Genomic DNA, 53,362 nt, shown 5'->3' with positions numbered 1-53,362 from the left:
TGGTCTTTTTGCACGACGGCGACATGGCGGTGCTCAGTGACGACGGCTACCGCCTGACTGACCTGGCGGGCCATCCGGTCACCCGCCCGGTGGAGCACATCGAGTGGGACGCGGAGGCGGCAGAAAAGGGCGGCTTCGATACCTATATGCTCAAGGAGATCTACGAGCAGCCCCAAGCCCTCACCAATACCCTGATTGGACGCCTGCACGACGAGACGGGTGAGGTGAATCTCGACATCGGCCTTCACCCGTCCTCCTTCAAGCGCATCGCCATCATCGCCTGCGGCACCGCCTACTACGCCGGGCTGGTCGGCGAGTACCTCATCGAGGAGCTCGCGCGAATTCCGGTGGAGGTGGACGTGGCTTCGGAGTACCGCTACCGCCATCCCATCGTGAGCGAGCAGACCCTGGCCATCGTGGTGAGCCAGTCGGGCGAGACGATCGACACGCTTGAGGCGCTGCGCGAGGCCAAAAGGGGCGGCGCGAGGACCCTAGGGGTCATCAACGCCAAGGGCAGCTCGATGACCCGCGAACTCGACGATACGCTGTACATCCATGCGGGGCCGGAGATCGGGGTGGCCAGCACCAAGGCGTATACCAGCATGGTGAGCGCCTTTGTGCTGCTCGCGCTGTGGCTGGGCCGGGCGCGCGGTACCCTGACGGAGACTGCGGCGCAAGAACTCCTGCACGCGACCCGCGAACTGCCGCGCCTGGTGGAAGAAGCCCTTGCCCCCGAGCGGGTGGCGCGGATCAAGGAGGTCGCCGAGAAGTACGCTGGCGCCCGCGACTACCTGTTCCTGGGCCGCGGGGTGAACGCGCCCACCGCCTTTGAGGGGGCGCTGAAGCTCAAGGAGATCAGCTACATTCACGCTGAAGCCTACGCGGCGGGCGAGATGAAACACGGTCCGATCGCCCTGATCGACGAACAGCTTCCCGTCGTGGTGGTTGCCACCGCAAGCCGCCTCCTCGAAAAGACCATCAGCAACGTGCAGGAGGTCCGCGCCCGCTCCGGCAAGGTCATCGCCCTGCTCTCGGATGGTGACACGGAAAACGCTCGTCACGCCGACGACGTGCTGTACGTGCCACGGGCGCACGAGATGGTCAGCCCGGTGGTGAACGCGGTCGCCATGCAGCTGCTCGCCTACTTCACGGCCACCGCCCTTGGCAAGGATGTGGACAAGCCCCGCAACCTGGCCAAGAGCGTGACGGTGGAGTGAGGGAAGGGGGTTATCCCCCACTCCTGACCCAGAAGCGCATCACTTTGGGCGTCTCCTGGGACTCGCCCACGTCCTGCCAGGAGAGCACGGTCTCTAGGTCGGGCCGCTCTGCGTAGCCGCGCGCCCGCCAAAAGGCATGCAGGGAACGGTGGCTCGGGGGACGAGCCGGGTGGTCCTCCGGGCGCTGCACCGCACAGAAGGCGGTGATGGGGAGGCCCAGGCGAGCGGCGTGCGCTTCTCGCTCGTCGAAAAAGCGGTGCCCCAGACCCTGCCCCCGGTATTCGGGCAGCAGCACGCTCTCGCCAAGGTACAGCACGGCGGCGGGGTCAAACTCGGAACGCAGAAAGGGCGCCCGCACTTCTGCCGTTTCCTCCAGCAGTGGCAGCGCGGTGCTCGCGCCGATCACCCGCTCGCCGTCCCGCACCAGAACCACCAGGGCGCCGGGCGCGTTGAGGTAGGTCGCCAGATAGCCTTCCTCGTACTCGGGGCTGCCCGCGTAGAGGTAAGGGAAGTCACGGAAGACCGTCATCCGCAGCCGTGCCAGGTCGGGAATGACCGCCCGCAGGTCCTTTCCCGTGACGGGGACAACAGTCAGGCTCAAGGATTCCCCTGTACCTGCCGCGTCCACTCGGCCAGGTTGTAGTAGTTCGTGACGCGGGTGATCTTCTCGTCCCGCACCTCAAAAAAGGCCCCGACGGGCAGCACGTAGGTCTGGCCCCGCGCTTCCGGCAACCCCGGATCGGTTCGCAGGTACTCGCCGTGAATCACGAACTCGGCGGCGGCGCGGGTGCCGTCTGGGGTCGCCATCACCACGAGGTCGGTGACCCGCTCACGGTAGTGGCTGTCCATGCGGCGCAAAAACGCCCCGAAGGCTTCCCGCCCATGCTGCGTTTCACCCTCGTTGATGTCGTGGCGCACGTCACCGCTCAGCAGGGCGAGCAGGGCGGCGGGCTCTCCGGCATTAAAGGCCTCGTAGTAGGCCCCAATCAGGTGAAGGGTTCGGGCCTGCGGATCAGTCAGGGTCACGACAGACAGTCTAGCGCCCCCCAGACGTGCCCTTTCTCACACTTCGTGAAGTTTTCTGCCGTGTGGGCGTGCCTTCTGCCCTTGTCTTACCGCTGAGTCTGCTATTTTTTGGGGGAACAACTCGCGCCGTCGTGCCGCGTTCCCGCAGCCTCGCGGGGCGCTCTTCATGGAGGTTCCTCCGCATGAAACAAGTGCGTTACATCATCACCCGTCCCTGTCTGCAAGAGGGTAGCCTGCGTCTTTTGAAGTACCTCGACAGCACCTTCCCGGAAAGCGGCCCGGTGCTGCTTGTGGACGAACGCGGCCGTGAGTACACGGCGGAGGTAGACCGCGCGGCGGGACGGGTCTGGGGCCTGAGGAACCTCTACCATGACGGCAACCTGGGCGTGAACGACGTGCTGCTGCTGACGCCCCTCGCGCCGGGACGCTACCAGGTGGAGGCCGTCGTCAAGCCCCACCCAGCCCCATTGCCAGCCAGTCGGACCACCACGGAAGCGGTGCCGGAAGCCCGCCGGGTGGTGGTGACGGCCACCCCGCACGTCCGCGAGGTGCGCCTAGAACAGCCCCGCTCCCAGGAGGGCCAGCGCAGCGTCACCGAGCTCCCCCGGCGTGTGCATTCAGGCACCGCGCCTGAAAAGGCCCCAGAAGCGAGTGCCGCGCGGGTGCACGCGCCGGCGCCTGGCCAGACGACCAGCGCCCCCCAGGGGAGCCCTGCCGAGGCCGGGCGTGAGCGCGCCGCTTCCCGCGCTGCGGTGCCGCTGCCCAGCCGACTCGAAGACCAACTCGCGGAACTCGCTCGGCTGACCGGCTACCGCCTCACGTTTCCCGTCCCGCAGGTGGCACGCCTGGCCGCCGAACTGGGTACGTACGGATACACGGTCCAGCTCGCCCTGGAGCCCGCCGCGCTGCACACCCCCCGTTGGCGCGAGGGCGCAGACTACGCGCTGCTGGTGACCGGAGAGACGGAACGTCCGCAGGGACAGCCGCACCTGACACGCGAGGCGCTGGCCGCGCTCATCGAGCACGCGCGGCTCGCCCCGCTTTCTCCCCTCGATCTGCGCGGGTACTGGCAGGCGGGTCACCTTGACCTAGAATCGGCCGCGAGCATCTCGGAGCTGGTTGGGGCTCACCTGGCTCAGCGGGGCGCCTTTTCCTTTGTGCTGCTCACGCTGGCGGCGCACCCCGCCCACAGCGTGATCAACGTTTCTCGTCTGGCCGAGCGGCTGGGGAGCGGCGTGAACATCGCCGAACTGCGCAGCATCCTCGACACCCTCACCCGCGCGCCGTTCCTGGCCCTGACACCGCTTTCCGGCGGCGAGTACCTGCTGCGCACGGAGATTCGCGACCTGCTGGCTGACCTCGCTGACTATGCCGACGGGTTACGCCGCCGGGTGCGTCAGCCCGCCGCTGTGAACGAGAACGCCGCGCCGGTCTGACGGCACAGGCTCCCCAACGGGTTAAAGGCCCTTATCGTCCAGCCCCGTCGTGCCGAAGGTCGTTCCGGTGGAGGTCCCGTCATCGGCCTGGCCGGGCCGGTCGGGAATGCCCCGGTCCTCTCGGTCGGAGGGGCGGCGGGGACTATCGGTGACCGTGGGCGTATCGGTCAGGCCGCTTCTGGATCCGCCCGTCCACTCCGAGCGGTCCGCCATGCCGTTGCCGACGTCTGGAGGAAGGCCCTCCTGCGCGGTGGGGCGAGTGTCGTCTGAAGTCATGGTGCTCCTCGCGGGGGGGGAACGCTGAACACGAGGGCGTTCTCCCCGTGTTCAGCGCCCAAAGGTCAGGTGGCGCTCAAGGCCCTGGCCGGACCCTTAGCGCCGGTTGCTGTCGGTGTCTGTGTTATCGGTGCTGGGCCCGCTACCCAGGGACCCGGCCGCCGTGCCGCCGGTGCTGGTGTAGCCGGTGCTGCCGGTGCGGTCCACAGTGCTGCTGCTGCCGCTGCCGCCACCCATGCCGATGCCGCCGCTCTGGCTGCCCATGCTGGACTGGCTGCTGCCGGTCTGGTTCCCCATGGTCGTTCCGGAGCGCTCCATGCCGCCCTGCTGCACACGCAGTTGGTTGTGGACGTCCTTGACACCGCGCACCCGTTCCGCACACTCCTCGGCGCGGCGCTTCTGCTGGCGATCACTGACCGTACCGGTGAGGGTCACTTCACCGTTTTGCACCTGTACCTCGATGTCGCTGGCATCCACGCTGTGGTCGTCTTCGAGGGCGTCGTTGACTTCCTCGCGGATGCGTTCATCACTGCGCTGGTACCCCTTGGGGCCGCGGCCCCGGTAGCTCTGCATCCCGCCCTGACCAGAGTCCTGCCCGTATCCCTGGCCCATGCTGCCGTACTGGCCGCCACCGTACCCACCACCATACGAGGCGCCCTGGCTGCCGTACATCCCACGGTCCATGCCGGACATGCCGCTCTGGCCGTAGCCCTGACCGTACCTCTGGCTCTGCCCGTACTCCTGACCGTAGGAACGGCCCGACGCACCGGCGCCGTAGCCCATATCGCCCGGATCCACGCCGTAGACCATGGTGCGGTCACCGCGGCCGTAGCCGTAGCCTTGGCCCCAGCCACCGCGGCCAGAGGAGCCGCCGTAGCCCTGGCCCATTCCCGAGCGGTCGCCATAGCGGTCGTCACCGTAGCGGCCCCGGTCGTCGTCGCGGCCCTGGAACCAGTCACTCACGCGTTCCATCAGGCCACGGTCGTCGTCGCGACCATACCGGCTGTCATAGCGGCGGTCATCGCGCATGTCGCGCATGTAACGGTCGCCTTCGCGGTCATCACGGTAACGGGTCATGTTCCCCTCCTCTGCGGGCGTGGGCGAGGTGCCACCTGGTCCTTCCAGGCGTCGCAACTTCCCCTAGGTCTTGCCCTCCCCGTGATAGCCGTCTAGACACCCCACGAGATGACAGCACCTTTAAGGGCACGGCGTGGCCCGGCTCATGAAGAAAAGGCTTGGGGGTGCTGTGACCTCCCTGGGAACAGGGGCAGTGTGGCGCGGAGTCATCGCCCCGAGACCGCGTGGGGGTATGCTGAAGGGCGTTATGACGCAGTCACCAACCATCATGTCCGGCGGGAACGCGGCCTTTATCGAGGGGCTGTACGAGGCGTACCTGGCCGACCCTGGAAACGTGGACCCCGAGTGGCGCGCGTATTTTGACGAGCTGCGCGGCGGGGCGAGCGAGACGGCTCACTCGGCGGTGCAGCAGGCGTTCTATGCCCTAGGAACGCAGCGCCGGGGTGCCGCCGCTCCTGCACCCAGCACAAGCGCGGGGCTGAGCGGTGCCCAGCAGGCCGCGGGCGCCCTGATTACCGCCTACCGCGTGTATGGCCACATCAGCGCCCGAACCAATCCCCTCAAGATGCGCGGCGTTCCGGTGGTGCCCGAACTCACCCCCGAGTTCTATGGCCTCTCGGAAGCGCAACTGCAGGAGCACGTGCAGGTGCAGGAAGGCCCTTTCAGCGGCACCCTGCGGGACGTGATCGCGCAGCTTCAGGAGACGTACTGCGGCTCGATCGGCTTCGAGTTCAACTACCTGCCCGCGCCGGAGCGCCGGTGGTTTCAGGAGCGCATCGAGCCGACGCGCGGACGCGGCCAGTACAGCCCGGAGGAACGCCGCCGCTTTCTGCACAAGCTCAACGCGGCCGAGGGCCTGGAACGGTACCTGCACATCAAGTACGTGGGCCAGAAGCGGTTTTCGCTGGAAGGAAGCGAGAGTTTCATTCCACTTCTCGACCGCATCATTCAGCAGGCGGGCCGCTACGGCGTCAAGGAAACGGTCATCGGCATGGCCCACCGCGGGCGCCTCAACGTGCTGGTGAACATTTTTGGCAAGAAACCCGCCGACCTCTTCGCCGAGTTCGAGGGCAAGAAAAAGCTCAGCGATAACCCCGATGTGGCGGGCGACGTGAAGTACCACATGGGCTTTTCCAGCGACGTGCGCACGCCGGGCGGTCCGATGCACCTCGCGCTCGCCTTTAACCCCAGCCATCTGGAGATCGTCTCGCCGGTCGTGCACGGCAGCGTGCGGGCTCGCCAGGATCGCCGCGGCGACACCGAGCGCAAGCAGGTGCTGCCCATCACCGTCCACGGCGACGCTGCGGTCAGCGGCCAGGGCGTGGTGATGGAGACCCTCAACCTCTCGCGCCTGCGCGGCTTCACAACGGGTGGAGCGGTGCGCATCGTGATCAATAACCAGATCGGCTTCACGGTCAGCGACCCGCGTGACACCCGCTCCAGCCGCTACTGCACCGATGTGGCAAAAATCGCCAACGCGCCCGTGCTGCACGTCAACGGCGACGACCCGGAGGCGGTGGCCTTTTGCGGTGACCTCGCGCTGGAATACCGCCAGACCTTCGGCAAGGACGTCTTCATCGACCTGATCTCCTTCCGCCGCCACGGGCACAACGAGGCCGACGACCCCACCATGACCCAGCCCATCATGTACCGGGAAATCAGGACCCATCCCGGGACCCGCGCCCTGTACGCGCAGGCGCTGGAGCGGGCGGGCGTGCTGAAGCCCGGCGAGGCAGACGAGCTCGTCGAGCGCTACCGCGAGCGGCTTGACGCCGGGGACGCGGTTGTCGAGGAAATTGAGAACGTGGAGCAGAGCAAGCTGGCGGCCGACTGGAGCCAGTACATCCACACCCACTGGACCGAGGAGACACCCACCGCCGTGCCCCAGGCCAGGCTGACCGAGCTCGGCCTCAAGCTCACGGAAGTGCCGGAGGGCTTTGCACTTCACCGGGGCGTGAAGCGGGTGCTGGACGCCCGCCGGGCGATGGCGAAGGGCGAACAGCCGCTCGATTGGGGCATGGGCGAGATGCTGGCCTACGCCACGCTGCTCACGGAGGGCTACAGCGTCCGCCTCGACGGTCAGGATTCGGGGCGCGGCACCTTTAGCCACCGGCATGCAGTGCTGCACAACCAGCAGGCGCAAGACCCGCTGAACGAGGAGTACGTCAGCCTCGCGCACCTCGCCCCGGATCAGGGCCGGGTGGAAATCATTGACTCCACGCTCTCGGAGGAGGCGGTTCTCGCGTTTGAGTACGGATACTCCACCTCCGAGCCCAAGGCGCTGGTCGCCTGGGAAGCGCAGTTCGGGGACTTTGCCAACGGGGCGCAGGCCGTGATTGACCAGTTCCTCAGTGCGGGCGAGAGCAAGTGGCAGCGCCTCTCGGGGCTGACCATGCTGCTTCCGCACGGCTACGAGGGGGCCGGGCCCGAGCACTCCAGCGCCCGGCTGGAACGCTACCTGCAACTGTGCGCCCAAAAGAACATGCAGGTGGTGGTTCCCAGCAGCGCCGCGCAGATGTTTCACCTGCTGCGCCGCCAGGTGCTGCGGCCCTACCGCAAGCCCTTGATCGTGATGACGCCCAAGAGCCTGCTGCGCCACAAGCTCGCCATGAGCTCGCTGTCCGAGCTGGCGGAAGGCCGCTTCCAAGAGGTCATCGGGGACGACAGGGTGCAGCAGGCCAGCCGGGTGGTGATCAGCTCCGGCAAGCTGCACTGGGAACTCTTTGAGGCGCGGGAGGCCGACAGGGAGGGCTATGCCGGCACCGCGCTCATTCGCCTGGAGCAGCTCTATCCCTTCCCGGCAGAGGCGCTGCGGGCCGAACTCGCCCAATTCCCCGGCGCGCAGGTGGTCTGGGCGCAGGAGGAGCCCGAAAACCAGGGCGCGTGGCTGATGATCCGCGAGGATCTGGAACGGGTGCTGGCCGCGGGGCAACGCCTGACCCACGCCAGCCGCCCGCGTTCGGCGAGCACGGCCGTCGGCTATGCCCACGTGCACGCCCTGGAGCAGGCGCAGGTGATTGCTGCCGCGCTGGGCGAACCGGTGACCCGCGAGGTCGTCGAGGCGGAGATCAAGAAGACGGCCCAAACCAGCGCGCAGTCCTGAGCGCAGAGCGGGCGGGGGCCGGGGGCATCCTCCGGTCCCCTGAACACGGGCTACAGCTCCCCAGAAGCGTCACTCGGACAGTCACGCTTCAGCAGGGGTATAAAGGAAGGCGTTATGGCGGAGATCAAGGTTCCCGTATTTTCTGAGTCGGTGAGCGAGGGTACGCTCCTGACCTGGCACAAGCAGCCCGGCGAGGCCGTCAAGCGCGGCGAGGTCATCGCGGAGATCGAGACCGACAAGGTCGTGCTTGAGGTCACCGCCCAGCAGGACGGTGTGCTCCAAAGCGTGACCAAACAGGAGGGTGACACCGTCCTGAGCGAGGAAGTGCTGGGGACCATCGGCGAGGCCGCCGCCAGCACGCCCGCCCCTGACCAGGCCTTGGGCCCGGTCGCGGGAGAAACGAGCGCGGGCGGCACCGCCGTTCAAGCCGACAGCCAGGGGCAGCAGCCGGCCGCGGCCCGCCGCGAGGACCTCTCTCCGGCTGTGCGCAAGATCGTCGCGGAACAGGGCCTTGACCCGGCGCAGCTGCCCGCGACCGGGCCCAAGGGCAACATCACCAAGGCGGACGCTGTCGCCGCCGCGCAGGGCGGCTTGACCTACCAGGGTCCGCAGTCGGCGGCGCAACCCGTCAGCCAGCAGGCTGCGGCCAGCAGCCCGTCCGCACCGGCACCAGCGCCCGTCTCCCAGGTTCCGCCGGGAGCGCGGCCCGAGCAACGGGTCCCCATGACCCGCATTCGTCAGCGCATCGCCGAGCGCCTCAAGGAGGTGCAGAACACCGCTGCGCTGCTCACCACCTTCAACGAGATCAACATGAAGCCGGCGATGGACCTGCGGAAGAAGTACCAGGACCAGTTTGTCGCCAAGCACGGCGTGAAGCTGGGCTTCATGAGCCTTTTTGTGCGCGCGGCGACCGAGGCCCTCAAGCAGTTCCCGGTGGTCAACGCGAGCGTCGAGGGCAAGGACATTATCTATCACGGCTACTACGACATCGGCATCGCGGTGGCCTCTGACCGTGGCCTGGTCGTGCCCATCCTGCGCGACACCGACCAGCTGAGCCTGGCCGACATCGAAAAGAAGATCGCCGAGTTCGCAGGAAAGGCGCGGAGCGGCAAGCTGACGCTGGAAGAGATGAGCGGCGGCACCTTTTCCATCACCAACGGCGGCACCTTCGGCTCGCTGATGAGCACCCCGATCATCAATGCGCCGCAGAGCGCCATTCTGGGGATGCACAACATCGTTGAGCGCCCGGTTGCGGAGCAGGGCCAGGTCGTGATCCGTCCGATGATGTACGTGGCCCTCTCGTATGATCACCGCATCATTGACGGCAAGGAAGCCGTGCAGTTCCTGGTGACGATCAAGAACCTGCTCGAAGACCCGGCACGGATGCTGCTGGAGGTGTAAGGCGCTCCGCGGGGGGGCAAGGGCGGCGCCGGCCTCTTCGCGTTCAGGGACAAGCGGGCAGCTCTGCGGGGAGGGAGCTGCCCGCCGTTCGCCTAGGAGACTGCCCGGGCACAGGCGCTGGAGGCGACGCCAGACACCGTTCCTCAGAACCTCAGATCTCCTGCAAGGGCCGCTCGGCCAGCCACGCCGGCACCTCATCCGGCGCATAGGTGTCGAAGTACAGCCGGGTGAGGCTGACGAGGGGGTAACCCGAAAGCGGCCCCTCCTCGCGGCGGCGGTCCACGATGCAGGCCACAGCGGCGCACCGGCCGCCCAGAGCCTCCACCGCGCGGACGGCCTTGAGGACGCTGCCGCCGGTGGTGAGCACGTCCTCGACCGCGACAAAGGCTTCTCCCGGCTGGACAGTAAAGGCCTCGCGGACCTTCATCCCGCCCTGGCCGTCCTTTTCCGTGAAGATGGCGCGGGTGCCGTAGTGGCGAGCCGTCTCATAGGCGAGGATGACCCCGCCCATCGCCGGGCCGACGAGGAGACCGGCTTGAATCCCGGCCTCTCGCAGTTTTGCGGCGAGGGCCTGGCCGATCCGCTCGGTGAGGTGCGGATATTGCAGCACGGTGGTGGATTGCAGGAACTTGGGCGAGTGGCGGCCCGACGCGAGCAGAAAATGCCCCTCGTGGTACGCGCCCGCCTCTCGGTAGAGGGCCAGAACGTCCATGCGGCGAGTATCGCATTCAGCCGGGGCGGGAGGGTGCATGATGGGAGACCGGTGAACCAGAGCCTTCAGCCGTCAGAGAGCAGCCATCCGTGTCAGGAGGGAGGCTCCCCATGAATCAGGCGTATGTGGATGCGAGCTGGCACGAGCGGCCCGATGGGTACGGGGTGGGGGGCTGGGGGCTGGTGCTGCTGCGCCCCGGTGAGCTGCCCACCCGCTACCAGGGGCAACTGAACGCGCCAGACAACAACGCCGCGGAGGTGAGGGCGGTGCTTGAGGCGGTGCGGCACGCTCCGGCGGGCGAGGGCCTCACCGTCTATACCGACAACGAGGCCGTGATCGCGTCGGTGGGCCGGGGCCGCGGACCGCACAGGCTCGCCGACCTCGCACGTGCGGTTCAGGACGAGGCGCAGGCGCGGCAGGTGGGGTTGCGCGTGCGGTACGCACCTCGGACCCGGCGGCACATGATGGCCGCGCATGATCTGGCCAACAACGCGCGGCGGGGCCTTTCCTCCCCCGAGCAGGACGGGCCGCAGGCGGACGTCCTGATCGAGCAGCGCCCCGCCCTGCCCGAAGCGCGTGTGAGCCTGCGCCGCCCCGGCGAGCGCGTCACCGCCCTCGTCAACCTTGATCCCCTCTCGGACGTGCCCCCCAGCGCTCAGGCCCTGCTGGCCGCCGTGACCCTCGCTCGCCCCGGAGAGGTGCTGGTCGTGCGCCGGGCGAGCAAGGTCGCCCAGGCCCTCTGGCAAAGGCCCGAACGCGCTCTGCGCCCCGCCGCCCAAGCTCAGCTCACGCAGGCTCGGCAACAGGCGGACGGGCTGGGCGTACAGGTGGAGTTTCAGGGGACGGGGTAGGTCTTTTGGGAAGGGGGCCGTTCAGGCCTCGTAGAAGCCGAGCCGGTGACCGTCAGGGGTCTTTACCGTGAAGGTTCGGCCAAAGGGCATATTGTGCGGCGGTTCAACGATCTCCGCGCCGCGCCGGGCGAGTTGCGCGTGGTAGTTCTCCAGATCCGGCACGATGAAATAGGCGGTCACACCCGCGCCGAGCGGTGGTCTGGCCTCACGGTCTTCACGGATCGCCAGCCCGGCGCCGCTCGCCTGCACAAAGGCGTTCGCGCCCGGACGCTCCTCGGTCGGCTCGAAGCCCAGCACCTCAGTGAAGTAGGCGCGGGCCGCCGGGTAATCGGGCGTATGCAGGGTGACAAAAGCGAGAATGGTCTTCATCTCTGACCTCCTGAGTCCAGCTTGCCGGAGGACAGTGACACCCCTATGTCAGGAGCATCCGCCGCGCTTCCTCGCGGACCTGCTCCCGCAGTTCGGGTGGCTCCAGCACCTGGACGCCCGCGCCCCACGACAACACCCAGGCGAGAACGTCACGCAGGTCACGGACCTGGAGGGTCACTTCAAACCCGCCCGCCACATCCTGTGCTGCCGTCTGGAAGAAATGAGGCCGCTCCCGCACGGCCCGCCGGAGTTCGTCGGGAAACTGCAAGCGGACCCGCACCCCCCGCCGCTCGCGTTCCGGAGCGGGACCGGCCCGCCAGCGGGGGTCAAGCTCGAACGTCTGCGGCAACAGGCGCACCTCGGCCATACGGGTGAGGCGGAAAGTCCGCCGCGCGCCGCGTGCCGGGTCGAACGCTCCCAGGAGCCAGACGCCATTCAGGTGAATCAGGGACAGGGGATAGACCTCCCGCGTTTCCACAGGTGCATCCGGCTTGTGATAGGCGAAGGCCACGGCGCGGCGGCCCAGCACGGCAGCGCGTAACCGCCGCAGCGTCTCGGCGTCCCCACTCTCATTCGGTGGAATCACGCGCAAGTGGCGGCGGAGCTCGACCACTTCCACACGCTTGCCCTCGGGGAGAGCCGCCTCCAGTTTGCGCAGCGCCGAGGTCAATGCCTGGGCATACTCGGCATCGAAAGCCCCCCGCACCGCGTCGCCGCCGAGGGTCAGCATCACCGCCTCTTCCACCGTCAGGTGAAGCGGTGGCAGGAAATAGCCTTCGAGCAGGCGGTAGCCCTTGCCCGGCAAGCTGACCAGCGGCACACCTGCCTCGCCCAGAGCCAGCATGTCGCGGTAAACGGTCCGCACGCTGACACCGAAGGTGCGGGCCAGGTCCTCGGCGGGCGTCCAGCCACCTCCGCGAAGTTCAAGCAGCAACGCGAAGAGGCGGTCCGTCCGGTTCATGGGGAGAGTTTAGGATTCCGGCAGCTTCTCCCCGGCGCGGAATTGCCCCTCACGCCTCCGTCGTCTCCCCCGGCGCCAGCACCCGCACGTCCACGCCGCGCTCCCGGCCTTCGCGCGCAAACACCTGCGGGTCTCCGGTCAACACCGGAAAGGTGCCGTAGTGCATGGGGATGGCGATACGCGGGCGCAGCAGCTCCAGCGCACGGGCCGCCTCCTCCGGCCCCATCGTGTAGTGGTCCCCGATGGGCAACAGGGCCACGTCCAGCCCCCGGTCTCCGATGAGACGCATGTCCCCAAACAGGTTGGTGTCGCCCGCGTGGTACACCCGCACGCCGTCCAGCTCGATCACCAGGCCGGTCGGCATGCCGCCATAGGTTCCGTCGGGAAAGGAGGAGGAGTGCCAGGCGGGGGTGAGGGTCACGCTGCCCCAGGAGGCGCGGTAAGTGCCGCCGATGTTCATCCCGACGGCGTTTTGCGCGCCGTGTTGCTGCGCGTACCCGCCGATCTCAGCGGTGCCGATGATGGGCACGCCGGCTCGGCCAAAGTCGAGCGCGTTGCCCCAGTGGTCGCCGTGGGCGTGGCTGATCAGAACCGCGCTGAGGTTCCAGCCCAGGGCCTCCTCCACAGTGATGGGGGACTGGGGATTGCCCGCGATAAAAGGGTCAATCAGAACGCGGTGCTCGCCGCTTTCGAGAAGAAACGCACTCTGACCCAAAAAACGCAGTTGCATAGGCCTCAGTGTAGGCAGGCGGGGAGCCGGAGTGCACGGCCTTCTCACACTTTCCCTTTTCTCACACTTTCCTCGGGCTGCTCGTCAGCCTGCGGCACGTATAGTGGGCACGTGCCGCAGGCTGGTTTGGGCGGCGGGAAGGAGCACCCCGCATGCTGTTCCCCGGTTCACTGACCGTGAGGGACGTGCTGGACGTGCTGCTGGTCGCGTTTCTGATCTACCAGGGGTACCTGCTGGTGGTGGGAACGCGGGCGGTGAACGTCCTGCGCGGCATCCTGGTGTTTGCGGGCGTGTGGGTGCTGGCAGAGCTGCTGGGGCTCACCACCCTGAGCTACCTGCTGGGCCGCGCGGGCACGGTGGGGCTCTTTGCGTTGGTGGTGCTGTTTCAGCCGGAGTTGCGGGCGGCGCTGGAGCGGGTGGGCCGGCCGCGCGGGCGGGACCAGGGCGCGAGTGGCGCCGCGCTCCAGGACCTGGCCCGGGCGATGGAGCGCCTCGCCGAGCGCAAGACGGGCGCCCTGATCGCCATCGAGCGGCGCACACCGCTGGGCGAGTACGCGGCGACGGGGGTGGCGCTGGACGCGAAGGTGAGCGCACCCTTCCTGGAGGCGCTGTTTGCGCGCAACGCGCCGCTGCATGACGGCGGCGTGATCATCCAGGGGTCGCGGGTGGCCGCGGCAGGCTGCCTGTTTCCTCTCCAGTCGAGTGACGGCACCTACCGGCGCTACGGCACGCGCCACCGCGCCGCCATCGGCCTGTCAGAACTGACGGACGCGGTTGTGCTGGTGGTCAGCGAGGAGCGCGGCTCCATGCGAATCGCGCTTGCGGGGCGGCTGGGGCCGGACCTGAACGGCTCCGAGCTGCGCGAGCAACTGCGGGCCCTGGTGTATGACCGTGCGGACCTCAGCGGGGAATTGCCGGGGCCGCGGGCTGCCTCTGCCGCAGAGCCGCCCACGCGCGCCGAAATAAGCGGGCCGCCGGAACGGGGGAGCGCGTGAAGGAAAGCCGTCTGGGCCGCTGGACTGACCCCCGCCTCCTGTGGCGACGACTGCTGCACAACCTGCCGGCCAAGACGCTGGCGCTGGCGACGGCGGTGGTGCTGTGGCTGGTGGCGACGGCCGATCGCCGCGCCAATGTCGAGCAGAGTTATGACGTGCCGGTCACGGTGAGCGACACGACGGGCGGGCGGGGCGTGGGCACGCGCACGGTCAGCGACCTGTCACCCGCCACCATCCGGGTCACCCTCAGCGGGCGCCCCGAGCGGCTGCGCGAACTGCGCGGCGAGAACATCGAGGCGGTGGTGGACGTGACGGGAGTTCCGGAAGGCAGTTTTACCCGGCCCGTGACCGTACAGGCCCCCACCGGGACCACCCTGCGTGGTCTACGGCCCGAGCGGGTTCAGGGCTTTGTGGATACCGTGCTGACGCGAACGCTGCCGGTGACCCTGAGTGTCGCTACACCGCCCGAAACAAGCGTCCCGCGGTACACCGTCACGCCCACCGAGGCGGCCGTGAGCGGAGCCAGCCGGGTGGTGGGCACGGTAGAACGCCTGGTCAGCAGCCCGGTTTCGCTGCCCGCCGGTGGCGAGCGTGAGGTTCCTCTGCTGGCCCTGGACGCGCGCGGCGCAGCTGTCGAGGGGGTGACGGTGAACCCCCGCACCGTCACGGTCCGCCGGGTGGACACGGGCGAACTGCCCATCAAGAGCCTGCCGGTGGTGCTGGCCGAGCCGCCCGCCGGGCTGCGGGTCACGGCGGTGAGCGTGCAGCCCAGCCGGGTGCGCCTGGTGGCCGCACCGGAACTGCTCGCTCGCCTGCGGGAGGTGGCGGGCACTGTTCCCTACCGCGAGGGAACCTACACGGCCCCCGTCACCCTCCGCGTGCCGGCGGGTGCTCAGGCTCTGGAGGAGGTCAGCGCGCGGCTGACCGTGGAACGTGTTCCCCGCGCTCCTGCCCGCTGAAACGCGGCAAGCAGCGTATAATGCACCCATGGTGTGGCGCATGACCCACATGGCCATATGATCGCTGAGCTGCCCGCCCTGCGGCACCCGCTGGCTGAACTCGCTGGCTGGGACGAACGTGTGCGGCTGCTGGTGCGTCCGCGCCGCTTCGAGCACGTGCTGCGGGTCGCGGAGCTCTCCTGCCGTATCGCCCGCGCCAACGGCCTGGACGAGGCGCGCGCCTACGCCGCGGGGATCCTGCACGACATCGCCCGCGACCTGCCGGACGCCGAACTGCTTCGCCTGGCGCCGCCCGAGTGCGACATCGACCGGGCGCATCCGCTCGCGCTGCATGGCCGCGCCGCTCGCACCCTGCTGGAACGCTGGGGCTATACCGACCGCGTGGTGCTGGAGGCTGTGGAGGACCACACCACCGGCCCGCGCGGGGGCAATCCGGTGGCGGCCTGCGTCTACATCGCGGACGTATCCGAGCCCGGAAGGGGCGTGAATGACGATATCCGCGAACTGGCGCTGCGCGACCTGAATGCGGCCCTCTGCCGCGCCATCGTCTCCAAGGTGACGTACCTTCAGGGGCGCGGCATTCAGGTGCATCCGCGAACGCTGCTGGCGTACCATGCCCTGCCGGGGGCGGGGCAAGCCGCGTCTCCCGCTGCCGATCCTCCCCCGTCCCCATGACTGCCTCTTCGCCTTCCCCCCCACCCCACCTGCGAGCCCGCCTGCGGGCAGTCCAGGTCTTCGGCCTGAGCCTGGCCGCCCTGACCCTGGGCGGCTTTGCAGTGCTGCGTGCACCCGGCGCCGCCGCAGGAAGCGCCGCAGCGAGCGAAGTCCCCCGCTTTACCCTCCTGCTGGCCGGGCGGGACATCGTGTACTGCGCCTACCGCACCCCCTGCCGGGATCAGGACCAGCGCACGGGGCTGCTGCAACCCCCCAACACCGACACCCTGATGCTTGTCAAGGTGGACGGAACCCGCGTCAACGTCCTCAATATCCCGCGCGACACCAACGTAGGGGACTTTGACCCGCGGCGGTCCCTGGCCGAGCAGAAGGTGAATAGCCGTTACTGGGCGGGTGGACCGTCCGCCCTCACGCAGGCCGTCGAGACGATTACCGGAGAACCCGTGGACGCCTACGTGATTGTGCGAACCGACTATGTGGCGCGCGTGATCGACGCGCTGGGGGGCCTGGACGTCACGGTGCCGGAGGGCGGCATCGAGTGGGTGGACCAGGCGGCCGGCGTGAATCTCAAACTGCCTCCCGGCCACCATCACCTCAGCGGAGAACAGGCGGTGCTGTTTTTGCGCGTGCGCAAGGGCTTTGGAGACGACTACGGACGCATCGACCACCAGAAGCAGGCGCTGACGCAGCTCGTCTCGCGCCTGAAGACGCCCCAGGGGCTCACGGCCCTGCCCACCATCCTGGGCGGCCTGGGCCACGGCGTAGAGACGAATGTGGACCCCAACCTGCTGGGCCACCTGCTGCCCCACCTGCCGGACCTCAAGCTCACCTTCGCCACGCTGCCCACCCGGCCCATCCCCGGCACCTTTAACCTGGCCGCCGACCGCGCCGCCCTCGCCCGGGTGTGGAACACCTCTGCGGAGGAGGCCACGAGTTCCTCGCCGGACCTACCGGACGTCACCGTACGCATCGTGGACGCCAGCGGGGCGGGGCTGGGGCCAGCCCTGGAACGGGCGCTGCGAACGCTGGGCTACCGCCGGATCACGGTGCAGCTGGCACCGGCAAGCGGTGAAGCCAGCCAGGTCTTCACCGGACAGGACGTGCGGGCCGCGGGCGAGCTGGCCGATACGCTGGGCCTGCCCCGCCTGCAGGGCGAACGTTTCCCCGTTGCTCCAGGCGAGGTCGGTATTCTGCTGGGAAGAGATGCCCGCCAGAGCCTCGCGGCCCTGCAAGCCCTGAACGGGAATCCCCCCCCTCAACCCCCTGCCACGGAGAACCCATGACCCCATCCCACCCTGAGGCCATCCACCACCAACTTCGCGCTCTTGTGGACGCCGCCCGCGAGCGCCGTGCCGAGAACGTGGTCGTTCTGGACCTCACCGACGTCTCGTCCACCCTGGAATACTTCGTGATCTGCACCGCGACGGCGGGCCTGCAACTGAACGCCGTGCAGGAGAACATCCGCGAGAAGGCGCAGGAGGTCGGCCTTCCCCGACCCACCGTGGAAGGCCCCAGCGAACGCTGGCTGCTCCTCGCCTTTGGGGGGAGCATCGTGGTCCACATCATGACGAAAGAAGCCCGCGAGTACTACGACCTAGAGGGCCTGTGGAGCGACGCGCGAGTGCTTGAGTTTCCCGAGCAACACGGCCCACAGGAGAAGCCCAACCAGACGGTATAGGAGCTCTCTTTCCGGCCCGACCGCTCGCCCTGACATTCGCCTGACCTCTTTTCCCACAATGAGGGCTGATGAGCCACGTGGTCGTGATCGAGGATGAAAGCACCGTGCGGGAGGTGCTGCGCTTTCACCTGGAGCGAGCGGGGCTGCGGGTGAAAGCCTTCGAGAGCACCGAGGCCGCCGGAACAGCGCTGGGGGAAGCGGACGCTCTGGTGCTGGACTGGATGCTTCCCGGCGAGAGCGGCCTGATGTACCTGCGCCGTCTGCGCGCCGATCCCGAGCTGCGCCGCCTCCCCGTGCTGATGCTCACCGCGCGTGCGGCCGAGGCGGAGCGCGTTGAAGGCTTGGAAAGCGGGGCAGACGATTACCTCACCAAGCCCTTTTCGGCTGCGGAGCTTGTCGCTCGCGTGCGTGCCCTGCTGCGCCGCACCCAACAGGACGCGCCGGAACAGCTTCGTCACGGGCCGCTGGGCATCGACCTCAGCGCCGCAGAGGCGCGGCTGGCAGGAACGCGGCTGAACCTGACTCGGCGTGAATTCGACCTGCTGGCCTTTCTGACCCAGAACGCGGGGCGGGTGTACTCGCGCAGCGACCTGCTTGACCGGGTCTGGGGCGCGGATTTCCTGGGGGGCGAGCGCACGGTTGACCAGCACATCACGCAACTGCGCGCGCATCTGGCTGACGATCCCGCTCGGCCCCGCTTTCTGGAAACGGTGCGTGGCAAGGGCTACCGCATGCGGCCCTGGACGGACGAAGAATGAGGGAAAAGACCGTGCGGGCCTCCTGCGGTGATGCCTGGATGGACGCCCTGCCGCAGGCCGTTCTGCTGTTTTGCCGTGAACGCGAACCGGCTGCCCTGACCGTGACGCGGGTCAACGGAGAAGCGGTTCGGCTGTGGGGTGTCCCGCAGGACCGCGCCGCCGGACGACCACTCCTGGAGGTGGTGCGGCGGCACACCCTGGAGGCTCTGGCCGAACGCGGCGGCGAACTCGAGTTGGAGATGGGGGGCCGCACCCTGCGCTGCACCGCAGTTCCCGCCGCACCCGGGGAGGTCGGGGCCCTGATCGTGGAAGACCTGAGCGCACACCGCCGCCGTGAGGCCGAACTGCGCGAGGCGACGGCGGTTCTCTCGCACGAGTTCCGCACGCCGGTGACCGGGCTGCGCGGGGTGCTGGAGGCCCTGGAATACGAGATGCCCCCCGAGCTCGCGCAGAATTTTGTGCGGCAGGGCCTTCAGGAGGTCGAGCGGCTGGCCCGGCTGGTCGAAGACCTGGCGGTCGGCTTTCGGCCCACCCGCGCCCGCACGCTGCCCCTGGCCGAAGCCTTTGCGCGGGCCGAGCGGCTGCTGGCGCCGGAAGTGGCGGCACGCCGCAGCACCCTGACTTTTGGCGCTGGGCATCTCGTGCGGGCCGACCCCGACAAGCTGCTGCAGGTCCTCCTCAATCTGATCGAGAATGCGCTGAAGTACGGCCCAGCGGAAAAACCCATCGAGGTTCTGACCACCCCGCGCGGCCCCTGGGTCGAGGTTGCGGTGCTGGACTACGGCGCGCCTCTGGCAGAGACCGAAAGCCTCTTTCGGGCCCACACCCGTGGTCCGGGAGCCAGCGGCCAGGGCAGCGGAATGGGCCTGTATATCGTTCGCAGCATCGTTCAGGGCTGGGGCGGACAGGTGTGGACCGAACGGCGCGGCGAGCGGAATGCCTTCTGTTTTACGCTGCCGAGCGGAGGGGGAAGCGGCGGGTAGCTCCGGCCTCGCCCCCCCGACCAAGGAGACCTCATGCGTGACGCCCTCGAAACCGATCTGAAAGCCGTCCTCAATGGCGCCCTCAATATGCTCGGCACCGTCGAGCGGATGCTGCCCATCGCCGGGGAAGTGCTGCTGCACGCTCGCCCCGAGCGGCTGGAAGAGGTCAAGGCCATCGACCGCGAGGTGGACGCGCAGGAGGTGAGGCTCGAGGCCGAGTGCCTGCGCATCATCGCGCTGCACCAGCCGGTCGCGCGGGATCTGCGCCTCGTCGCCCTGATTCTGAAAAGCCTCAGCGACATCGAGCGTATGGGGGACTACGCCGTGCACGTGGCGGAAGACGGCGCCGAACTCGCGCAGCAGCCTCCTCTCAAACGCTACGTGAACCTCGCCCGGATGCTCGCGCGTCTGGGGGAGATGAGCGCCAACCTCCGCACCGCCATCGCCGACCGCGACGTTAGCCGCGCCGAAGCCACCCTCACGATGGACGACGAGGTCGACGATCTCTATGAGCAGATCCAGCGTGAACTCGTCACCTACATGCTCGAAGACCCCCGCCACATCTCCAAGGCCCTGATGCTGATGCGGGTGGGCCGCAGCCTGGAGCGAATCGGGGATCACCTGGAGAACGTGGCCGAGCGCGTGCGCTACTGGGTGACCGGACAGCGCGAGGCGTAGGGCGGCAAGCGCACTAGCCCCGGCTCCGCCCGTACTCGTCCGGGGCGTGGTCGTAGTGCTCGGTGTCGTGATAGGTCCGCTCGTCGACCCCACGTTTCCAGTAGCCGGCCAGCTGCATCTGCTGCGGCGGTAGACCGCGTTCTTCGCGCAGGTGGGCGCGCAGGGCCTTGACACCGGCGGATTCGCAGGCCACCCAGGCGAAGGTGGTGGGGGTCAGCGGCAGGGGCGGCAGGGCACGCACGGCCTCTTGCAGCAGCGTGCTTTCCCCCGCGGGTGCCCTGCGGTGGAGCCAGTGCAGGCGCAGGCCGGGTGGGTGTGCCAGCGGCAGTTCATCGGCAGGCCCAGGGATTTCGATCAGAACGTCTCCCGTCGCGTCCTGGGGGAGTTCCTCCAGGAGGCGGGCGATCGCGGGCAGGGCGCAGTGGTCGCCGGCGATGAGGTAGGGACCGCGGGTGAGGGGAAGCGGCGCGCCCAGCGGCCCCACCACACCAACTGGATCACCTGGCTTGGCCTGAAGCGCCCACTGCGCCGCGAAGCCGCCGTGCAGCACCAGATCCACGGTGAGTTCTCCCGCCTCGCGGTTCAGTGCGCGAACCGTAAAGGTTCGTACCACCGGGCGCGGCGCAGTCTCCGGCAGCGGAAGAGCCGTCGTCCCACGCGGCACAATCAGCAGTTTGAAGGTGTGGCCGGGGCCAAAGTCGCGCAGCTCGCCCGCCAGCGTGAGGCGCAGCAGATTGGGGGTGAGCGGCGCTTTGGCAAGGACGTGCAGCAGGCGTGGGGCGGGACGGCCAGGGCGAGGGGAGGGGGAAGAAACAGTCATAGCAACTCCTCTTACTGCGCGCTCACGATCAAGGGGCACTTCAGACAGGGATGCGGGGTGACGGCGACGCGGTGGCCAAAGGCTTCCTCGATGATGGCGGGGGTGAGCACCTCTTCTGGCGTGCCCAGCGCCGTGACGCGCCCTTGCGAGACGATGAGCACTCGGTCCGCGTACTGCGCCGCGAGGTTGAGATCGTGCAGCACGGCGATCACCCCCACACCCTCGGCACACAGGTCGCGGGCCAGGCGCAGTGTGGCGTGCTGGTGGGCGAGATCAAGGCTGCTGGTGGGTTCGTCGAGCAGCAGCACCCGCGCGGGCTTCTGCGGCTCAGCGGGATCCACCCACAGCTGCGCGAGCACCCGGGCGAGGTGAACGCGCTGCTGCTCTCCTCCCGACAGGGTGAGAATGTCGCGGTGCGCGAAGCCCGCTAGCCCCACCCGCTCAAGGGCGGCGCGGGCCACGGCGCGGTCTTGTTCCGTCTCGCGCCGTCCGTGCGGAATACGGCCCAGCAGCACCACGTCCAGCACCTCGTGTGCAAAGGTCAAGGCGGTCTGCTGCGGCAGGGCGGCACGGCGGCGGGCGAGCGCTGACCGCGAGTACGCGTGCAGCGGGTGCCCGAACAGCTGCACACCCTCCCCAACAAGCTCGCCGGTGAGGTGCCCGAGCAGGGTGCTCTTGCCTGCCCCGTTGCGGCCCAGCACTGCGAGCAGTTCGCCCCCCTTCAGTGCAAAGGTGACCCTCTGCAGCAGCTCGCGCCCGGAAACACTGCACGTGAGGTCCGCCACCTCCACCAGCGGGGCGCCGGGTACGGGTGTGGGCGCTGCCTGACGCGCAAGACGCCTCATCGCCGCTCTCCTTTGCGCGCCTGCCGCAGCAGGTAGAGGAAAAAGGGCGCGCCCAGGAGGGCCGTCACGATCCCAATGGGGAGCTCAGACGGCATCACGACCGTCCGGGCGAGCAGGTCCGCCAGCACCAGCAGCGTGGCCCCCGCCAACGCGGCGGCGGGGAGCAGCGCGGCGTGATTCGGGCCGGTCAGCAGGCGCATCAGGTGGGGAACGACCAGCCCCACAAAGCCGATGGTCCCCGCGACGGCCACCCCGGCGCCCACGCTGAGGGCCACCAGCGCCACCACCGCCCACTTCACGGCGGTCACGGGAACCCCCAGGTGTGCGGCGTTGCTTTCGCCCAGCGTGAGGGCATTGAGCGGACGGGCCAGCAGCGGCAGCCCCAACACGCCCACCAGCAGCAGGGGCGCAGCGCTGAGCACCGCAGGCCAGGTCGCGCCGCCCAGCGAGCCGAGCTGCCAAAACGTGATGGAGCGAAGCTGCTCGTCGGTAGCGAGGTAGGTCATCAGGCCGGTTCCCGCCCCACACAGGGCATTCACCGCGATGCCCGCGAGCAACATGGTGGCGACATGCATCCGGCCCCGTTCCTGCGCGAGGGTATAGATCAGGGCGGTGGCCACCACACTCCCCACAAAGGCCATCACCGGCAGCGTGTACGACCCGAACAGGTGAATGCCCAGCACCACGCTCAGTGCGGCGGCCAGGCTCGCGCCGCTGGAGATCCCCAAGAGGCCGGGGTCGGCCAGCGGGTTACGAAACAGGCCCTGCATGGCGGTTCCCGCCACCGCTAGCCCCGCACCCAACAGGAGGCCCAGGACCACGCGCGGCAGCCGAATGGCATAGAGCACGGCGGCCTGCTGGTCCTCGTAGGCCGCCAGGGGCGGCACCCCCAGCGGCGCGAGCAGGATGGAGACCACCTGCGCCGGAGCGATGTGCACCGCTCCCGTTCCGACAGCAAAGACCACCGCCGCCAGCAACCCCAGCGGGAGCAGGGCCAGCGTCCAGCGAGCCCGAACGCGCTGGCGGCTGATGGCCGGAGCCGGGGTCAGGCGGGTGGTCACCGGTCGAAGTCCTTTTTCCACTCGCGGGCGAGCTTCAGCGCGAACTCCGGCAGGCGCGGCCCGATCCAGCGGATGGAGTTGTCCACGGTGTAGATACGCCGGTGTTTGCCGGCGTTCGTCTGCGCCACTCCCGGCATCTTCAGCAGGCCTTCTCTGCCCCCCACGGCGTCGAGGCCACGTTCAAGCATGATGATGGCGTCGGGATTGATCGCGACGAGCGCTTCGGCCGTGAGCGGCTTGGTGTCCTCAAAGGGTGCGGCGTTCTTGCCCCCGGCGAGTTCGATCAGCTCGTTGGCCCCACCCCGAGTGCCGTAGATCGTAGCGTCGCTGGGGCTATGCGCGTACAGAAAGATGACCCTCGGGGCGCGCTTGGGCCGGTTGGCCCGAACGGCCGCGAGGGTGGTGTCAAAGCTCTTGGCCAGCGCGTTCGCGGCACTGGGCACGCCATAGACCTGCGCGAGCATATTCAGCCGGGTCTTGACCCCCTCGAGCCCTCCCGTATCGCTCGCGGGCAGCACCAGCACGGGGACACCCGCCGCTCGAAGCTGCCCCACCAGCGTGGTGTTTTTCGGGGTGGCAAAGTTGTCGGCGGTGCCGATCACCAGGTCCGGCTTCAGCGAGAGGATGCCCTCGGCAGGAAGCTGGGCCCAGTGCCCCACGCTGGGAATCTTGTTGGGGGGGTAGGTGCCGGTAATGTCCGTTCCGACGATGGTGTTTTGCTTGCCCAGGCGGTAGATGAGTTCTACCGTGGTGCCGTTGAGGGCAACCACCCGCTTGGGGGCACTGACGTTCACGGTCACGCCGTCGGCCCCCTTCACACTGGCGGCAGAGGCGGCGGACAACAGGGCAAGGCTGAGGATGAGGACGGTCTGGGGAAACTTGGGCATAGCACACTCCGAAACAGCACAGGAAGGCTCTCCTCACTGCACGCCGGCAGTCAGGAACACGACGGTCGCGCCTATCCTGCTTAAACCAAGCGAATAAGTCAAGTTTAGCGGGGAGGGCCCCACCACACCAACCCCGGTGGGTTCTTCCAAGGTGGCTGCGGCCCTGCGGGACCTACTCGCCCGCGTCCTCGGCCCACAGCGCCCGCATCTCCGCGCTGCGCTCCAGGAGCTCTTCCAGGGTGCCCTCGTCGGTCAGTTGGCCGTCTTCCAGCAGCAGGATGCGGCTCGCGCGGCTGAGGGCAGCGCGGCGGTGCGAGACGACGAGGCAGGTGGCGTCTGTCTCCCGAAAGAGGCCGTCCCAGAGCTGCGCCTCGGTGCGGGCGTCCAGGGCGCTCGACACATCGTCAAACACCAGCAGGTCGGCTCCGGTGGCGAGCATTCGGGCCACCGCCACACGTTGCATCTGCCCCCCCGAGAGCTTGACGCCACGCGCCCCAACCGGGGTCTCCAGCCCTGCGGGGAGCCCCGCAAGGTCGGGTTCCAGCACCGCGAGGCGAAGGGCCCGCTCGAGGCGGTTCGGGCCGCTGCCCTGAAGCACGTTCTCGCGCAGGGTATCGGAGAAGAGGCTGGGAAGCTGCGCCGTGTACGCGCTGCGGGGGGGCACGAAAAAGGTCGCCGGGTCCGTCACCTCTGTGCCGTTCCAGAAGACGCGGCCCCCAGCGCGCGGCATCAGCCCCAGCAGTGCCCGCAGCAGCGTGGTCTTGCCGCTGCCGATGCGCCCGGTCACAACCACGAATTCGCCCCGGCGCAGGCGGAAACTCACGTTTGTCACGCCCGCGCTGCCGGGATGATGGGCGCTCAGATCCTCCACCCGCAGCTCTTCGAGCGGTTCAGCGCGCGGCGCGGCAGACGCAGGGGGCAGCTCGCCCTGTAGGTACACCGGGTGGTGCGCGACCACCGTGCCGGGGGGCGCGTCCTGAAGCAGCCGCTCCATTCGGTCATAGCTCACTCCGGTGCGTCGGTGACGGGCAATCGCATCCCCAAAAAAGGCCATGCTCCCGGTCAAACGCGGCAAAAGGCCGATGAACAGCACGAAGTCGGCCACGTCCATCACGCCGCCCCGCACCTGATTGGCCCCCAGCAGCAGCACCAGGCCCACCGCCAGATTCACCATGTTGACGTTCAGGCCGCGAATCAACTCGGTGAGCAGCACGTCACGCAGGGCGGACCGGCGGCGCACCTCGCCCAGCCGCTCGAGGTGGGTGACCATCTGCGCCTCGCGGGCAGCGAGCTTGACGGCGCTCACGGCCCCGAAGGTCTCCCCGATGAAGTCGGTGACGCGGGCCGTGGCCTCGCGCATCCGGCGGCGGTAGGCGCGGATCCGCGGCGAGAGGCGCCCCACGAAGAGAATCATCAGGGCCAGCGGCGTGCACACCAGCAGCGTGATCACCGGGTCCACCCGCACCATCATGGCGACCGCCAGCACGCAGTAGACGACGAAGCCCGCACCGTCCACCCAGACCTCGGTGTACGCCGCCACGTCATCCACGTCGTCGCGAAAGCGGCTGACGGCCTCGGCGGGGGTGTCGGGCAGGCGCCGCGAGCCGCGCGCGGTCAGCAGGTAACTCAGCAGGTTGCGCCTAAGAAGCGCGTCCAGCGTGTACCACAGCTCGATCCAAGCCCGGAATGCCCCGTAAAAGACGCCAAAGCGGCTCACGCGCACAAGGGCGAACCACCCGACCGAGACCCAGGCCGCGGCGATGAGCGGGTCCATGGGCTGGTCTGCCGTCCTGAGCCGGTCGGCCTCCTCCAGCCGCTCAAAGACCCCGCTGACGGCCAGCGTCAGCAGGGCGGGGGAGGCGTGGACCATTCCCCACATCAGCAGGTTAAAGGCAAAGAGCCAGGGACGGTAGGCAAACAGCCTGCTGGAGAGGGCAAAGGTGCGTTCCTGAGAGGCGGGCGAGGTGGTCATGGGCAGCTCCGGAGAAAGGGTGAGGGGTGAGGCAGAAGCGAACCAGGGCCGCGCACGCCACGCCGCCCCACGGGCCTCTGAGCGCCCTTCACGCGAGCACCCCCTCGTCCTCCAGCGCTCCTGCCCGCAGCAGCTTCGCGTAGTGGCTGTGCGGGTCGCGGGCAAGCTGAGCACGGGGGCCGTCTTCCAGCACACGGCCGTCACCCAGGACCAGGATGCGGTCGGCGCGGGCCACCGTGTCGAGGCGGTGCGCGATGACGATGGCGGTGCGTCCGGCGAGCAGACGGCCCATGGCTCGGGTGAGCTGCGCTTCCGTCGCGGGGTCGAGGCGGCTGCTGGGTTCGTCGAGGACCACGACGGCGGGGTTGCGCAGCAGCACGCGGGCAAAAGCCAGGAGCTGTGCCTGCCCCGCGCTCAGGCTACCGGCGGGAAGGGGGGTTCGCACGCCCTGCGGAAGCCGGGCGAGCCATTCCCCCAGACCGACCTCACGCAGCGCGGCTTCTACCTCGGCGTCGGGCACCGACCCATCGAAAAAGGAGAGGTTGTCGCGCACGCTGGCCTGAAAGAGCTGCACGTCCTGGGTGACGACGGCCACGCGGCTCCTGAGGCTGGCAAGGCGGACATCGCGGGTGTCTACCCCGCCCAGCCGCACGCTTCCGCCCGTGGGGTCGTAGAGCCGCGAGACCAAGCGGGTGAGGGTGGTCTTGCCGCTGCCGGTGCGGCCCAGCAGGCCCACGGTCTGCCCGGCGGGGAGGTAGAAGGACACGTCCTGTAGCACGGGGCGCACCGTAGGGTCTTCCGGTACGTAGCTGAAGTCGACGTGCTCAAAGCGCAGGTCGAGCGGTCCCTCAGGCAGGTCGCGCGTTCCCTCGGCCAGCCCCGAACGCAGCGCGAGCAGTTCGCCCACGCGGCTCAGCCCCGCGCCCGCCTTTTGGAGGTCCTGAAGCTGCTGGGTGAGCTGGTCGATGGGTTCTTCCACCATGCTCATGTACTGGTAGAGCAAGAAGGCGGTGCCCAGCGTGATCGCGCCCGCCGCGTACAGGCTCACGGCGGCGCTCAGGATGCCCACGTACCCAAGGGCGAACAGCACCATGCTGAGCTGCCACACCAGGCTGCGCCGCCGCCAAGAAAAGGTGCTGCGCTCGAAAAACTGCCGCTGCACCCGCAGAAAGCCGCGCAGGTGGTGTTCTCCCGCCCCCAGCGAGCGGATGTCATCCAGGCCCGCGAGCCGCTCTTCGACGTAGCCGAAGAGCCGCGCGCTGCTCTCGCGTTCCAGGCGGGTGGGTTCCACGCCCTTCTTCCGCACCCGGTTCATCGCCAAGAGCGTGACGATCACAAAGAGGGTGATGCCCACGCCGACGCGCCAGTCGGTCAGGTAGAACATCGAGACCGCGCCGGTCAGCAGCAGCGCCGCGCCGAACACCCGCACCGCAAACTGCGAGAAGAAGTTGCTCAGGGCCGTCACGTCGCCGTCGATGCGCTCGATCATCTCGCCGGGGGTACGTTCCTTGTGTTCACGCATATCCAGCGAGAGCAGGTGGCGCATCAGGTCGGCGCGCAACCGGTTGGTGGCCGTCCAGCCCACCCGCGCCCCCACGTAGGTCGCCCCGGCGGTGAGCAGTTGGACGCCCACCGCCAGCGCGATATACAGGCCCGCCAGCCGCGCGAGCAGGCCCACATCTACGCCCGCGCCCAGCCGAGCATGGTCCACAAAGCGCCGCAGCAGCTGCGGCAGCAGCAGGTTGAGGCCGGTGCCGGTGAGAAGCAGCGCGGCCAGCAGGACGACCTGCCACTTCAGCGGCCCGAGGTAGTCACGCAGGACCACCAGCGTGCCCGAACGCGGCGGGGAAGAGGGAGAGGAAGCGTCCGGCATCCCCTCAAGCTAGGGCAGCGGGGAGTGGGGATGCATCCGCCGAGTGGCGCAGTCGGGGTCTACAGCTCCGCCAGCTTCGCCAGCACCACTTCGGGCCGCACGGTGTACTCGCTCGTCTTCGCCTCCACGTGTTCGAAGCGCACGATGCCCGCTCTGTCGATCAGGAAGACCGCCCGCCCGCTGATGCCGCGCTCGTCGATGGCGACGCCGTACCGCCGAGCCACCTCCAGATTCATGTCCGCAAGCAGCGGCACCTCGATCCCGTACTCGGCGGCCCAGGCCCGGTGCGCGTACACGCTGTCACGGTTCACCCCCAGGATCACGGCCCCGGCCTCCGCGAAGTCGTCCTGACGACCAGAGTACTCGGGAAGCTGCATGGAGCAGACCGGGCTGAAGTCGAGGGGATAGAACACCAGCACCACATGCTTTTGCCCGCGGTAACTGCTGAGCGTGACCGGCTCCCCCAGGGTGGAGGGCAGCGTGAAATCGGGCGCGGGCTGACCGAGAAGGCTCATGACGCCATGCTAGCGGGCGGGGCCGCCCCCTGCACGAACGCTTGCCGAGCGTTGCACCGCGTCCCGGTTCGGCGCTCTGGCCGCTCGGGGGAACTAGGCTAGATCCCTCCCGCCCAGCATTCCGCACCCACACAAGGAGGCCCCCAGTGGCTGAGATTTTCCCCCCCAACATGCTTCAGGAGCGCCCGCGCACGCCCGCCGGGCTGCTGAGCAACCGCGAAAAGGACCGGCTCATCGAGCGCGGCTTTCTGGGCCTGTACCGCTGGTACACCGCCCGCAGCCAGGAGACGCGCAACTGGAACCCCGACAAGAGCTTTGACTGGCGGAACATGCAAAAGAACCTCCCTCCAGAGGTCATCACCGTCATCCAGGGCTTTTTTGCGGTGGAGCAGTACGCCCCCGACTTCACCTCCAACCTGGTTCATCTGGTGCGCCGCAGTCACGGCCGCAGCCACTTTCAGCTCCGCTGGGGCAGCGAGGAAGAAAAGCACGCCGACGCCTGGGAAAACGCGGTCCTCTTCAGCGGGCAGCGCAGCCCGGAGTGGATCGCGGAATACAAGGACCGCCTGCGCTCGCAAACCTGGGAACTCCCCTTTCCCGACGCGATTCATAACCTGGTGTACACCGTGTTTCAGGAGCGGGCCACCCAGCTCAACTACCTGAATCTGATGAAGATCGCCCAGGGCAGGAGCGAGAAGCCGCACCTCAGGGGCGTGACTGATCCGGTGCTGGCAAAAGTCGCCCAGACCATCGCGGTGGACGAGGCCGCGCACTACAACTTCTTCCTCGAAGGCGTGCGGATGTACCTCTACTACTACCCCGAGCGCACGCTGGAGGCGATCAAGAACGTGATCAGCCAGTTCGCGATGCCTGCCGCCACCCTGGTGCCGGACTGGCAGGAGTTCTACGAGACGGTGTACCGCGCCGGGATCTACGGCCCGCGTGACTTTTCTCGCGACGTGATGCAGGTGGCCTTCCGCAACCTGGGGATCGAGAGCCGCAAGGCGCTGGAAGAGGGCATCAAAAAGACCCGCGAGGTGCCTGACTTCGAGGGCGGCAACTTCAAGACCACCGCCATCTGGGACACCTTCGACTACGGCGCGGTCGAGGGCGACGTGCGCCGCCTCCATCTCAAGATTCAGGAGTACGAAAAGGGGATTGGCTTTGACCTCTACGACCCCACCGAGTTCGTAGAGAACCCGGAAGTGCCCAAGAAGCCCGGGCAGGCCGCCGACGACTAAGCGCCCGAGCTCCGGGTCCCCCGTAGACTGACCTCCAGATGCGAACGCTGGAGGTCTTTCTCGTCTTCCTGCGGCTGGGCCTCACCAGTTTCGGGGGACCGGTCGCGCACCTCGGGTATTTCCGCGCAGAACTCGTGGAGCGGCGCCGTTGGATCAGCGAGGCAGGCTACGCCGATCTCGTGGCGCTCGCGCAGTTTCTGCCGGGGCCGGCCAGCAGTCAGGTGGGGCTTAGCCTGGGGCTGCTGCGGGGGGGCTGGCCGGGCCTCTTGGCCGCCTGGACGGGCTTTACCCTGCCCAGCGCGCTTCTCATGTTCGCTTTCGCGCTGGGCATCACGCACCTGCGGCCCGAAATGGAGGCCGGATGGCTCGCGGGGCTCAAGGTGGCGGCTGTGGCCGTGGTCGCACAGGCGGTGGCCGGGATGTGGACCACCCTGGTGACGGACCGGCTGCGGGCGGCCCTCGCGCTGGGGACCGCGGCGGCCCTGCTGCTGGTGCCGGGAGCAGGCGCACAGGTCGCGGCGCTGCTGCTGTGCGCGTTCGTCGGCTGGCGCAGCGTTCCCGGCGGGGCACCAAACGCCGCGCACCTGCCGGGGGTGCCGGTCTCACGGCGACTGGGCCTGGCCCTGCTGCTGGCTGCCGGGGCCGGTCTGCTGCTGCTGCCCCTGCTCGCGCCCCTGGGACCCGGCTGGGCTCTGGCCGCTGCCACCTTTCGCGCGGGAGCGCTCGTGTTCGGGGGCGGCCACGTGGTGTTGCCGCTGCTGGAAGCCGGGCTCGTTCCGCAGTTTCTGTCGCATCAGACCTTTGTGGCGGGCTACGGGGCAGCCAATGCCGTTCCCGGACCCCTGTTTACCTTTGCCACCTACCTGGGCGGCGCTCAGACGGCACTGCCCGCCGGGCAGGGTGCCCTGGTCGCCACCCTGGCGGTGTTTTTGCCCGGTGCGCTGCTGATGGTCGGCGCGCTGCCCTTTTGGGCACGGCTGGCGGCGCAGTCCTCCATTCGCTCGGCGCTCGCCGGCCTGAATGCGGGCGTGGTGGGTCTCCTGCTCGCAGCGCTCTACACTCCGGTGTTCACGTCGGGCATTCAGGGCCCCGCTCAGGCCGCGCTGGCGCTGCTGGCCTACGCCGCCCTGACGGCGGGTCGAGTGCCCGCCTGGGGGGTGGTGGGCGGTTGTGCGGCCGCCGGCGAGGCCCTGTTCTAGGGCGAGCGCTCCTCCTCTAGCCCGTAGATCTCCAGAAACCGCCGCACCCGCGCCTCGAGCGTGGGCAAAGGGGCGACCTCGCCGCAGACCCAGTCGGGCTGGTAGTTGCGGCAGACGGCGGGGCGGGCGGCATAGATCCCGCAGAGGCAGTCCCGGCCGAGGTGCCGGCAAACCACCCCCAGCGGCTTGCCCAGGGCGTGGATGTCAGGCGCTGCGCAGCACGCGCCGCACGCTGTACAGCCGCGCACAAGCGGGGAGCGGGGCGGAAAGTCGGGTGGGGGGATGAAGGGATCCATAGGGGGTGAGACCACGCTCGCGCACCGACCCGGTGCCCGGGTAGCCCCGTGCTAGCGAAAGGCCTGCGCCGCCTGAAGGAGCGCGTCATTCTCGGCGGGCGTGCCGACCGCAACGCGCAGGCAGCCCGCAAGTCCCGGCAGCTGGTCCTGACGCCGAACGACGATGCCGTGCTCGAGAAGGTGACGGTAGGCGGCCTCAGCGTCCGGGGTGCGGATCAGGTAGAAGTTGGCCGCAGAGGGCAGCACCTGCCAACTGGGGTGGCCTTGCAGGGCCGCAAAGATGCGCTCGCGTTCGCGGCGGACCTCCTCGGCCCGTTTCCGCACGTAGTCGGGGTGTTCCAGGGCGACTTCCAGCGCCGTCTGCGTGAGGGTGTTCACGTTGAAGGCGGGAACCAGTTTCTGGAGGTGCGCTGCCAACTGCGGACTGGCGAGCGCGTAGCCCAGCCGCAGGCCCGCTAACCCCCACGCCTTGCTGAAGGTCCGCAGGCTGAGACGGTTCTCGCCCTCCCGCACCAGAGCGCGGTAATCGGTTCCGCTGTACTGGTGGTACGCCTCGTCGAGCACGACCACCCAGTCACCCGCCGCCTCCACCACCTCGCGAACAGCCGCCGCAGTGTCCGCATAGCCGGTCGGGGCGTGCGGCTCGGTGATGTACAGCACGCCCGGTGTGTTCTCGCGCAGGGCGGCCTGAAGTCCCGCGACGGGAAGCGAACCATCGGGGTTGAGGGGCACTTGAACCAACGTCGCGCCCAGAAGCTGCGCCTCCAGGGTGTACACGCTAAAGGTGGGGCTCACCGTGAGGACCGTCTGTCCGATGCCTGCCAGCTCAGTGAGCAGCTTGATGAGCACGTTGCTGCCCGGCGTCACCACCACGGCCGCCGGGTCCCAGTCTTCGTAGGCCGCGATGGAGGCCTTGAGCGTGTCGGCGTGCAGGTCGGGATAGCGGTTCCAGGGTCGGGCCAGCATTCGTTCGGCAGCGAGCGCCTTGAGATCTGCCGGAAAATCGTAGGGGCTCTCGTTTTGGTCGAGCTTGATGGGCACGTCAATGGGCGTAAACGGGTAGGCGGGCACCGCACGAACGGCGGGGCGCACCCCCGCGGGGTCCGGCGCGGCAGCCGTGGAGGGCAAAGGCTCGGTGGTCATGCGCCCGTTCTACCACCCGGCACCGGGAAGCGCCGCCTCGTCCAGCCATCCCAAACGGCTTCCGGTCACTCCATTCTGGAATCCGTCCTTCTTCCGCCGGTCGGGCTTCAACCGGAAGCCGGATCAAACGGACGTTCGCTGGTCTGCGTGCTAGGCTGCATCCACGCACGCGCTGCCTGCGCCCTTGCCATGATGGACCGCTCCCCCGATCTTCCCGCGCCCGAAGCCCCGGCCAGAACCCGCCGTGAGCAGATCCACGACGTCGCCAGCCGCCTCTTTTCCGAGCGCGGCTACCACGCGACCAGCATGCGTGACCTCGCGGGAGAGCTGGGCATGCAGGGGGGGAGCCTGTACGCGCACATCAGCGGCAAGGAGGAACTGCTCGTGGAGATCGTGCAGCGGGCTGCACGGCAGTTTGATGAGGCCCTCTTGACGCTGCGCGACGTGCCGCTTCCCGCCGAGCAGAAGCTGCGCGAGGCGATGTACCGGCATATCCGCGTGGTCGCGGACAACATGGAAAGTGCGACGGTCTTCTTTCATGAGTGGAAACACCTCTCGCCGGAGGCCTACGCCCGCGTCACGACCTGGCGCGACACCATCGATGCCTTTTACCGCGATCTGATTCGCCAGGGCCTCCAAGAAGGCCGCTTTCGAGCTGATCTCGACGTTAAGATGACGGCCAACCTCATTCTGTCCGCCGTGAATTGGACCTACACCTGGTACCGGCCCGGGGGGACCATGACGCCCCGCGACGTGGCGGAGCGGTACGCCGACATGCTGCTGGGCGGCCTGCGAGCGCCAGAAACGCCATGAGCCACCCGACCGTCACTGTTCGCATCCGCGACGCCCTGCGGTACGCCCAGCGCCGGGCTGCTCAGCTGGGCCGCACCCAACAGCTCGAACTGGGTGAGGACCTCTTTATTCGTATCGCGCCGGGCGGGCGCAAGTTCCTGCTGTTCTGTCTGGACGGCGAACCGGACCAGGCGACCGCCCGCGCCATCGCCGAAGTGCTAGGGCTTCACAACCCGCAGTATGGCTGGCACCAGGGCGCGACCCTGCGTTCGCTCACGGTGATCGAGACGGGGGCCGAGGAGCTCGGCTGACCGGTCCCTGATGGAACCTTTAGGGCTTGGTTGAGGAAGCACTGAACCGGCCCCACACCGAAGAACGTACCGTAAGGCGGTATGAAAAGACTTCTTGCGTTCCTGACGCTTCCACTGGCCCTCGCCTCGTGCAGCACCTTTGGGGTGCCCAATGGGGACGTGACGGGCGATATCTCCAACGCTCCGGTGGGTCAGGGCACGGTCCGTCTGGCCCTCCGGGGCGTCACCTTTGGCGGCACCACCAACGAGACGGTCGAACAGTTCGCGGTCACGCCTACCGACAAGGGCATCTACGCGATCAGCCTGCCCCCCTCGCCCCGCGACGGTGGCTACGAGGTGATCGCCTACGTGGACAGCAACGGTAACCGGCAGTACGACTCGGGCGAGACGCGCACCCAGTCGAACGGCAAGACCCTGGTGTACACCAGCAGCAATGTCGTCGGCACCTTTACGGGCCTCAGCAAGGGCTGGAACCTGGTGCAAGACGGCCAGGTCGTCCAGCGCGGTACCCCCTTTCACAACTACGACCTGACGTTCTAACGCCGCGCAGGACGCGAGTAGAGGCGGCCTCCTTGGGGAGGCCGCCTCTTCCGGGGTGCCCTTAGGCCTGTGCCTGAGGATGTGTGCCCTCAAAGGTCTGTTTGAAGTTCTGGAGGTCGTCGGCGATCTGCTGGCTGGGTTCCTCACCGAACAGCTTGGCCACCGCCGCCCCCAGCGCCCCGGCCGGCGGACGGTAGGAGAGGGCGACGTGAACGCGCGTGCCGCCGTTGGGCAGGCTTTCAAACTGCACGCTGCCCGCATTGTCCACCGTCGCACCGGGGAGGGAATGCCAGCCGATCCGCTCACCGGGCTTGTCGTTCACAATCTCGGCTTCCCACTCGACGTGTGTGCCGAGGGGTGCCTTGGCCACCCAGCGGCTGCGGCGCTCGTCGAGCACCGTCACGCTTTCCAGATGGCTCATGATGCGGGGCAGGTTTTCCAGGTTCCGCCAGTAGGCGTACACCTGTTGGGCAGGGCGATCAATCACCACGCTGTGCTCCACGAAAATCGGCTTGGCGGCGTTCGTGTTGCCGCTCAGCCCCGCCGCGGCCATCACCGGGTCATTGCCGGTCGCGGCGCGGTAGGCGAGGTAGCCCCCCACCGCCGCCAGCCCCAGACCCAGCACCCCGCCGCGCCTGAGCCCCATCAGCAGCAGCGCGCCGCCAGCGGCCCCACTGATCAAGCGCCCCTGGTCCATGCTCTTGCTGCCTTCCTTGCTCTTCGAGTTGTCCATATTTGCGCTCATAGGTTTTCCTCCGCTGCGCCGCAGTGTAGGGCCGCGCTCTCATTTTCCGGGTGAACCCTTCCCCAAGCCACATTTAATGGTGAGAAGGGGGTGGCCCTAGCCTAGCGCTCCTCGTTGCGGTCGTCGCCACTCGCCCCGATGAGGTCGGCGTCCTGCCCCTGACCCGCCGGCCGCAGCATCCCACTGTTGTCCATCTGCCGAGCGGGATCACTCTGACCGGTCATCCCGCTGGACAGACCGCCGGATTCTGCGTGCTGCTCCACGATCTCCTGTGTGGCCCGCCGGTCCGCCGGAGTGGTGCCGCCCTGCTGGCTGACATCGAGGTTGCTGTTCGTGTCGGGCGTGTTCGGCGTCGCACCCATGTAGGACGCTGTCTCACCGCGTCTCTTCTCATCCATGCGGGAACCTCCGGTGCCTATGCTTTCCCGCCATCCCGGAAAGCGGATGTGCTCGCCTTGACCCCCTCCTCATGCACCCGCCGCGCTAGGCTGGCGGCCATGAGTGGCCAGGCCAAAGCTCTTCGCGTCGCACCGTCTCGCACACCTTGTCCTGGGCGATTCGGCCGTTGGCCGGTGAGCCGTGCTGGGAGCGCAGCATGACCAGCCGCGCCCCACAGCCGGGCCGCTTGGATGCCCTCTCGCTCGGCGCGATTCTGATCACCATCGTGTTTTGGGCGTCGGCCTTTGCGGGCATTCGGGAGGGCCTCAAGGCCTTTTCGCCGGGGCACCTCACCCTGTACCGCTTTCTGGTGGCGGCGGCGGCGCTGGGTGCGTACGCGTGGGCCGCGCGCCTGCCGCTGCCTTCACGCCCAGACCTCGCCAGGATCGCGGGGCTGAGCTTTTTCGGCATCACGCTCTACCACGTCTGTCTCAATTACGGAGAGCTGAGCGTACCCGCCGGAACGGCCAGCCTGATCATCGCGGCGGGACCGGTGATGACGGCGCTCCTCGCCACACGCTTCGGCGGTGAGCGGCTGAACGCGCTTGGATGGCTGGGCACCCTGGTCAGCCTGGCGGGCGTGACGCTGATCGTGCTGGGAAGCGGTGAGGGGCTCGCCTGGACGCGGGGCGCGCTCCTGATCCTGGCGGCGGCCCTCTTCACCAGCCTCTATTTCGTGTTTCAGCGGCCACTGCTCGCGCGCGTCAAGCCCCTGCACTTCACGGTCTGGAGCCTGCTGACCGGTACGCTGCCGCTGCTCGTCTTCCTGCCCGGCTTCGGAACCGAACTGGCGCGGGCACCGCTTCCCGCCCACCTCGCCGTGATCTACATCGGCCTGTTCCCCGCGGCGCTCGCGTACCTCACCTGGACCTTTGCCCTCGCGCGGGTAGGCGCGGGCACGACGAGTTCTTTCCTGTACGTCAGCCCGGTGTTCGCCATCCTGATCGCCTGGGTGTGGCTGGGCGAGCTGCCCACGCTCCTCACCGTGATCGGTGGGGCGGTCGCGATCGCCGGGGTCATTCTGGTCAACACCTGGGGGCGCCCCCGATCATGAGCCTGCCGAAAGACGTCGCGGTACGCCTCAGGGGTGTCACCGTGCGCCTGGGTCGCCAGACGGTGCTGGAAGACGTCGACCTCACCGTTTTGCACGGCGAGTTTCTGGCGGTGATCGGCCCTTCGGGAGGCGGAAAAAGCACGCTCCTGCGGGTGCTGGCCGGGTTGCTGCGCCCGCAGGCGGGAACGGTGGAGATCGCCTCAGCCCCCGCGCTGATGTTTCAGGACAACCGGCTGCTGCCCTGGCGCACGGCGCTGCGGAACGTGGAGCTGCCGCGTGACCTGGGGGCCGGGAGCGGCTTGGAGCCCCGACGGGCTCTGCAGATGGTCGGGCTGGACGCCTACGCGGACTACTATCCCGCGCAGCTCTCGGGGGGGATGCGGGCCCGGGTCGCGCTGGCCCGCGCGCTGGCCCAAAGCCACGACGTGCTGCTTCTCGACGAACCCTTTGCCGCACTCGACGCGCTTGTGCGCGAACGCTTTAACGCCGAGCTGCGGCACCTGCACGACAAGACCGGGCGCACCACCGTCCTGGTCACGCACTCCATCCGCGAGGCCGTGTGGCTGGCCGACCGGGTCGCCGTGCTGCGCGGCGGCCGTATCGTGGCCGTGCTCGATACGCGCGGGGCGGGACGGGTCACGGCGTACACCGACGGCCTAGAAGCCGAACTGCGGGCGCTGCTGGGCACCGGAGACAGCACCCGCGTCCTCCAGGAGACGGCCCCCCGCGCGCGCCTAGGCTGGCTGGCGCCCGCGGCCGCGCTGCTGGCAGGCCTGGTGCTGTGGGAGGTCGCCGCCCGCGCCATCGGCGTGCCGCTGCTGCTTCCCACACCCGCGCAGGTCTGGGCGGAGTTGAGCCGGACGCCCGGCGAGTTCGCCGCCGCCACCTGGGGCACCGCCCGTATTGCGCTCCTGGGCGCGCTGCTGGGCTCGCTGACAGGAGCGCTGATCGGCTATCCCCTCGCCAAGTCGCGCCCCCTAGAGCGCTTCCTCAGCCCCTTTGTGGTCGCGTCGCAAAGCGCGCCCATCGTGGTGCTCGCCCCGCTGCTGATCACCTGGTTCGGCTTTGGCTTGATTCCCGCGGTCCTGGTGAGTGCGCTCTCGGCACTGTATCCCGTGATGATCGCCACCATCGTCGGGGTGCGCGAGGTGCCGCCGACCAACCATGAGCTCTTCTCCACCCTGCGGGCCACGCCCTGGCAGCGCCTGACCCGGCTCGAGCTCCCCTCGGCCCTTCCCGTGATGCTGGGCGGACTGCGCCTGGCCCTCTCGCTGGCCCTGATCGGCGCGGTCGTGTGGGAGTTCGTGAGCAATCAAACCCCCGGGCTGGGCTTCCTGGTCAACCAGGCCCGCGCCTACTACCAGACGCCCCGTCAGTTCGCCGCCATCGCCCTCCTGGTCGGCTTGGGCGTAGGGCTGTACCTCGCCGTCACGGCGCTTGAGCGGCGGGTGCTGCGGCACCGCAGACAGGGATAGGGCAGAGCTGTACCCTGCTTCACATGGACAGGCCAGTCGTTTGCGTGGGGGCATTGGTGTGGGGTCCGGACGGGCGCGTTCTCATTGTCCGCACCACGAAATGGCGCGGGCTGTGGGGCGTGCCCGGCGGCAAGGTGGACTGGGGCGAGACGCTGGCCGCCGCCGTAGCGCGCGAGTTCCGCGAGGAAACGGGCCTCGCGCTCACGGACGTGCGCTACGCCCAAACGCAGGAAGCCGTCCTGAGTCCGGAATTCCACAAGCCCGCCCACCTGCTGCTGGTGGACTTCTTCGCGCGAACGGATGAACGCGAGGTCACCCCCAACGAGGAAATCGAGGCCTGGGCCTGGGTGCCGCTGGCGGAGGCGGCGGGATATCCGCTGAACACCTTCACGCGCACGCTGGTCGAACTGGCCCAAACGCGGGAGGAAGCGTGAGGGGCACCGCCCTGGTGACCGGCGCCGCGCGGGGCATCGGGCGGGCGCTCGCGCTCGCGCTGGCCGCCGAGGGCTACGCGGTCGCCGTGCACTACCGGAACAGCGCGGCCGACGCGCAGGAAACAGCGCGGCTGTGTGGAGAATGGGGCGTTCCCACCACCACTCTGCAAGCCGACCTGACGAACTCCGCACAGGCCCGGCAACTCGTGCGGGAGGCGCACACGGCCTTTCCTGGCCGGGGGTTGGCCGTCCTCGTGAACAATGTCGGGAACTACGTGCACAAGCCGCTGCTGGAGACATCCGACGCCGAGTGGGCCGACATGCTCGCCAGCAACCTCACCGCCACCTTCGCCACCTGCCAGGAAGCTGCTCCCCTGATGCGTGAGGCGGGGTTCGGGCGAATCGTGAATCTGGGATACGCGGGCGCACGGCACCTGATCGCCCGGCCCGGCATCGTGCCCTACGCCATTGCCAAAGCGGGCGTCCTGCACCTCTCGCACGCCCTGGGCAAGGTGCTGGCCGGAAGCGGCGTCAGCGTAAACGTGGTCTCTCCCGGCGTGATCGAGACCAGCGTCAGCCAGCCCCTGCGCGAGATTCCGGCTGGGCGGGTCGGAACGGTGCAGGAACTGGTGGACGCCGCCCTGTACTTTGTGCGGGCCAGCGACTACGTGACCGGGCAGGAACTGGAGGTGGCGGGGGGCTGGAACCTATGAGCGGGCTGACCCGGATGCCTCGCGCCGCTCACCTCACCGGCACCACCCGCAGGTCCATCACCACGTTGCGGCCCGGCGGCAACTCCTGGGCGGCTGCGCTGCGGTACAGCAGGCGGCCTTGTGGGCCGTAGACACGGGCCGTCACCGCGTAGACGCGCCGGGAATCCAGGCGAACGGGGTTGAACTGGAGCTGGTAGGGGGTGGAGAGGCGGGAGGCGGGAAAGCTGATGGTGAGGAGGGCCGTGCGCGGCGCGTTCAGCCGGGTGATGTCTTCTAGGCGGACAGTCACCGTGCTGCCCGCAGGAAGCCGCACAGCCTGGGGGGCGCGGATGCGCCCACTCACCACCCGCCAACCGGCCGGCACGTCCGTCAGGGCAGGCACGGCGGTGGGGGTGGTGGCGGGAGGCGTGCTGGGACGGGTGATCGTGATGCCCTGGGCGAGGGCTGGCGTGGCGAGCAGCGTCGCCAGCAAGAGGATGGTCCGTCGCTTCATGCTCTCACGCTAGGCCGCTCGCCGATCAGCTACGAGGAGAGGTCCGGTAAGCTTTCTTTATGTTCCCCCGCTCCCCGGCTCAACACGGATGCCTGAGGTGACGTCCACCCTCCTGCCGCTGACCGACCACGGGGCAGCCCTCGCGTGGTTGGCCCGCGACCCGGTGCTCGCGGAAGTGCTGTCCCGTCTGCCCCCCCTGCCCGTGCTGAAGCCGACGCCTGATCCCTTCGGCACGCTCGTGCGGAGCGTCGTGGGGCAGCAGCTTTCTTCCCGCGCGGCGGCAAGCATTCACGCGCGACTGGAGGAAGCGCTGGGCCGCGTGACCCCGGAGACGCTGCTGCGTCCTGCCCCCGAAGACCTGCGCGCTCTGGGCCTCTCCTGGGCAAAGGTGCGAACGGTGCGGGCCCTGGCGGACGCGACCCTTTCGGGACAGCTGGACTTGGCGCACCTCGCGGCCCTGCCGGACGAGGCGGTGATCAGGGCCCTCACGCCGCTGCCGGGAATTGGGCGCTGGACGGTGGAGATGTTCCTGATGTTCGCCCTGGCGCGGCCCGACGTGTTCAGCTTCGGGGATCTGGTGCTGCGGCAGATGCTGGCCCGCCTCTACCCGGACCTTCCGCCGGGCGAGGGGCAGGCGGCGGTTGTCGCGGCGTGGTCTCCCTACCGAACGCTGGCAGCGCGGGCCCTATGGGCGGAAACGGCGCGGCTCAGACAGGTGGCCCAAGGTGGCGCCGCACCCGGAGAAAGCCCGTAAGAGCGGCGGGGGGCCATCCGCTGGGCGTGCACCCGCTGCTTTTGTCCCCCCTCCGGGCTCGGCCACCCGACCGACTTGCCGCCACCAAAGCTGCTCGTCCCGCCGTTTAGTCCTCTTCCAGGTAGCGCCGCAGGGCATCCAGACGCACCACCATCGGCGTGCGCGCGCGGCTGATGGCCCCTTCCTGCTTGAGTTTGCCCAGGGAATGGCTGACCGTCTCACGGGTGGCGCCGACCATGCGGGCAATGTCTTCCTGGTTGAGCCTCAGGGCGAGTTCCACGCCCTGAGGATGAGGCCGCCCAAACTCGCGGGCGAGGCGGTACAGCAGGCTGGCAACCCGTTCGGGGGCGCTATAGGCGCTCACGGTCGCCGTCCAGGACTGCGCCTCAAACAGCCGGGCGGCCATCAGGCGAATCAGCTTCATGGCGAGGTCGGGTTTGGTGCCCAGGAGCTTCTGAAGTTCCTGCCGCGGCAGAACGATCAGGGTCGTACGCTCCAGCGCCTCGGCCTGCGTGGGGCGGCGCTCTTCCGGTTGCAACAGCAGTTCACCAAAGGTGTCGTGCTGACCAATGACCCCTAAGATCGCTTCCTTGCCGTTGGGAAAGAGCTTACTGATCTTCACCAGACCGCTGCGCACAAAGTACAGGGCGTCCGCCGGATCGTCCATCCGGTAGATCACCTCGCCCGGTCCGTAGGTGCGGTAGGGCGTGGCGGCGGCCACCCGTTCCAGCTCGGCCAACTCAAGGTCCGCGAACAGCTCCGTCCGCTTGAGGTGCCAGACCAGGCTTGGGTAGTTCATGTTCGGATCAGAATACCCGAAAGCGTCCTTGAGCTCCTTGAGGCCCTGCGGCAAAGATGGCGTTCTTCAACTCTCTGAAGAACTGCTTAAGGGCTCAGTCCCCTCATCCCCGAGGGTGCATCAGCCCACGTGACTTTCGCGCCTCAACGTTTTAGACTGAGTACAATCAACAGTTGTCGGGTGCCCTCAGGGCAGTCCCCACGAGGAGGAGACGAGAGATGCCCCAGTACAAAGCCCCCCTGCGCGACATCAAGTTCGTGATGCACGAGCTGCTTGATGCCCCCAGCCAGCTCGCTGCTCTGCCCTTTTACGCCGAGAACGAGACGGCCGATCCAGAGCTTATGAACCAGGTGCTGGAGGAGGCGGCCCGGTTTGTCGAGAGCGAACTTGTGCCTCTTAACCGCGTGGGGGATGAGGAGGGCTGCACTCGGCACGAGGACGGCAGCGTCACCACCCCCACCGGCTTCAAGGAGGCCTACCGCAAGTACCGTGAGGCGGGGTGGACGGCTCTGGATGCCGACCCGGCCTATGGCGGCCAGGGGATGCCCCACCTGGTGAGCAACACGCTTGTCGAGATGATGACCAGCGCGAACGTCGCGTGGTCTATGTACCCCGGCCTCTCGCACGGCGCGTATTCGGCGCTGCACGCGGTCGGCAGCGAGGAACTGAAGAACACCTACCTGCCCAAACTCGTGAGCGGCGAGTGGACCGGCACGATGTGTCTGACCGAGCCGCACGCCGGAACGGACCTCGGGATCATCCGCACCAAGGCCACCGACAATGGTGACGGCACGTACGCCATCACCGGCACCAAGATCTTTATCAGCGCCGGTGAGCACGACCTGGCGGAGAACATCGTGCACCTCGTGCTGGCACGCCTGGAGGGCAGCCCGCAGGGCACCAAGGGCATCTCCCTTTTCCTGGTGCCCAAGTTCCTGCCGAAGGCCGACGGCTCTCTCGGCGAGCGCAACGCTGTGACGTGCGGCGCCATCGAGCACAAGATGGGTATCCACGGCAACGCGACCGCTGTGCTGAACTTCGACGGTGCCCGGGGCTTCCTGGTCGGCGAGATCAACAAGGGCATGAACCACATGTTCATCATGATGAACGCCGCTCGCCTGGGCACCGGCCTCCAGGGGCTCGGGCTGGGTGAGGTGGCGTACCAGAATGCCCTCACCTACGCCAAAGACCGCCTGCAGATGCGGCACGAGCCGCGCGTGAATCCCGCGGAAGCGGCTGATCCGATCATCGTGCACCCCGACGTGCGCCGCATGCTGCTCACCGGCAAGGCGTACACGGAAGCGGGGCGCGCGCTCGCGATGTGGCTGGCCCTCAGCATCGACATCGAGCACCACCACCCCGATGAGGCAAGGCGCAAGGAGGCGGCCGACCTCGTCGCGCTGCTCACGCCCGTCGCCAAGGCGTTCATGACCGACAACGGCTTCCAGACCGCGGTGCTGGCGCAGCAGGTCTTCGGCGGACACGGCTACATCCGCGAGTGGGGCATGGAGCAGTTCGTGCGTGACGCCCGCATCGGCCAGATCTATGAGGGCACCAACGGCATCCAGGCGCTCGACCTGCTGGGCCGCAAGGTGCTGATGGACGGTGGCAAGCGGCTACAGAAGCTGGCTTCCGTGCTGCAGGCTTTTGTGGAGGAGAACGCGGACGACGAGCATCTTGCCCCCTACCTTGACGGGCTGGGCAAGGCTGCGGGCCAGCTCGGCACCCTCACGATGGTGATCGGCCAAAAGGCGATGCAGGGACCAGAAGGCGCGGACGAGGTCAACGCCGCCGCCGTGGACTACCTGCGCTACTTCGGACACGTCGTGTACGGCTACCTGTGGGCCCGGATGGCGAAGATCGCGCAGGAGAAGATCGACGCTGGCCAGGACAAAGACGGCTTCTACCTGGGCAAGGTGCAGACCGCCCGCTTCTACTTCACCAAGCTGTTCCCCGAGACCAAGATGCTCGCCGCGACCATCAAGGCCGGAAACGAGCCGCTGGCGGTGGACGACCGCGCGGTGTTCGGCTTGGAACAGAACCTGGTCGGGGCCTAAGCCCGCACGAACCGGCCCCCGCCCAGGCATCGGGCGGGGGCTTTGGCTGAAGGAGCCGGCACCCGGAGCCGTCAGGAAGGGAAGCTCTCCTGAGAAGACGTTCACGTTCCCTCTCATGGGAAGCTTGCTACATTGACGCGCGGAGAGAGGGAAGCGATGCCGACGTACGTGTACAAGAATATCGAGACGGGCGAACTCTATGAGATCAAGCAGAGCATGCGCGACGAGCCGCTGACCCAGCATCCCGAGACAGGCGCGCCCATCAAACGCGTGCTTTCCACGCCGGGGATTGCCTTTCGTGGCAGCGGCTTCTACGTGACGGACTCGCGGCCCAAAGCCGCGTCCGGCGGCGAGGCCAGCAGCGCGGGCGGCGGCGGCGAGTGAAGCCGGTTCTGCGCGCCGCGGGTGTCGCGCTGCTGCTGATGGGCGCAGTGACGGGCGCGTATATCACCGGGCGGGTCACGGCGCAGCGTGCTCTGGTGACGCCCGAGGAGATCAACACGGTGGAGGTCGTGCAAAAGACCCTGCCCGCCGTGGTGCGGGTGGACGCCCGGCTGCGCAAGGAGGCGCTGCAACCGGGGGATGACCCGGTCGATACCGGAACGGGCTTCTTCTACAAGAAGAACCTCATCGTCACGAACTACCACGTGATCCAGTACCAGGAGTCGGTCAGCGTGACCCTCTACAACGGTCGGCGCGTGACGGCGCGGGTCGAGGGCATTGACCCCGGCATCGACATCGCCATCCTGCGCGTGACCGGCGTGACGGCCCCCCGGACACTGAGTTTTGGGCGCAGCGCGGCCCTTGTTCCGGGCCAGAAGCTGATCACCATCGGCTCGCCGCTGCGCATCCAGAACTACGTGGGCACCGGCGTGTTTAGCGTGGCTGCAAGCGCCCGGGACATCCCGCGCAACGACGGGCTGGGTCAGGAGATCGGGCAGTACCTGGTCACGACCGCCAACATCCAGCAGGGCAACAGCGGCGGGCCCCTGCTTGACTCGCGCGGCGCGGTCGTTGGCGTGGCCGATGCCAATGCAGCTCCCAACAGCTTCGTGCCGGGTGTGATCGGGATCGCCGTGCCCGGTGACCTGGTGCGCCAAAGCCTCGACGACCTCGAAAAGATCGGCGTTCCTCAGCGCGGCACCCTGGGCGTGTCCCTGGTGGACCTCGACACCCTGGACCCGGCCCTACGGCAGCTCGCGGGCCTCAGCTCCTCCGAGGGGGCGCTGGTCGACGAGGTTCCGGCCGGGACCGCAGGAGCGCGCGCGGGCCTGCGCGGCAGCCTGCGCAACAGCCGTGGGCAGCTTCTCGCGCCGCTGGGCGACGTGATCGTCGCGGTCGATGGACAGCGGGTCCGCAACTCCTTTGACGTGGTCCGCCTGGTTGCGGCCAAACGCCCCGGTCAGACCGTGACGCTGCGGGTGTGGCGCAACAAGAAGCCGGTGGACGTGAAGGTGACGCTACAAAAGCGCACGTTGCAGTAAGCGGGCCCCCGCGCACGAACACCGCTCCGGCTTCGGCTGGAGCGGCTTGTTGTGCCGGTCGCTGGCCGCTCGCAGCGGAAAGCCCTATCATTCCCCCGTCATGTACCTGGTCGTCGAAGGCCCCATCGGGGTAGGAAAAACGAGCCTGGCGGGGCGGCTCGCGGCGCGCTACGGCGCGGAACTCAATCTGGAGGTCGTGGAGGAAAATCCCTTCCTGGCCCGCTTTTACAAGGCTCCCGAGGCCTACGCGTTCCAGGTCCAGGTGTTTTTCCTGCTTTCGCGCTTCAAGCAACTCTCGGCGCTCGCGCAGCCGGGGCTGTGGAGCGGCCATGTGGTCAGCGACTACCTCTTTGACAAGGACTTCATCTTTGCGGCGATGAACCTGAGGGACGCTGAATTTGCCCTGTACGAGGATCTCTACGCGCACCTCTCGCCCCGTCTGCCCACGCCCGACCTGGTCGTGTACCTGCGCGCCGAGCCCGAGCTGCTGCTCTCGCGCATCGAGAAACGTGGGCGGCCTTTTGAGCGGGACATGCAGGCGGCCTACCTCGCCGAGCTCACCGCCCGCTACGACGAGTACTTCCGCACGTATCCCGGACGCCTGCTCACCGTGGATGCCAGCGGCTACGACTTCGTCGGCAGCCCGGAGGACGAGCAGGCGATCCTGGCGCGTATCGAGCGGGCACTGCACGTGGGGGAAGGGGCAGCAGTATGAGAGCCGGTCCGTGGTCCTTGGTCCGTGGTCCATGGGTCACGCTCCAGCGGCGGAGCCACTGACATGTACCTCGCCATTTCCGGCAACATCGGCAGCGGCAAAAGCACCCTCACGCGGATGCTCGCGGAACGCTACGGGCTGCGACCGGTGTACGAGCCGTACGCCGAGAACCCGTACCTCGAAGACTTCTACCGGGACATGCGGCGGTACTCGTTTCACTCGCAGGTGTATTTCCTATCACGGCGCCTGGAACAGCACCTCAATCTGGTGACGGGCGCGCGGTACGTGATTCAGGACCGCACGGTCTTTGAGGACGCCAACATCTTTGCGCGCAACCTCTTTGAGTCGGGGCAGATGGAGGCACGCGACTGGGCCACCTACCGGGGCCTTTATGAGGGCATTCTTCCGGCGCTGCGGGTGCCCGACCTCCTCATTCATATTGATGCCAGCCTGCCCACCCTCAAGAAACGCATCGCCCAGCGGGGCCGGACGTATGAACAGGACCTTCCCGAGGCCTACCTCGGGGGCCTGAACCGGCTGTACGACGAGTGGATTCGTACCTTTGACGCCTGCCCGGTCGTGCGCGTGCCGGGCGATGAGCTCGACTTCGTGCAGGACCCGGCCGCCTTTCGGTGGGTGTGCGACCGGGTGCAGGCGCACGGCTTCGGGCTGCCGCTGCTGCGCTGAGGCCTATGGGAGACCGCCAGCAAAAAGGGGCAGAACCCAGCGGCCCTGTCCCTTGTCCTCACGGTGCCGGTCTTAGGCGTTCATCGCCTCGACGTTGATCTGCTGCGCAATCTGCGTCAGCTTCTCGTCGGTCATCTTCTCCTCTTCGAGGGTCTGTTCCAACAGCTGCACAGCTTCCTGATCGCCCAGCAGCTGGGCATAGGTGCGGGCGGTGCCGTAGCCGGCAATCTCATAGTGCTCGACGGCCTGTTGACAGGCGATCATGCCAGCTTCCAGCACTTCTGGGCTAGCATCCTGCTGCATCAGCTTCTGCGCCTCCTGCACCAGGCCCTTCATGCCCTCACACTCCTCACCGCCAGGCTGCTGCCCCAGCTTCTGGAAAATCTGTTCCAGGCGCTGGATCTGCTGTTCGGTCTGCTGGATGTGCATCTCGATCCCCTGCCGCAGCTCGGGGCTTTGCACCATGCCCACGCTCTGCTGCATCAACTGGAGAGCTTGCTGCTCGGCACTGTAGATATCCTGGAGCTTGTGCACGTAAAGATCCTGCAGGTCCTGCATTTGCATCGCCATATTCATTTCACCTCTGCCGAGCATTCTGCCCATAGACTGATCGCCTCTTCCTGGCAGAAAACTCAAGAAAATAAAGGATGAGCTTTAAAAAAGGCTTCATGAGGGAGAAGCCAACAAGACTATTTTTTAACTTTGTAGTCCTTCTCCTAGACGGAGAGGCCCTCTTTTTTAGGGGCGGCCCTCGGTGCCCTCATGCCCGACATGGTCGAGCACATTGCCCAGCAGCCCCGTCACGTGCGCGTCCGCGAGGCGGTAGTACACGACGCGGCCCTCCTTGCGCGGTGCGACGAGGTTCTGTTCGCGCAGCAGCCGGAGCTGGTGGCTCACCGCGCTCTCGCTCGTTCCCACTACGGCGGCCAGGTCACACACACACAGTTCTCCGGTGCCCAGCGCGGTGAGGAGCCGCAGCCGGGTGGGATCCGACACCGCCTTGAGCAGCGCGGCGGCACGGGTCAGGGTCCGCTCGTCCGGCTGAGCGGCGCGGGCCCGCGCAACGGCCTGTGGGTGAACGCACGACACCTCGCAGGCCGCGTGATCGGGGGAGGAAGCCGCCATACCCACAGCATACGGGCTGGGTGAGTCAGCGGGCCCTGGATGCCCCGCGCTCTGCTACCCTCCCCCCATGCGCCTGCCTGAGCTTGCCGCTGCCCTGACCGTGCCCGCTTCTGATCTTCCTGCCGTGGAGGTGCGCGGCGTGACCCACCATGCGGCCTGGGTCGAGCCGGGCTTCGCCTTTGTGGCGATTCGTGGCGCGCGGTTCGACGGCCACAGCTTTTTGGAAGAGGTCGTGGCCAGAGGCGCGGTCGCCGTCCTGGGTGAGGGCCTACCGGAGGGGACGGTTTCGCCCCTGCCCTACCTGACTGTGCCGAACGCGCGGGCGGCCCTGGCAGACGCAGCCGCCATTCTGGCCGAGCACCCTAGCCGTCAGCTGCGGGTGATCGGCGTGACCGGCACCGATGGCAAGACCACCACCAGTTGGCTCACGCGGCATCTGCTGCGGGCGGCGGGCCTGCGAACGGGCCTCCTGAGCACGGTCGGGTACGAGCTGCCGGACGGGGTGCTGCGCCACTTCCCGGCACACTTCACCACGCCCGAGGCGCCACAGGTGCAGACCACCCTGCGCGAGATGGTGAGCGCGGGTGCCCAGGCCGCCGTGCTGGAGGCGAGTAGCCACGCCCTCGCGCTCGACCGGGTGCGCGGGGTGGCGTGGGACGTGGCGGTATGGACGCACCTGTCGAGCGAGCACCTCGATTTTCACGGAACCCTCGAACACTACTTCGCGGAAAAGCGCAAGCTGGTGGAGCGTGCCCCCTTCGCCGTGCTGAACGTGGATGACCCCTGGACCGCACAGCTGCGGGGCCTCGCTCCCCAGGAGACGACCTACAGCGCCGAGAACCAGCACGCCGACTGGCGGGCCAGCGGCATCGAGGAGCGGGCGACCGGGCTGCATTTTCAGGTCGCCTCACCGCTGGGCACATTCAGAGCGCACCTGCCCATGATCGGCCGCTTCAACGTGGCGAACGCGCTTGCGGGAATGGCCGCAGCGGCCCAACTCGGCGCGACCGCAGAGCAGTTGCAGGAGGGGCTGGTGTCCTTTCGGGGCGTGCCGGGCCGGATGGAACTGGTGCCGAGCACAGAGGAAGACCCCCGCGTGATCGTAGATTTCGCCCACACGCCGCCCAGTCTGGAAAAGGCCCTTACCACCCTGCGTGCAACCACAGGGGGACGGCTGTGGGTGCTGCTGGGTTCGGCCGGCGGGCCGCGCGACCCCAGCAAGCGTGCGCCGTTGGGCGAGGTGGCGACCCGCCTGGCCGACCACGCCGTCTTTACCGAGGAGGATTGCCGGGACACGCCCCTAGAAGACATCCTCGCGGAGATGGAGCGGGGCGCGCGGGAGGCGGGGCGCAGCAACTTCACCCGCATCGGGGACCGGCGCGAGGCGATCCGCTTCGTGATCCGCACGGCTCAGCCGGGGGATACGGTGCTCCTGGCGGGAAAGGGGCCAGAAGACACCCTGGAACGGGAACACGAGACCCTTCCCTGGAATGAGGTGGCGGAGGCGCGGGCGGCGCTGGCGCTCCGTACCCGGTCCCTCTGAACGGCGGCGAACATGAACCCTCGGTCCAGGTGAGACGGTCCCGGCAGTGACCAGGCCACATCCGGCCCAGGCAGGCTGAAGCCATGAATGAAAAACACATCAGCCGGCTGGGCTTCGAAAAAAGGGCTGCACGCCTCGCGCTGGCGGCGGCGCAAGCGCGCGAGGCGGCGGGCCTAGGCCGCAGCGAGATTCTGGACGAACTTCAGGCGGTGCAGGCCAACCCCCAGGTGTACCTGCAAGGCGGCGTGTACGCCGACCTTGCCGCAGAACTGACCCGCTCGTCCGGCGGCCCCCCGTCTCCCCGCACAGTGCCCCTCCAACCCGCCGAGCTGCGCCGTACACCCCTTCCCTACCGGATCTGGGGCGAAGACCTGATTGAACCGGGTGCCCGGGAACAGATGGACGTGGCGATGCTGCTGCCCATCACCCGCGCCGGAGCGCTGATGCCCGACGCGCACGTGGGCTACGGCCTGCCCATCGGCGGGGTGCTGGCGACCGAGGATGCGGTCATTCCCTATGGCGTGGGCGTAGACATCGGCTGCTCGATGATGCTGAGCGTGCTGCCGCTCGAGCCGCAGGCACTCAGCACAGACGAGGCCCGCAAACTGCTCCTTAAGCACACCCGCTTTGGGGCAGGCGTCAGCTTCGAGAAACAGGTCCGGGGTGACCACCCGGTGCTGCACGAGGAGACCTGGCGCGAGCAGCCCCTGTTGCGCCAGCTCCTGGACAAGGCTGCGGAGCAGATCGGCACCTCCGGCAGCGGGAACCACTTCGTGGAGTTCGGCACCCTCACGCTCCCCACGCCAGACCTGGGGCTCACCGCGGGCGAGTACCTCGCCGTTCTTTCACACAGCGGCTCACGCGCCTTTGGAGCACAGGTGGCCAACCACTACACCCGGCTGGCGCAGGCACTTCACCCCAGCCTCGACCCTGCCGCCCGCAAGCTGGCCTGGTTCCCCCTGAGAAGCGAGGAAGGCCAGAGCTACTGGCAGGCGATGAACCTCGCGGGGCGCTATGCCCTCGCCAACCACGACCTGATTCATGCCCGCCTCGCTCGGGCCCTCGGCGTGCAGCCGCTTGTGCAGGTCAGCAACAGCCACAACCTCGCCTGGCGGCAGCGGGTGGGAGAACACGACCTCATCGTGCACCGCAAGGGGGCCACACCGGCGGAGCGCGGACAGCTCGGCCTGATCCCGGGCAGCATGGCCGACTCGGGCTTCGTGGTGCGGGGCCGGGGCAACCCGGACGCCCTGGCCAGCGCCAGCCACGGCGCGGGTCGCCGAATGGGCCGCAAAGCCGCCGAGAAGAGCCTGAGCAAGCGGGACATGTATGACGACCTGAGAAAACGCGGCGTCACCCTGATCGGCGGTGGCGTGGACGAGGCCCCTCAAGCCTACAAGCGCATCGAGGACGTCATCGCCCGCCAGCGCGACCTCGTGGACGTCGTGGCCGAGTTTCGCCCCCGGGTCGTGCGGATGGACACGGGCCGGGAGGACGTGTAGAGCCCCCGCACCTTCAGCCGCCTCTCCCCTGTCCTGCCCGCTGCGCCGCTGTTCCCCGCACCACCAGCCGTGTCGGCAAGAGCCTGCTGCCGGGCGTGTCACCGCGCAGCAGGGCGAGCAGGGCGCGGCCCGCCTCCAGGCCCTTCTCACCGGTGGGTTGCCAGACGGTGGTGAGGTTCAGAGCGGCGCTGCTGGGAATGTCGTCGTAGCCCACCACGCTGAGATCAGCGGGAACCCGTAGGCCGAGGGCGGCAGCGGCCCGCAGCGCCCCCTGTGCCAGCACGTCACTCATACACAGCAGCGCCGTGATCTGCGGCAGAGCGGTGAGGAGGGTATGGGCCAGACGCTCGCCCGACTCAGGAGAATTATCGGGGCTCTCCCGCAGGTACAGGCGGGCCGTGGTGCCCGTCAAGGCCGCGCGGTAGCCGTTGAGCCGGGCGCGGATGTGGGCATGGGGCGCACTCTCCTGCCCCATGGGCAGGCCCAGCACGCCCAGCTCCCGGTGACCGAGGGCCAGCAGGTGGCGCGCAGCCTCAGCAGCGCCGCTCTCGTCCTCGATGCCAATCAGGGGAAAGCCCTCCTGGGGAGCTTGGTCGACCAGCACGGTGGGGAGATGGCGGGCACGCGCCGCCGCGAGGGCCGAACTGGCAGCCGGCGTTGCGTACAGGATGAGGCCGTCCACGCTGGCCGTGGCAACGGGACCGGGTGCCGCTTCCTGGTGACCCGCCAGAAGGAGCAGGTTCAGGCCTTTTTCCTGCACGGCGCGGGCTACCCCCCCCAGGAAGAGGCTGGCTGCGGGATCCACAAAGGCCGAAGACAGGGCGCTTCCATACACCACGCCGATCACCCCGGTGCGGCCCCGGCGCAGGCTGCGTGCCAGAGGGTCAGGGCCACTGTAGCCCAGCTCGCGCGCTGCCCTGAGCACCCGCTCCCGCAGCTCCGGGGACAGCTGGTCAGGCCGGTTGTAGGCGTTGCTGACCGTCGCCGCAGATACCCCCAGCCGCGTCGCCACGTCCCGCAGGGTCACGCGGCGGGCTGGCGGCTTGGCGGGGGGCATGGGGTCATGCTAGCGTATGGCCGTGGGTTCTGAAACGATTCAGACTGCCCAGTCCCCGGAGCTCCTATGACGGAGCTGCCGCTCTCGGCTTCAGCGCTCTCCCCCGCGCGGCTGGGGGCAGCACGGCGTGCGCTGGAGACCGTCTTCCTGGCCAACGGCACGCTCTTTGCCACCTGGGCGGTGAACATCCCGGGGGTTCGTGACCGCCTCGGGCTCAGTGAGGCGCAGGTTGGGCTCGCGCTGCTGGCTGTCGGCTTGGGCAGCCTGGTCTCCATGCCGCTCACGGGGGGTTGGACCGCGCGCTTCGGCAGTGACCGGGTCACGCAGGTGGCGGTGGTCCTGTGCATGCTCGCACTCCTGCTCCCGTTCCTGGCACCCAACCTGCTGACGCTGCTGCTGGCGCTGGCCCTGCTGGGCGCGCTCAACGGTGCCCTGGACGTGGCGATGAACGCGCAGGGCGTCACGGTGGAGCGGCGGCTGGGGCGACCGATCATGAGCCGCCTGCACGCCTACTTCAGCCTAGGTGGCGTGCTGGGCGCGCTGCTCGGCACCCTGCTGGTCGGCCGCCTTCCCATGACCGCCCACGCCGGGCTGGTTGTCCTCGCCACCACGCTCGCGGGCCTGGTTGCCGGTCGCTGGCTCCTCCCCGATCTGCCCGCGGTGCCGGCGGCTTCTGCCGTGCCCCACACGTCCCCCCGCCTCAGCCCCGCCGTGCTGCTGCTGGGAGGGCTGTGCTTTCTGGGAATGCTGTCCGAAGGAGCCCACTACGACTGGGCGGCCCTGTACTTCCGCGACGTGCTGCAGGTGGCCGGCGGCAACGTCGGCATCGGCTACGCGGCCTTTGTTGCCGCCATGACGCTCGGCCGCTGGTTCGGGGACCGCGTTCGCACCCACCTGGGAGACGAGGCGACGGTACGCGGTGGGGCCCTGCTGACCGCCCTGGGCCTCGCCCTCGCGCTGCTGGTACGTGACCCCCTGGCCGCCACCCTGGGTTTCGCGCTGTCGGGCTTGGGCCTGAGCAACGTGGTCCCGGTGCTGTACGGGGCCGCTGGACACGCCCTCGCTGGGCAGGGCATCGCACAGGTCGCCACCATCGGCTACGCGGGCTTCCTGCTGGGACCGCCTGCCATCGGCTTCATCGCCGGGCACGTCGGCCTGCCCGCCGCCCTCGGGCTCGCGCTTGCAGGAGCCGCGCTGGTCGCTCTGCTGGGCGGGCGAGCCTTTGCCCTGGTGCGGGAGAACCCGGCCGCGTAGGGGAATGCCAGGCCAAAGCGCCGTTCACCGGAATCCGTCCCCGTCTTCTCGCCTCCCCACATAGCGGGCACGGGGCCGAATCATCCGGCCACTCGTTCGCGCCTCTATGGCGTGGGCCAGCCAACCCGGCGTTCTCCCCAGCGCGAACAGGGTCACCGTGTCCTCGGCGCCGCGGCCCAGCACCCACACAAGCGCCGCGAGGGCCAGGTCTATGTTGGGGGCTTCGCCGGTCTCCTCCCGCATGTGGTTGACGAGGGCTTGAGCGGCAAGAACAGCCGGTGCCTCGGGACGCGCGGCTTCCAACGCGGCGAGCAGAACACGCGCCCGCGGATCACCCTCCGGGTAAAGGCGGTGTCCAAAACCGGGCGGCTGCGCGTGTCGGCGGATCCCCTGCCGCAGGGCTCTCGCCGGGTTCGTCTTCCAGGCCTGCTGCAAGAGCTCGTAGGCCGCCACACCTGCCAAACCGTGGCTGGTCCCCTGAACAGCCGCCAGCGCAGCCAGAGCGCTGTGCGGCAGGCTGGCCCCACCTCCCGCGGCCACCCGCGCGGCAAAGGCGCTGGCATTCAACTCATGGTCGGCCAGCAGCACCAGGGCGCGCCGCAGCAGGTCCGCCCCCCCGGCATCCGCCCCCCAGGTCCGGGCCAGACGAGCATGCAGCGGCAGGTCAGGGGCAGGAGGAACACCGGCCTGCCGCTCCAGCGTAGCGTACAACAGGTTCAAAATCCGCGCCGCGGCTACCGGCAGCGCGTCTGGTCGCTGGTCGAGTGCCGCCAGGTCATGTGCCCCCGCCTGCACAAGCGCGTACCCCAGGGCTTCGGGCACCGTATCCGCAGGGGGAAGCGGTGCGGGCAACAAACGGGCCCGCAGCGGCAGGCGGGCCCCGTTGGCCATGTCGCCGGTCCAGAGCAGCGCGGCCACTTCCTCCACCGTCGCGGTCTCGGCCAGCCGTGCTACGTCGCGGCCCCGGTACCAGAGTCGGCCATCCGCGATACAGGTCAGGGCGCTCTCCAGCACCGGCATGCCCCAGGCCAGTGCCTCCTGCACCGCCTCCTCGGCGGCTCCTTGCGGATCGCGCCTTCCCGCCTGCCGCCGCAGCAACCGCTCCACATCTTCGGCAGAGTACCGCCGCTCCCGGGTCCCCGACGGGCCAGGCTCGCTGCGGATCAGGCCACGCGAGACATAGGCGTACAGCGTAGACACCTTGACCCCTAAACGAGCGGTGGCTTCCGCGGCAGTGAGGGTACGGGAAGGGGACGCCATCACGCTCCAACTTAGCATTGATTCCTTGATCAAGATTGACGATCAAGGTTGCCCGGTCTAGCGTGCAGCCATGAACGCCGCCTCTCCCGTTCCCGACGTGGCCCAGCCCGACCTTTTTCCGGCGGCCTTTCCTCCCCATGATTTCCCGCAGGTGGTCTGGGAAAAAGGCGCGCGCCCTTCAAGCCTTCCCCCGGTGGCCTGGACAACCGAGACCACCCACCGCGACGGGCAGCAGGGTGGTCTGCCCCTCACGGTGGAAGACGGCCTTGCCCTCTATAACCTGATGGGCGACTTTACCGGCCGCTCGGGGGCCATTCGCCAGGCTGAGTTCTTCGTGTACCGGCCCGCCGACCGCGGGATGCTGGAAGGAGCGGTGGAGCGGTGGCGGGATGG

At 68.3% G+C, this 53,362-nt stretch carries 57 protein-coding genes (2 of these 57 cut by a window edge); 32 read left to right on the top strand and 25 right to left on the bottom strand.

From position 1 onward, the window contains the following. Nucleotides 1-1,217, top strand: partial view of a glutamine--fructose-6-phosphate transaminase (isomerizing) gene (glmS, locus tag EI73_RS09845; protein WP_034386343.1) — the 3' portion only. 604 nt of this gene lie to the left of the window's left edge; the window shows 1,217 of its 1,821 coding nt (coding positions 605-1,821); its start codon lies beyond the left edge, outside the window; the stop codon is at nucleotides 1,215-1,217. 10 nt (nucleotides 1,218-1,227) lie between these two features. On the opposite strand, the gene EI73_RS09840 is transcribed toward glmS, so the two are convergent. Next, a complete protein-coding gene (locus tag EI73_RS09840; RefSeq protein WP_034386342.1) occupies nucleotides 1,228-1,818 on the bottom strand; it encodes a GNAT family N-acetyltransferase in 591 nt (196 codons plus the stop codon). After that, nucleotides 1,815-2,243, bottom strand: coding sequence for a ketosteroid isomerase-related protein (locus tag EI73_RS09835; RefSeq protein WP_051935473.1), 429 nt, complete (start codon nucleotides 2,241-2,243; stop codon nucleotides 1,815-1,817). The genes EI73_RS09840 and EI73_RS09835 overlap by 4 nt, the downstream gene beginning before the upstream one ends. A gap of 182 nt (nucleotides 2,244-2,425) precedes the next feature. Here EI73_RS09835 and EI73_RS09830 point away from each other — a divergent pair, with 182 nt between their 5' ends. Then, nucleotides 2,426-3,679, top strand: a complete 1,254-nt coding sequence (locus EI73_RS09830) for a hypothetical protein (protein ID WP_034386341.1) — start codon at nucleotides 2,426-2,428, stop codon at nucleotides 3,677-3,679. Nucleotides 3,680-3,700: 21 nt separating this feature from the next. On the opposite strand, the gene EI73_RS09825 is transcribed toward EI73_RS09830, so the two are convergent. Both EI73_RS09825 and EI73_RS09820 read right to left on the bottom strand, forming a co-directional pair. Further along, nucleotides 3,701-3,955: a hypothetical protein gene (locus EI73_RS09825; RefSeq protein WP_034386340.1), complete on the bottom strand. Its 255-nt coding sequence runs from the start codon at nucleotides 3,953-3,955 to the stop codon at nucleotides 3,701-3,703. A 96-nt stretch (nucleotides 3,956-4,051) separates the two neighbouring features. After that, nucleotides 4,052-5,032: a BON domain-containing protein gene (locus tag EI73_RS09820; protein WP_034386337.1), complete on the bottom strand. Its 981-nt coding sequence runs from the start codon at nucleotides 5,030-5,032 to the stop codon at nucleotides 4,052-4,054. Nucleotides 5,033-5,279: 247 nt separating this feature from the next. Between EI73_RS09820 and EI73_RS09815 the strand changes: the two genes are divergently transcribed. Both EI73_RS09815 and odhB read left to right on the top strand, forming a co-directional pair. Continuing rightward, entirely contained in the window at nucleotides 5,280-8,135 is a 2,856-nt protein-coding gene (locus EI73_RS09815; RefSeq protein WP_034388036.1) for a 2-oxoglutarate dehydrogenase E1 component, read from the top strand. A 114-nt stretch (nucleotides 8,136-8,249) separates the two neighbouring features. Continuing rightward, a complete protein-coding gene (gene odhB, locus EI73_RS09810; protein ID WP_034386333.1) occupies nucleotides 8,250-9,536 on the top strand; it encodes a 2-oxoglutarate dehydrogenase complex dihydrolipoyllysine-residue succinyltransferase in 1,287 nt (428 codons plus the stop codon). A 151-nt stretch (nucleotides 9,537-9,687) separates the two neighbouring features. On the opposite strand, the gene pyrE is transcribed toward odhB, so the two are convergent. Further along, complete coding sequence (gene pyrE, locus EI73_RS09805; protein ID WP_034386330.1) at nucleotides 9,688-10,248, bottom strand: orotate phosphoribosyltransferase; 561 nt, start codon at nucleotides 10,246-10,248, stop codon at nucleotides 9,688-9,690. 110 nt (nucleotides 10,249-10,358) lie between these two features. Between pyrE and EI73_RS09800 the strand changes: the two genes are divergently transcribed. Further along, nucleotides 10,359-11,099 (top strand): ribonuclease HI, encoded by a 741-nt coding sequence (locus EI73_RS09800; RefSeq protein WP_034386327.1) that lies wholly within the window; start codon nucleotides 10,359-10,361, stop codon nucleotides 11,097-11,099. Nucleotides 11,100-11,120: 21 nt separating this feature from the next. Here the strand turns inward: EI73_RS09800 and EI73_RS09795 are convergent, their stop codons facing one another. The 3 genes from EI73_RS09795 to EI73_RS09785 are packed head-to-tail and all read right to left on the bottom strand — an operon-like array spanning nucleotide 11,121 to nucleotide 13,159. Further along, the gene (locus EI73_RS09795; protein ID WP_034386324.1) at nucleotides 11,121-11,468 is read right to left on the bottom strand and encodes a VOC family protein; all 348 of its coding nucleotides are present in this window, start codon (nucleotides 11,466-11,468) and stop codon (nucleotides 11,121-11,123) included. A 43-nt stretch (nucleotides 11,469-11,511) separates the two neighbouring features. Further along, the gene (locus tag EI73_RS09790; RefSeq protein WP_034386322.1) at nucleotides 11,512-12,429 is read right to left on the bottom strand and encodes a YafY family protein; all 918 of its coding nucleotides are present in this window, start codon (nucleotides 12,427-12,429) and stop codon (nucleotides 11,512-11,514) included. Nucleotides 12,430-12,478: 49 nt separating this feature from the next. Beyond that, nucleotides 12,479-13,159, bottom strand: coding sequence for a metal-dependent hydrolase (locus EI73_RS09785; protein ID WP_034386319.1), 681 nt, complete (start codon nucleotides 13,157-13,159; stop codon nucleotides 12,479-12,481). Nucleotides 13,160-13,311: 152 nt separating this feature from the next. On the opposite strand from EI73_RS09785, the gene cdaA reads away from it, so the two are divergent. From cdaA to phoU, 8 genes are all read left to right on the top strand, one after another. Continuing rightward, nucleotides 13,312-14,154: a diadenylate cyclase CdaA gene (gene cdaA, locus EI73_RS09780; protein WP_034386316.1), complete on the top strand. Its 843-nt coding sequence runs from the start codon at nucleotides 13,312-13,314 to the stop codon at nucleotides 14,152-14,154. Beyond that, complete coding sequence (locus EI73_RS09775) at nucleotides 14,151-15,113, top strand: YbbR-like domain-containing protein (protein ID WP_034386313.1); 963 nt, start codon at nucleotides 14,151-14,153, stop codon at nucleotides 15,111-15,113. The genes cdaA and EI73_RS09775 overlap by 4 nt, the downstream gene beginning before the upstream one ends. Nucleotides 15,114-15,170: 57 nt before the next feature. Beyond that, nucleotides 15,171-15,788 carry a bis(5'-nucleosyl)-tetraphosphatase (symmetrical) YqeK gene (gene yqeK, locus EI73_RS09770; RefSeq protein WP_034386311.1) on the top strand — a complete coding sequence of 206 codons (618 nt, stop codon included), beginning with the start codon at nucleotides 15,171-15,173 and terminating at the stop codon, nucleotides 15,786-15,788. Further along, nucleotides 15,785-17,071 (top strand): LCP family protein, encoded by a 1,287-nt coding sequence (locus EI73_RS09765; RefSeq protein WP_051935472.1) that lies wholly within the window; start codon nucleotides 15,785-15,787, stop codon nucleotides 17,069-17,071. The genes yqeK and EI73_RS09765 overlap by 4 nt, the downstream gene beginning before the upstream one ends. Then, nucleotides 17,068-17,466 carry a ribosome silencing factor gene (gene rsfS, locus EI73_RS09760; RefSeq protein ID WP_034386309.1) on the top strand — a complete coding sequence of 133 codons (399 nt, stop codon included), beginning with the start codon at nucleotides 17,068-17,070 and terminating at the stop codon, nucleotides 17,464-17,466. Before EI73_RS09765 ends, rsfS begins: the two co-directional genes overlap by 4 nt. Nucleotides 17,467-17,534: 68 nt before the next feature. Continuing rightward, nucleotides 17,535-18,224, top strand: a complete 690-nt coding sequence (locus tag EI73_RS09755) for a winged helix-turn-helix domain-containing protein (RefSeq protein ID WP_034386306.1) — start codon at nucleotides 17,535-17,537, stop codon at nucleotides 18,222-18,224. Beyond that, nucleotides 18,221-19,207, top strand: a complete 987-nt coding sequence (locus EI73_RS09750; protein WP_034386305.1) for a cell wall metabolism sensor histidine kinase WalK — start codon at nucleotides 18,221-18,223, stop codon at nucleotides 19,205-19,207. The genes EI73_RS09755 and EI73_RS09750 overlap by 4 nt, the downstream gene beginning before the upstream one ends. Before the next feature lie 33 nt (nucleotides 19,208-19,240). Further along, nucleotides 19,241-19,885 (top strand): phosphate signaling complex protein PhoU, encoded by a 645-nt coding sequence (gene phoU, locus EI73_RS09745; RefSeq protein WP_034386302.1) that lies wholly within the window; start codon nucleotides 19,241-19,243, stop codon nucleotides 19,883-19,885. Between the two features lie 13 nt (nucleotides 19,886-19,898). On the opposite strand, the gene EI73_RS09740 is transcribed toward phoU, so the two are convergent. The 7 genes from EI73_RS09740 to EI73_RS09710 form a co-directional block, all read right to left on the bottom strand. Further along, nucleotides 19,899-20,705 (bottom strand): siderophore-interacting protein, encoded by an 807-nt coding sequence (locus tag EI73_RS09740; RefSeq protein ID WP_051935471.1) that lies wholly within the window; start codon nucleotides 20,703-20,705, stop codon nucleotides 19,899-19,901. Nucleotides 20,706-20,716: 11 nt separating this feature from the next. Beyond that, a complete protein-coding gene (locus tag EI73_RS09735; protein WP_081908998.1) occupies nucleotides 20,717-21,550 on the bottom strand; it encodes a heme ABC transporter ATP-binding protein in 834 nt (277 codons plus the stop codon). Next, the gene (locus EI73_RS09730) at nucleotides 21,547-22,611 is read right to left on the bottom strand and encodes an iron ABC transporter permease (RefSeq protein WP_034386296.1); all 1,065 of its coding nucleotides are present in this window, start codon (nucleotides 22,609-22,611) and stop codon (nucleotides 21,547-21,549) included. Before EI73_RS09730 ends, EI73_RS09735 begins: the two co-directional genes overlap by 4 nt. Beyond that, the gene (locus tag EI73_RS09725; protein ID WP_034386294.1) at nucleotides 22,608-23,498 is read right to left on the bottom strand and encodes a hemin ABC transporter substrate-binding protein; all 891 of its coding nucleotides are present in this window, start codon (nucleotides 23,496-23,498) and stop codon (nucleotides 22,608-22,610) included. The genes EI73_RS09730 and EI73_RS09725 overlap by 4 nt, the downstream gene beginning before the upstream one ends. 172 nt (nucleotides 23,499-23,670) lie before the next feature. Continuing rightward, nucleotides 23,671-25,470, bottom strand: a complete 1,800-nt coding sequence (locus EI73_RS09720) for an ABC transporter ATP-binding protein (protein WP_034386292.1) — start codon at nucleotides 25,468-25,470, stop codon at nucleotides 23,671-23,673. Between the two features lie 88 nt (nucleotides 25,471-25,558). Beyond that, nucleotides 25,559-27,343, bottom strand: a complete 1,785-nt coding sequence (locus EI73_RS09715; protein WP_051935470.1) for an ABC transporter ATP-binding protein — start codon at nucleotides 27,341-27,343, stop codon at nucleotides 25,559-25,561. A 59-nt stretch (nucleotides 27,344-27,402) separates the two neighbouring features. After that, the gene (locus tag EI73_RS09710) at nucleotides 27,403-27,858 is read right to left on the bottom strand and encodes a peroxiredoxin (protein WP_034386291.1); all 456 of its coding nucleotides are present in this window, start codon (nucleotides 27,856-27,858) and stop codon (nucleotides 27,403-27,405) included. 146 nt (nucleotides 27,859-28,004) lie between these two features. Here EI73_RS09710 and EI73_RS09705 point away from each other — a divergent pair, with 146 nt between their 5' ends. Both EI73_RS09705 and chrA read left to right on the top strand, forming a co-directional pair. Further along, a complete protein-coding gene (locus tag EI73_RS09705; RefSeq protein ID WP_034386289.1) occupies nucleotides 28,005-29,099 on the top strand; it encodes an acyl-ACP desaturase in 1,095 nt (364 codons plus the stop codon). Between the two features lie 38 nt (nucleotides 29,100-29,137). Then, nucleotides 29,138-30,298, top strand: coding sequence for a chromate efflux transporter (gene chrA / locus EI73_RS09700; protein ID WP_034386287.1), 1,161 nt, complete (start codon nucleotides 29,138-29,140; stop codon nucleotides 30,296-30,298). Here the strand turns inward: chrA and EI73_RS09695 are convergent. Next, entirely contained in the window at nucleotides 30,295-30,594 is a 300-nt protein-coding gene (locus EI73_RS09695) for a hypothetical protein (RefSeq protein ID WP_034386285.1), read from the bottom strand. The genes chrA and EI73_RS09695 overlap by 4 nt on opposite strands. Before the next feature lie 51 nt (nucleotides 30,595-30,645). Further along, nucleotides 30,646-31,737 carry a histidinol-phosphate transaminase gene (locus EI73_RS09690; protein WP_034386283.1) on the bottom strand — a complete coding sequence of 364 codons (1,092 nt, stop codon included), beginning with the start codon at nucleotides 31,735-31,737 and terminating at the stop codon, nucleotides 30,646-30,648. A 189-nt stretch (nucleotides 31,738-31,926) separates the two neighbouring features. Here EI73_RS09690 and EI73_RS09685 point away from each other — a divergent pair, with 189 nt between their 5' ends. The 3 genes from EI73_RS09685 to EI73_RS09675 all read left to right on the top strand — a co-directional run bounded on the left by EI73_RS09685 (nucleotide 31,927) and on the right by EI73_RS09675 (nucleotide 33,380). Then, a complete protein-coding gene (locus tag EI73_RS09685) occupies nucleotides 31,927-32,550 on the top strand; it encodes a TetR/AcrR family transcriptional regulator (RefSeq protein WP_034386282.1) in 624 nt (207 codons plus the stop codon). Further along, entirely contained in the window at nucleotides 32,547-32,840 is a 294-nt protein-coding gene (locus EI73_RS09680) for a hypothetical protein (RefSeq protein ID WP_034386280.1), read from the top strand. Before EI73_RS09685 ends, EI73_RS09680 begins: the two co-directional genes overlap by 4 nt. 81 nt (nucleotides 32,841-32,921) lie before the next feature. Further along, entirely contained in the window at nucleotides 32,922-33,380 is a 459-nt protein-coding gene (locus tag EI73_RS09675; RefSeq protein WP_034386278.1) for a hypothetical protein, read from the top strand. Between the two features lie 61 nt (nucleotides 33,381-33,441). Here EI73_RS09675 and EI73_RS09670 read toward each other — a convergent pair whose 3' ends face one another. Continuing rightward, on the bottom strand, nucleotides 33,442-34,125 hold the full coding sequence (locus EI73_RS09670) for an SRPBCC family protein (protein ID WP_034386276.1): 684 nt from the start codon (nucleotides 34,123-34,125) through the stop codon (nucleotides 33,442-33,444). A 101-nt stretch (nucleotides 34,126-34,226) separates the two neighbouring features. After that, complete coding sequence (locus EI73_RS09665) at nucleotides 34,227-34,523, bottom strand: hypothetical protein (RefSeq protein WP_034386273.1); 297 nt, start codon at nucleotides 34,521-34,523, stop codon at nucleotides 34,227-34,229. A 197-nt stretch (nucleotides 34,524-34,720) separates the two neighbouring features. Between EI73_RS09665 and EI73_RS09660 the strand changes: the two genes are divergently transcribed. From EI73_RS09660 to tmpR, 4 genes are read left to right on the top strand one after another with little or no spacing between them, the layout of a single operon-like run. Beyond that, on the top strand, nucleotides 34,721-35,617 hold the full coding sequence (locus tag EI73_RS09660; protein WP_034386271.1) for a DMT family transporter: 897 nt from the start codon (nucleotides 34,721-34,723) through the stop codon (nucleotides 35,615-35,617). Beyond that, the gene (locus EI73_RS09655) at nucleotides 35,614-37,092 is read left to right on the top strand and encodes an ABC transporter permease subunit (RefSeq protein WP_034386268.1); all 1,479 of its coding nucleotides are present in this window, start codon (nucleotides 35,614-35,616) and stop codon (nucleotides 37,090-37,092) included. The genes EI73_RS09660 and EI73_RS09655 overlap by 4 nt, the downstream gene beginning before the upstream one ends. Before the next feature lie 23 nt (nucleotides 37,093-37,115). Next, entirely contained in the window at nucleotides 37,116-37,526 is a 411-nt protein-coding gene (locus EI73_RS09650; RefSeq protein ID WP_034386265.1) for an NUDIX domain-containing protein, read from the top strand. Continuing rightward, nucleotides 37,523-38,239, top strand: coding sequence for a bifunctional dihydropteridine reductase/dihydrofolate reductase TmpR (gene tmpR / locus EI73_RS09645; RefSeq protein WP_034386262.1), 717 nt, complete (start codon nucleotides 37,523-37,525; stop codon nucleotides 38,237-38,239). The genes EI73_RS09650 and tmpR overlap by 4 nt, the downstream gene beginning before the upstream one ends. A gap of 28 nt (nucleotides 38,240-38,267) precedes the next feature. On the opposite strand, the gene EI73_RS09640 is transcribed toward tmpR, so the two are convergent. Beyond that, on the bottom strand, nucleotides 38,268-38,732 hold the full coding sequence (locus EI73_RS09640; RefSeq protein WP_034386259.1) for a YbaY family lipoprotein: 465 nt from the start codon (nucleotides 38,730-38,732) through the stop codon (nucleotides 38,268-38,270). Between the two features lie 88 nt (nucleotides 38,733-38,820). On the opposite strand from EI73_RS09640, the gene EI73_RS09635 reads away from it, so the two are divergent. After that, nucleotides 38,821-39,486 carry a DNA-3-methyladenine glycosylase gene (locus EI73_RS09635; protein WP_034386257.1) on the top strand — a complete coding sequence of 222 codons (666 nt, stop codon included), beginning with the start codon at nucleotides 38,821-38,823 and terminating at the stop codon, nucleotides 39,484-39,486. A 106-nt stretch (nucleotides 39,487-39,592) separates the two neighbouring features. On the opposite strand, the gene EI73_RS09630 is transcribed toward EI73_RS09635, so the two are convergent. Next, nucleotides 39,593-40,285 (bottom strand): Crp/Fnr family transcriptional regulator, encoded by a 693-nt coding sequence (locus EI73_RS09630; protein WP_034388026.1) that lies wholly within the window; start codon nucleotides 40,283-40,285, stop codon nucleotides 39,593-39,595. A 218-nt stretch (nucleotides 40,286-40,503) separates the two neighbouring features. On the opposite strand from EI73_RS09630, the gene EI73_RS09625 reads away from it, so the two are divergent. The 5 genes from EI73_RS09625 (at nucleotide 40,504) to EI73_RS09605 (ending at nucleotide 45,228) form a co-directional block, all read left to right on the top strand. Beyond that, complete coding sequence (locus tag EI73_RS09625) at nucleotides 40,504-42,342, top strand: acyl-CoA dehydrogenase C-terminal domain-containing protein (RefSeq protein ID WP_034386254.1); 1,839 nt, start codon at nucleotides 40,504-40,506, stop codon at nucleotides 42,340-42,342. A gap of 156 nt (nucleotides 42,343-42,498) precedes the next feature. After that, nucleotides 42,499-42,726: an FmdB family transcriptional regulator gene (locus tag EI73_RS09620; protein ID WP_034386251.1), complete on the top strand. Its 228-nt coding sequence runs from the start codon at nucleotides 42,499-42,501 to the stop codon at nucleotides 42,724-42,726. Next, nucleotides 42,723-43,826 carry a S1C family serine protease gene (locus tag EI73_RS09615; RefSeq protein WP_034386249.1) on the top strand — a complete coding sequence of 368 codons (1,104 nt, stop codon included), beginning with the start codon at nucleotides 42,723-42,725 and terminating at the stop codon, nucleotides 43,824-43,826. The genes EI73_RS09620 and EI73_RS09615 overlap by 4 nt, the downstream gene beginning before the upstream one ends. A 100-nt stretch (nucleotides 43,827-43,926) precedes the next feature. After that, nucleotides 43,927-44,541, top strand: a complete 615-nt coding sequence (locus tag EI73_RS09610; protein WP_034386247.1) for a deoxynucleoside kinase — start codon at nucleotides 43,927-43,929, stop codon at nucleotides 44,539-44,541. Nucleotides 44,542-44,604: 63 nt separating this feature from the next. Further along, complete coding sequence (locus EI73_RS09605; protein ID WP_034386244.1) at nucleotides 44,605-45,228, top strand: deoxynucleoside kinase; 624 nt, start codon at nucleotides 44,605-44,607, stop codon at nucleotides 45,226-45,228. 72 nt (nucleotides 45,229-45,300) lie between these two features. Here EI73_RS09605 and EI73_RS09600 read toward each other — a convergent pair whose 3' ends face one another. Together EI73_RS09600 and EI73_RS09595 are read right to left on the bottom strand one after the other, a co-directional pair. Continuing rightward, nucleotides 45,301-45,798 carry a ferritin-like domain-containing protein gene (locus EI73_RS09600; RefSeq protein ID WP_034388025.1) on the bottom strand — a complete coding sequence of 166 codons (498 nt, stop codon included), beginning with the start codon at nucleotides 45,796-45,798 and terminating at the stop codon, nucleotides 45,301-45,303. 168 nt (nucleotides 45,799-45,966) lie between these two features. Further along, nucleotides 45,967-46,353, bottom strand: coding sequence for a helix-turn-helix transcriptional regulator (locus EI73_RS09595; RefSeq protein ID WP_034386243.1), 387 nt, complete (start codon nucleotides 46,351-46,353; stop codon nucleotides 45,967-45,969). A gap of 67 nt (nucleotides 46,354-46,420) precedes the next feature. Between EI73_RS09595 and EI73_RS09590 the strand changes: the two genes are divergently transcribed. Together EI73_RS09590 and EI73_RS09585 are read left to right on the top strand one after the other, a co-directional pair. Continuing rightward, a complete protein-coding gene (locus EI73_RS09590) occupies nucleotides 46,421-47,896 on the top strand; it encodes a UDP-N-acetylmuramoyl-L-alanyl-D-glutamate--2,6-diaminopimelate ligase (protein ID WP_034386241.1) in 1,476 nt (491 codons plus the stop codon). An 83-nt stretch (nucleotides 47,897-47,979) separates the two neighbouring features. Then, a complete protein-coding gene (locus EI73_RS09585) occupies nucleotides 47,980-49,398 on the top strand; it encodes an RtcB family protein (RefSeq protein WP_034386239.1) in 1,419 nt (472 codons plus the stop codon). A 13-nt stretch (nucleotides 49,399-49,411) separates the two neighbouring features. Here the strand turns inward: EI73_RS09585 and EI73_RS09580 are convergent, their stop codons facing one another. Beyond that, complete coding sequence (locus EI73_RS09580) at nucleotides 49,412-50,455, bottom strand: LacI family DNA-binding transcriptional regulator (RefSeq protein ID WP_051935469.1); 1,044 nt, start codon at nucleotides 50,453-50,455, stop codon at nucleotides 49,412-49,414. Nucleotides 50,456-50,521: 66 nt separating this feature from the next. Between EI73_RS09580 and EI73_RS09575 the strand changes: the two genes are divergently transcribed. After that, nucleotides 50,522-51,709 (top strand): MFS transporter, encoded by a 1,188-nt coding sequence (locus EI73_RS09575; RefSeq protein WP_051935468.1) that lies wholly within the window; start codon nucleotides 50,522-50,524, stop codon nucleotides 51,707-51,709. A 24-nt stretch (nucleotides 51,710-51,733) separates the two neighbouring features. On the opposite strand, the gene EI73_RS09570 is transcribed toward EI73_RS09575, so the two are convergent. After that, entirely contained in the window at nucleotides 51,734-52,969 is a 1,236-nt protein-coding gene (locus EI73_RS09570) for a citrate synthase family protein (protein ID WP_034386236.1), read from the bottom strand. 70 nt (nucleotides 52,970-53,039) lie between these two features. Here EI73_RS09570 and EI73_RS09565 point away from each other — a divergent pair, with 70 nt between their 5' ends. Continuing rightward, a protein-coding gene (locus tag EI73_RS09565; protein ID WP_034386233.1) for a pyruvate carboxyltransferase crosses the window boundary here: on the top strand, nucleotides 53,040-53,362 show its start. 988 nt of this gene lie beyond the right edge of the window; the window shows 323 of its 1,311 coding nt (coding positions 1-323); its start codon is at nucleotides 53,040-53,042; its stop codon lies beyond the right edge, outside the window.

This window comes from Deinococcus sp. YIM 77859 (assembly GCF_000745175.1).
GTDB lineage: Bacteria > Deinococcota > Deinococci > Deinococcales > Deinococcaceae > Deinococcus.
The sequence above is the reverse complement of the archived record's forward strand: the minus strand, read 5'-3'. Positions and strand labels throughout refer to the sequence as shown.

What these genes read in the sequence shown, in the direction of transcription:
- EI73_RS09830 (WP_034386341.1), top strand. Translation starts at nt 2,426, where the DNA reads ATGAAACAAGTGCGTTACATCATCACCCGTCCCTGTCTGCAAGAGGGT.
- EI73_RS09825 (WP_034386340.1), bottom strand. Translation starts at nt 3,955, where the DNA reads ATGACTTCAGACGACACTCGCCCCACCGCGCAGGAGGGCCTTCCTCCA.
- EI73_RS09820 (WP_034386337.1), bottom strand. Translation starts at nt 5,032, where the DNA reads ATGACCCGTTACCGTGATGACCGCGAAGGCGACCGTTACATGCGCGAC.
- EI73_RS09815 (WP_034388036.1), top strand. Translation starts at nt 5,280, where the DNA reads ATGACGCAGTCACCAACCATCATGTCCGGCGGGAACGCGGCCTTTATC.
- odhB (WP_034386333.1), top strand. Translation starts at nt 8,250, where the DNA reads ATGGCGGAGATCAAGGTTCCCGTATTTTCTGAGTCGGTGAGCGAGGGT.
- pyrE (WP_034386330.1), bottom strand. Translation starts at nt 10,248, where the DNA reads ATGGACGTTCTGGCCCTCTACCGAGAGGCGGGCGCGTACCACGAGGGG.
- EI73_RS09800 (WP_034386327.1), top strand. Translation starts at nt 10,359, where the DNA reads ATGAATCAGGCGTATGTGGATGCGAGCTGGCACGAGCGGCCCGATGGG.
- EI73_RS09795 (WP_034386324.1), bottom strand. Translation starts at nt 11,468, where the DNA reads ATGAAGACCATTCTCGCTTTTGTCACCCTGCATACGCCCGATTACCCG.
- EI73_RS09790 (WP_034386322.1), bottom strand. Translation starts at nt 12,429, where the DNA reads ATGAACCGGACGGACCGCCTCTTCGCGTTGCTGCTTGAACTTCGCGGA.
- EI73_RS09785 (WP_034386319.1), bottom strand. Translation starts at nt 13,159, where the DNA reads ATGCAACTGCGTTTTTTGGGTCAGAGTGCGTTTCTTCTCGAAAGCGGC.
- cdaA (WP_034386316.1), top strand. Translation starts at nt 13,312, where the DNA reads ATGCTGTTCCCCGGTTCACTGACCGTGAGGGACGTGCTGGACGTGCTG.
- yqeK (WP_034386311.1), top strand. Translation starts at nt 15,171, where the DNA reads ATGATCGCTGAGCTGCCCGCCCTGCGGCACCCGCTGGCTGAACTCGCT.
- EI73_RS09765 (WP_051935472.1), top strand. Translation starts at nt 15,785, where the DNA reads ATGACTGCCTCTTCGCCTTCCCCCCCACCCCACCTGCGAGCCCGCCTG.
- rsfS (WP_034386309.1), top strand. Translation starts at nt 17,068, where the DNA reads ATGACCCCATCCCACCCTGAGGCCATCCACCACCAACTTCGCGCTCTT.
- EI73_RS09755 (WP_034386306.1), top strand. Translation starts at nt 17,535, where the DNA reads ATGAGCCACGTGGTCGTGATCGAGGATGAAAGCACCGTGCGGGAGGTG.
- EI73_RS09750 (WP_034386305.1), top strand. Translation starts at nt 18,221, where the DNA reads ATGAGGGAAAAGACCGTGCGGGCCTCCTGCGGTGATGCCTGGATGGAC.
- phoU (WP_034386302.1), top strand. Translation starts at nt 19,241, where the DNA reads ATGCGTGACGCCCTCGAAACCGATCTGAAAGCCGTCCTCAATGGCGCC.
- EI73_RS09740 (WP_051935471.1), bottom strand. Translation starts at nt 20,705, where the DNA reads ATGACTGTTTCTTCCCCCTCCCCTCGCCCTGGCCGTCCCGCCCCACGC.
- EI73_RS09735 (WP_081908998.1), bottom strand. Translation starts at nt 21,550, where the DNA reads ATGAGGCGTCTTGCGCGTCAGGCAGCGCCCACACCCGTACCCGGCGCC.
- EI73_RS09725 (WP_034386294.1), bottom strand. Translation starts at nt 23,498, where the DNA reads ATGCCCAAGTTTCCCCAGACCGTCCTCATCCTCAGCCTTGCCCTGTTG.
- EI73_RS09720 (WP_034386292.1), bottom strand. Translation starts at nt 25,470, where the DNA reads ATGACCACCTCGCCCGCCTCTCAGGAACGCACCTTTGCCCTCTCCAGC.
- EI73_RS09715 (WP_051935470.1), bottom strand. Translation starts at nt 27,343, where the DNA reads ATGCCGGACGCTTCCTCTCCCTCTTCCCCGCCGCGTTCGGGCACGCTG.
- EI73_RS09710 (WP_034386291.1), bottom strand. Translation starts at nt 27,858, where the DNA reads ATGAGCCTTCTCGGTCAGCCCGCGCCCGATTTCACGCTGCCCTCCACC.
- chrA (WP_034386287.1), top strand. Translation starts at nt 29,138, where the DNA reads ATGCGAACGCTGGAGGTCTTTCTCGTCTTCCTGCGGCTGGGCCTCACC.
- EI73_RS09695 (WP_034386285.1), bottom strand. Translation starts at nt 30,594, where the DNA reads ATGGATCCCTTCATCCCCCCACCCGACTTTCCGCCCCGCTCCCCGCTT.
- EI73_RS09690 (WP_034386283.1), bottom strand. Translation starts at nt 31,737, where the DNA reads ATGACCACCGAGCCTTTGCCCTCCACGGCTGCCGCGCCGGACCCCGCG.
- EI73_RS09685 (WP_034386282.1), top strand. Translation starts at nt 31,927, where the DNA reads ATGATGGACCGCTCCCCCGATCTTCCCGCGCCCGAAGCCCCGGCCAGA.
- EI73_RS09680 (WP_034386280.1), top strand. Translation starts at nt 32,547, where the DNA reads ATGAGCCACCCGACCGTCACTGTTCGCATCCGCGACGCCCTGCGGTAC.
- EI73_RS09675 (WP_034386278.1), top strand. Translation starts at nt 32,922, where the DNA reads ATGAAAAGACTTCTTGCGTTCCTGACGCTTCCACTGGCCCTCGCCTCG.
- EI73_RS09670 (WP_034386276.1), bottom strand. Translation starts at nt 34,125, where the DNA reads ATGAGCGCAAATATGGACAACTCGAAGAGCAAGGAAGGCAGCAAGAGC.
- EI73_RS09665 (WP_034386273.1), bottom strand. Translation starts at nt 34,523, where the DNA reads ATGGATGAGAAGAGACGCGGTGAGACAGCGTCCTACATGGGTGCGACG.
- EI73_RS09660 (WP_034386271.1), top strand. Translation starts at nt 34,721, where the DNA reads ATGACCAGCCGCGCCCCACAGCCGGGCCGCTTGGATGCCCTCTCGCTC.
- EI73_RS09655 (WP_034386268.1), top strand. Translation starts at nt 35,614, where the DNA reads ATGAGCCTGCCGAAAGACGTCGCGGTACGCCTCAGGGGTGTCACCGTG.
- EI73_RS09650 (WP_034386265.1), top strand. Translation starts at nt 37,116, where the DNA reads ATGGACAGGCCAGTCGTTTGCGTGGGGGCATTGGTGTGGGGTCCGGAC.
- EI73_RS09640 (WP_034386259.1), bottom strand. Translation starts at nt 38,732, where the DNA reads ATGAAGCGACGGACCATCCTCTTGCTGGCGACGCTGCTCGCCACGCCA.
- EI73_RS09635 (WP_034386257.1), top strand. Translation starts at nt 38,821, where the DNA reads ATGCCTGAGGTGACGTCCACCCTCCTGCCGCTGACCGACCACGGGGCA.
- EI73_RS09630 (WP_034388026.1), bottom strand. Translation starts at nt 40,285, where the DNA reads ATGAACTACCCAAGCCTGGTCTGGCACCTCAAGCGGACGGAGCTGTTC.
- EI73_RS09625 (WP_034386254.1), top strand. Translation starts at nt 40,504, where the DNA reads ATGCCCCAGTACAAAGCCCCCCTGCGCGACATCAAGTTCGTGATGCAC.
- EI73_RS09620 (WP_034386251.1), top strand. Translation starts at nt 42,499, where the DNA reads ATGCCGACGTACGTGTACAAGAATATCGAGACGGGCGAACTCTATGAG.
- EI73_RS09610 (WP_034386247.1), top strand. Translation starts at nt 43,927, where the DNA reads ATGTACCTGGTCGTCGAAGGCCCCATCGGGGTAGGAAAAACGAGCCTG.
- EI73_RS09605 (WP_034386244.1), top strand. Translation starts at nt 44,605, where the DNA reads ATGTACCTCGCCATTTCCGGCAACATCGGCAGCGGCAAAAGCACCCTC.
- EI73_RS09600 (WP_034388025.1), bottom strand. Translation starts at nt 45,798, where the DNA reads ATGGCGATGCAAATGCAGGACCTGCAGGATCTTTACGTGCACAAGCTC.
- EI73_RS09595 (WP_034386243.1), bottom strand. Translation starts at nt 46,353, where the DNA reads ATGGCGGCTTCCTCCCCCGATCACGCGGCCTGCGAGGTGTCGTGCGTT.
- EI73_RS09590 (WP_034386241.1), top strand. Translation starts at nt 46,421, where the DNA reads ATGCGCCTGCCTGAGCTTGCCGCTGCCCTGACCGTGCCCGCTTCTGAT.
- EI73_RS09585 (WP_034386239.1), top strand. Translation starts at nt 47,980, where the DNA reads ATGAATGAAAAACACATCAGCCGGCTGGGCTTCGAAAAAAGGGCTGCA.
- EI73_RS09580 (WP_051935469.1), bottom strand. Translation starts at nt 50,455, where the DNA reads ATGCCCCCCGCCAAGCCGCCAGCCCGCCGCGTGACCCTGCGGGACGTG.
- EI73_RS09575 (WP_051935468.1), top strand. Translation starts at nt 50,522, where the DNA reads ATGACGGAGCTGCCGCTCTCGGCTTCAGCGCTCTCCCCCGCGCGGCTG.
- EI73_RS09570 (WP_034386236.1), bottom strand. Translation starts at nt 52,969, where the DNA reads ATGGCGTCCCCTTCCCGTACCCTCACTGCCGCGGAAGCCACCGCTCGT.